This window comes from Kitasatospora sp. NPDC001527, from assembly GCF_040298605.1.
GTDB lineage: Bacteria > Actinomycetota > Actinomycetes > Streptomycetales > Streptomycetaceae > Kitasatospora.
Window position 1 is genome coordinate 1 of record NZ_JBEPAM010000036.1, and the last position, 56,868, is coordinate 56,868.

General features: G+C 72.7%; 53 protein-coding genes and 1 tRNA gene (1 of these 54 only partly in view). 41 read left to right on the forward strand and 13 right to left on the reverse strand.

Annotated features, from left to right (window positions below; genetic code table 11):
* Positions 1-117: 117 nt before the first annotated feature.
* Positions 118-1,209, reverse strand: coding sequence for an ABC transporter permease (locus ABT238_RS26985; RefSeq protein ID WP_350562692.1), 1,092 nt, complete (start codon positions 1,207-1,209; stop codon positions 118-120).
* Between the two features lie 112 nt (positions 1,210-1,321).
* Between ABT238_RS26985 and ABT238_RS26990 the strand changes: the two genes are divergently transcribed.
* On the forward strand, positions 1,322-1,807 hold the full coding sequence (locus tag ABT238_RS26990; RefSeq protein WP_350562690.1) for a MarR family winged helix-turn-helix transcriptional regulator: 486 nt from the start codon (positions 1,322-1,324) through the stop codon (positions 1,805-1,807).
* A gap of 177 nt (positions 1,808-1,984) precedes the next feature.
* Positions 1,985-3,481 carry an MDR family MFS transporter gene (locus tag ABT238_RS26995; RefSeq protein WP_502884194.1) on the forward strand — a complete coding sequence of 499 codons (1,497 nt, stop codon included), beginning with the start codon at positions 1,985-1,987 and terminating at the stop codon, positions 3,479-3,481.
* 72 nt (positions 3,482-3,553) lie between these two features.
* Here the strand turns inward: ABT238_RS26995 and ABT238_RS27000 are convergent, their stop codons facing one another.
* Together ABT238_RS27000 and ABT238_RS27005 are read right to left on the reverse strand one after the other, a co-directional pair.
* On the reverse strand, positions 3,554-3,808 hold the full coding sequence (locus tag ABT238_RS27000) for a hypothetical protein (protein ID WP_350562686.1): 255 nt from the start codon (positions 3,806-3,808) through the stop codon (positions 3,554-3,556).
* A gap of 29 nt (positions 3,809-3,837) precedes the next feature.
* The gene (locus tag ABT238_RS27005; protein ID WP_350562684.1) at positions 3,838-5,031 is read right to left on the reverse strand and encodes an inorganic phosphate transporter; all 1,194 of its coding nucleotides are present in this window, start codon (positions 5,029-5,031) and stop codon (positions 3,838-3,840) included.
* A gap of 336 nt (positions 5,032-5,367) precedes the next feature.
* Here ABT238_RS27005 and ABT238_RS27010 point away from each other — a divergent pair, with 336 nt between their 5' ends.
* Entirely contained in the window at positions 5,368-7,068 is a 1,701-nt protein-coding gene (locus ABT238_RS27010; protein ID WP_350794793.1) for a C40 family peptidase, read from the forward strand.
* Positions 7,069-7,473: 405 nt separating this feature from the next.
* Here the strand turns inward: ABT238_RS27010 and ABT238_RS27015 are convergent, their stop codons facing one another.
* The 3 genes from ABT238_RS27015 to ABT238_RS27025 are packed head-to-tail and all read right to left on the reverse strand — an operon-like array spanning position 7,474 to position 8,323.
* A complete protein-coding gene (locus tag ABT238_RS27015) occupies positions 7,474-7,731 on the reverse strand; it encodes a hypothetical protein (protein WP_350562680.1) in 258 nt (85 codons plus the stop codon).
* Positions 7,728-7,961 carry a hypothetical protein gene (locus ABT238_RS27020; protein ID WP_350562678.1) on the reverse strand — a complete coding sequence of 78 codons (234 nt, stop codon included), beginning with the start codon at positions 7,959-7,961 and terminating at the stop codon, positions 7,728-7,730. Before ABT238_RS27020 ends, ABT238_RS27015 begins: the two co-directional genes overlap by 4 nt.
* The gene (locus ABT238_RS27025) at positions 7,958-8,323 is read right to left on the reverse strand and encodes an ATP-binding protein (protein WP_350794809.1); all 366 of its coding nucleotides are present in this window, start codon (positions 8,321-8,323) and stop codon (positions 7,958-7,960) included. The genes ABT238_RS27020 and ABT238_RS27025 overlap by 4 nt, the downstream gene beginning before the upstream one ends.
* Before the next feature lie 319 nt (positions 8,324-8,642).
* Between ABT238_RS27025 and ABT238_RS27030 the strand changes: the two genes are divergently transcribed.
* The 7 genes from ABT238_RS27030 to ABT238_RS27060 all read left to right on the forward strand — a co-directional run bounded on the left by ABT238_RS27030 (position 8,643) and on the right by ABT238_RS27060 (position 12,206).
* Positions 8,643-9,506, forward strand: a complete 864-nt coding sequence (locus ABT238_RS27030; protein ID WP_350562674.1) for a helix-turn-helix domain-containing protein — start codon at positions 8,643-8,645, stop codon at positions 9,504-9,506.
* Positions 9,499-9,693: a DUF397 domain-containing protein gene (locus tag ABT238_RS27035; protein WP_350562672.1), complete on the forward strand. Its 195-nt coding sequence runs from the start codon at positions 9,499-9,501 to the stop codon at positions 9,691-9,693. Before ABT238_RS27030 ends, ABT238_RS27035 begins: the two co-directional genes overlap by 8 nt.
* A 143-nt stretch (positions 9,694-9,836) precedes the next feature.
* Positions 9,837-10,028 (forward strand): hypothetical protein, encoded by a 192-nt coding sequence (locus ABT238_RS27040; RefSeq protein ID WP_350794821.1) that lies wholly within the window; start codon positions 9,837-9,839, stop codon positions 10,026-10,028.
* Positions 10,012-10,539: a DUF6879 family protein gene (locus tag ABT238_RS27045; RefSeq protein WP_350562670.1), complete on the forward strand. Its 528-nt coding sequence runs from the start codon at positions 10,012-10,014 to the stop codon at positions 10,537-10,539. Before ABT238_RS27040 ends, ABT238_RS27045 begins: the two co-directional genes overlap by 17 nt.
* Positions 10,515-11,369, forward strand: coding sequence for a helix-turn-helix domain-containing protein (locus ABT238_RS27050; RefSeq protein WP_350562668.1), 855 nt, complete (start codon positions 10,515-10,517; stop codon positions 11,367-11,369). Before ABT238_RS27045 ends, ABT238_RS27050 begins: the two co-directional genes overlap by 25 nt.
* Before the next feature lie 77 nt (positions 11,370-11,446).
* Positions 11,447-11,689, forward strand: coding sequence for a DUF397 domain-containing protein (locus ABT238_RS27055; RefSeq protein WP_350794833.1), 243 nt, complete (start codon positions 11,447-11,449; stop codon positions 11,687-11,689).
* 76 nt (positions 11,690-11,765) lie between these two features.
* On the forward strand, positions 11,766-12,206 hold the full coding sequence (locus ABT238_RS27060; protein ID WP_350562664.1) for a Rossmann-fold NAD(P)-binding domain-containing protein: 441 nt from the start codon (positions 11,766-11,768) through the stop codon (positions 12,204-12,206).
* Positions 12,207-12,210: 4 nt separating this feature from the next.
* Here ABT238_RS27060 and ABT238_RS27065 read toward each other — a convergent pair whose 3' ends face one another.
* Complete coding sequence (locus ABT238_RS27065; protein ID WP_350794841.1) at positions 12,211-12,840, reverse strand: CatB-related O-acetyltransferase; 630 nt, start codon at positions 12,838-12,840, stop codon at positions 12,211-12,213.
* Between the two features lie 16 nt (positions 12,841-12,856).
* The gene (locus ABT238_RS27070) at positions 12,857-15,142 is read right to left on the reverse strand and encodes an FdhF/YdeP family oxidoreductase (RefSeq protein ID WP_350794852.1); all 2,286 of its coding nucleotides are present in this window, start codon (positions 15,140-15,142) and stop codon (positions 12,857-12,859) included.
* Between the two features lie 175 nt (positions 15,143-15,317).
* Between ABT238_RS27070 and ABT238_RS27075 the strand changes: the two genes are divergently transcribed.
* Positions 15,318-17,099, forward strand: a complete 1,782-nt coding sequence (locus ABT238_RS27075; protein WP_350794859.1) for a serine/threonine-protein kinase — start codon at positions 15,318-15,320, stop codon at positions 17,097-17,099.
* Positions 17,100-17,131: 32 nt separating this feature from the next.
* On the opposite strand, the gene ABT238_RS27080 is transcribed toward ABT238_RS27075, so the two are convergent.
* Complete coding sequence (locus ABT238_RS27080; RefSeq protein WP_350794865.1) at positions 17,132-19,066, reverse strand: FAD/NAD(P)-binding protein; 1,935 nt, start codon at positions 19,064-19,066, stop codon at positions 17,132-17,134.
* Positions 19,063-20,091 carry an amino acid ABC transporter permease gene (locus ABT238_RS27085; protein WP_350794889.1) on the reverse strand — a complete coding sequence of 343 codons (1,029 nt, stop codon included), beginning with the start codon at positions 20,089-20,091 and terminating at the stop codon, positions 19,063-19,065. Before ABT238_RS27085 ends, ABT238_RS27080 begins: the two co-directional genes overlap by 4 nt.
* 663 nt (positions 20,092-20,754) lie before the next feature.
* Here ABT238_RS27085 and ABT238_RS27090 point away from each other — a divergent pair.
* The 7 genes from ABT238_RS27090 to ABT238_RS27120 all read left to right on the forward strand — a co-directional run bounded on the left by ABT238_RS27090 (position 20,755) and on the right by ABT238_RS27120 (position 27,725).
* The gene (locus ABT238_RS27090) at positions 20,755-21,936 is read left to right on the forward strand and encodes an LLM class flavin-dependent oxidoreductase (RefSeq protein ID WP_350562652.1); all 1,182 of its coding nucleotides are present in this window, start codon (positions 20,755-20,757) and stop codon (positions 21,934-21,936) included.
* On the forward strand, positions 21,933-22,430 hold the full coding sequence (locus ABT238_RS27095) for a GNAT family N-acetyltransferase (protein WP_502884189.1): 498 nt from the start codon (positions 21,933-21,935) through the stop codon (positions 22,428-22,430). The genes ABT238_RS27090 and ABT238_RS27095 overlap by 4 nt, the downstream gene beginning before the upstream one ends.
* 40 nt (positions 22,431-22,470) lie before the next feature.
* Positions 22,471-23,418: an ABC transporter substrate-binding protein gene (locus tag ABT238_RS27100; RefSeq protein ID WP_350562650.1), complete on the forward strand. Its 948-nt coding sequence runs from the start codon at positions 22,471-22,473 to the stop codon at positions 23,416-23,418.
* Positions 23,419-23,452: 34 nt separating this feature from the next.
* On the forward strand, positions 23,453-24,472 hold the full coding sequence (locus tag ABT238_RS27105; protein WP_350562648.1) for an amino acid ABC transporter permease: 1,020 nt from the start codon (positions 23,453-23,455) through the stop codon (positions 24,470-24,472).
* A 92-nt stretch (positions 24,473-24,564) separates the two neighbouring features.
* Positions 24,565-25,317, forward strand: a complete 753-nt coding sequence (locus tag ABT238_RS27110; protein ID WP_350562798.1) for an amino acid ABC transporter ATP-binding protein — start codon at positions 24,565-24,567, stop codon at positions 25,315-25,317.
* Between the two features lie 120 nt (positions 25,318-25,437).
* A complete protein-coding gene (locus ABT238_RS27115) occupies positions 25,438-26,421 on the forward strand; it encodes an ABC transporter substrate-binding protein (RefSeq protein ID WP_350562646.1) in 984 nt (327 codons plus the stop codon).
* Between the two features lie 107 nt (positions 26,422-26,528).
* Entirely contained in the window at positions 26,529-27,725 is a 1,197-nt protein-coding gene (locus ABT238_RS27120; RefSeq protein WP_350794919.1) for a serine/threonine-protein kinase, read from the forward strand.
* Here the strand turns inward: ABT238_RS27120 and ABT238_RS27125 are convergent.
* Entirely contained in the window at positions 27,681-28,382 is a 702-nt protein-coding gene (locus ABT238_RS27125) for an MBL fold metallo-hydrolase (RefSeq protein WP_350562642.1), read from the reverse strand. The genes ABT238_RS27120 and ABT238_RS27125 overlap by 45 nt on opposite strands.
* Before the next feature lie 215 nt (positions 28,383-28,597).
* Between ABT238_RS27125 and ABT238_RS27130 the strand changes: the two genes are divergently transcribed.
* Positions 28,598-29,458, forward strand: coding sequence for a fumarylacetoacetate hydrolase family protein (locus ABT238_RS27130; protein WP_350562640.1), 861 nt, complete (start codon positions 28,598-28,600; stop codon positions 29,456-29,458).
* Positions 29,459-29,510: 52 nt separating this feature from the next.
* Here the strand turns inward: ABT238_RS27130 and ABT238_RS27135 are convergent, their stop codons facing one another.
* The gene (locus ABT238_RS27135) at positions 29,511-30,275 is read right to left on the reverse strand and encodes a TetR/AcrR family transcriptional regulator (protein ID WP_350562638.1); all 765 of its coding nucleotides are present in this window, start codon (positions 30,273-30,275) and stop codon (positions 29,511-29,513) included.
* A gap of 172 nt (positions 30,276-30,447) precedes the next feature.
* On the opposite strand from ABT238_RS27135, the gene ABT238_RS27140 reads away from it, so the two are divergent.
* The 5 genes from ABT238_RS27140 (at position 30,448) to ABT238_RS27160 (ending at position 36,734) form a co-directional block, all read left to right on the forward strand.
* Positions 30,448-31,137, forward strand: a complete 690-nt coding sequence (locus tag ABT238_RS27140; RefSeq protein ID WP_350562636.1) for a rhomboid-like protein — start codon at positions 30,448-30,450, stop codon at positions 31,135-31,137.
* Between the two features lie 93 nt (positions 31,138-31,230).
* The gene (locus ABT238_RS27145) at positions 31,231-32,955 is read left to right on the forward strand and encodes a DUF885 domain-containing protein (RefSeq protein WP_350562634.1); all 1,725 of its coding nucleotides are present in this window, start codon (positions 31,231-31,233) and stop codon (positions 32,953-32,955) included.
* A gap of 208 nt (positions 32,956-33,163) precedes the next feature.
* Positions 33,164-34,702: an MFS transporter gene (locus ABT238_RS27150; protein ID WP_350794952.1), complete on the forward strand. Its 1,539-nt coding sequence runs from the start codon at positions 33,164-33,166 to the stop codon at positions 34,700-34,702.
* Between the two features lie 80 nt (positions 34,703-34,782).
* Positions 34,783-35,700, forward strand: coding sequence for a carbohydrate kinase family protein (locus ABT238_RS27155; protein ID WP_350794958.1), 918 nt, complete (start codon positions 34,783-34,785; stop codon positions 35,698-35,700).
* A 101-nt stretch (positions 35,701-35,801) separates the two neighbouring features.
* Complete coding sequence (locus ABT238_RS27160) at positions 35,802-36,734, forward strand: trypsin-like serine peptidase (RefSeq protein ID WP_350794968.1); 933 nt, start codon at positions 35,802-35,804, stop codon at positions 36,732-36,734.
* 145 nt (positions 36,735-36,879) lie between these two features.
* Here the strand turns inward: ABT238_RS27160 and ABT238_RS27165 are convergent.
* A tRNA-Arg gene (locus ABT238_RS27165) sits at positions 36,880-36,951 on the reverse strand.
* Positions 36,952-37,109: 158 nt separating this feature from the next.
* Between ABT238_RS27165 and ABT238_RS27170 the strand changes: the two genes are divergently transcribed.
* The 17 genes from ABT238_RS27170 to atpB form a co-directional block, all read left to right on the forward strand.
* Positions 37,110-37,547, forward strand: a complete 438-nt coding sequence (locus tag ABT238_RS27170) for a response regulator (RefSeq protein WP_350562627.1) — start codon at positions 37,110-37,112, stop codon at positions 37,545-37,547.
* A gap of 73 nt (positions 37,548-37,620) precedes the next feature.
* Positions 37,621-39,276, forward strand: a complete 1,656-nt coding sequence (gene argS, locus ABT238_RS27175; protein WP_350794984.1) for an arginine--tRNA ligase — start codon at positions 37,621-37,623, stop codon at positions 39,274-39,276.
* 87 nt (positions 39,277-39,363) lie between these two features.
* A complete protein-coding gene (lysA, locus tag ABT238_RS27180) occupies positions 39,364-40,758 on the forward strand; it encodes a diaminopimelate decarboxylase (protein WP_350562623.1) in 1,395 nt (464 codons plus the stop codon).
* A 136-nt stretch (positions 40,759-40,894) separates the two neighbouring features.
* The gene (locus ABT238_RS27185) at positions 40,895-42,187 is read left to right on the forward strand and encodes a homoserine dehydrogenase (RefSeq protein ID WP_350562621.1); all 1,293 of its coding nucleotides are present in this window, start codon (positions 40,895-40,897) and stop codon (positions 42,185-42,187) included.
* 9 nt (positions 42,188-42,196) lie between these two features.
* The gene (gene thrC, locus ABT238_RS27190; protein ID WP_350562619.1) at positions 42,197-43,342 is read left to right on the forward strand and encodes a threonine synthase; all 1,146 of its coding nucleotides are present in this window, start codon (positions 42,197-42,199) and stop codon (positions 43,340-43,342) included.
* Between the two features lie 350 nt (positions 43,343-43,692).
* Positions 43,693-44,628, forward strand: a complete 936-nt coding sequence (gene thrB / locus ABT238_RS27195) for a homoserine kinase (RefSeq protein ID WP_350562617.1) — start codon at positions 43,693-43,695, stop codon at positions 44,626-44,628.
* Between the two features lie 581 nt (positions 44,629-45,209).
* Positions 45,210-47,300, forward strand: coding sequence for a transcription termination factor Rho (gene rho / locus ABT238_RS27200; protein ID WP_350562615.1), 2,091 nt, complete (start codon positions 45,210-45,212; stop codon positions 47,298-47,300).
* Between the two features lie 140 nt (positions 47,301-47,440).
* The gene (locus tag ABT238_RS27205; protein WP_350795018.1) at positions 47,441-48,544 is read left to right on the forward strand and encodes an LCP family protein; all 1,104 of its coding nucleotides are present in this window, start codon (positions 47,441-47,443) and stop codon (positions 48,542-48,544) included.
* A gap of 135 nt (positions 48,545-48,679) precedes the next feature.
* On the forward strand, positions 48,680-48,901 hold the full coding sequence (gene rpmE, locus ABT238_RS27210) for a 50S ribosomal protein L31 (protein WP_030057539.1): 222 nt from the start codon (positions 48,680-48,682) through the stop codon (positions 48,899-48,901).
* A 132-nt stretch (positions 48,902-49,033) separates the two neighbouring features.
* The gene (prfA, locus tag ABT238_RS27215; RefSeq protein WP_350562611.1) at positions 49,034-50,110 is read left to right on the forward strand and encodes a peptide chain release factor 1; all 1,077 of its coding nucleotides are present in this window, start codon (positions 49,034-49,036) and stop codon (positions 50,108-50,110) included.
* Positions 50,111-50,166: 56 nt separating this feature from the next.
* Positions 50,167-51,033 carry a peptide chain release factor N(5)-glutamine methyltransferase gene (gene prmC / locus ABT238_RS27220; protein WP_350562609.1) on the forward strand — a complete coding sequence of 289 codons (867 nt, stop codon included), beginning with the start codon at positions 50,167-50,169 and terminating at the stop codon, positions 51,031-51,033.
* A gap of 37 nt (positions 51,034-51,070) precedes the next feature.
* Positions 51,071-51,718: an L-threonylcarbamoyladenylate synthase gene (locus ABT238_RS27225; RefSeq protein WP_350562607.1), complete on the forward strand. Its 648-nt coding sequence runs from the start codon at positions 51,071-51,073 to the stop codon at positions 51,716-51,718.
* A 47-nt stretch (positions 51,719-51,765) separates the two neighbouring features.
* Complete coding sequence (locus ABT238_RS27230; protein WP_350795048.1) at positions 51,766-52,389, forward strand: arsenate reductase/protein-tyrosine-phosphatase family protein; 624 nt, start codon at positions 51,766-51,768, stop codon at positions 52,387-52,389.
* A gap of 293 nt (positions 52,390-52,682) precedes the next feature.
* The gene (glyA, locus tag ABT238_RS27235) at positions 52,683-53,957 is read left to right on the forward strand and encodes a serine hydroxymethyltransferase (RefSeq protein WP_350562605.1); all 1,275 of its coding nucleotides are present in this window, start codon (positions 52,683-52,685) and stop codon (positions 53,955-53,957) included.
* Between the two features lie 160 nt (positions 53,958-54,117).
* Positions 54,118-55,467, forward strand: coding sequence for an MraY family glycosyltransferase (locus ABT238_RS27240; protein WP_350795065.1), 1,350 nt, complete (start codon positions 54,118-54,120; stop codon positions 55,465-55,467).
* Between the two features lie 294 nt (positions 55,468-55,761).
* Entirely contained in the window at positions 55,762-56,205 is a 444-nt protein-coding gene (locus tag ABT238_RS27245; protein ID WP_350562601.1) for a Cg1360 family ATP-synthase-associated protein, read from the forward strand.
* 285 nt (positions 56,206-56,490) lie between these two features.
* Positions 56,491-56,868, forward strand: the start of a protein-coding gene (atpB, locus tag ABT238_RS27250; protein ID WP_350562599.1) for a F0F1 ATP synthase subunit A. Its footprint extends 435 nt past the window's final position; 378 of the gene's 813 nt are visible here — the first part of the coding sequence; it begins with the start codon at positions 56,491-56,493; its stop codon lies off the right edge, out of view.

The following is a 56,868-nucleotide window of genomic DNA, read 5'->3' on the forward strand; positions in this document are numbered from 1 at the left end:
CTCAGTTCGTGTTCCCCGTCCGGGAATCCCGGTCAGGCGACGTACTGGTCCGACGACAGCTCGAACACCCGAACCCGTCGGCCGCATCTCTTCCGGCGCCCCGGCTCTTCCGGCGCCTCAGCTCTTGACCAGCTCGCGGGCCACGTGCGAGGGCCGGTTGAGGACGGCGGCGAAGGTGACGCCGACGCCGACCAGCGCCCAGACCAGCAGGACCAGCAGCGGCTGGGTCAGGTTGGTGCCGTCGAAGTAGGCGATCGAGCGGGCCGCGTCGGTGCCGGCGCCGTTCGGGAACCAGGCCCCGATCGCCCGCCAGAACGGCGGCATCATCGGCGGCGGGAAGACACCGCCGGCGCTCGGGTTGCCGAGCACCACGAAGATCAGCACCGCGATGCCGATGCCGATGATGTCGAACAGGCACTGCAGGGCCATGGTGAAGGCGCCGACCGCGAAGACCACCAGCGCGCCGAGGGCGGACATCGCCCAGAACGAGCCGGGCAGCGCGTCCAGGATCGTCTGCACGATGAGCGCGCCGCCGATGCCGGCCGCGACCGAGTACAGCGCCAGGGTGCCGAGCCGGATCAGCGCCCGGTTGGCGTTGGCCGGCTTGGCACCGGCGCTGACGCCGAGGATCGAGGCGACCAGGTAGCCGCCGACGCACCAGCCGATCACCAGGTAGAAGGAGGAGAGCCCGTTGGCGTCGCCCTGGGCGAGCGGCACCACGTCCTGGACCACGACGGTGCGGCCCTGGCTCTTCTCCAGTCCGGTGACGATGGTCTCGGCGGCCCGGGCGGCGGACGGCCCGCGCGCGTTGGCGACCAGCAACACGTCCTCGGTGGAGGCCGGGTTCACCACCAGCGCGGCGTAGATCTTCTGGTCCTTGATCTGCTCGGTGGCGCTCTCCGCGTCCGGCGCGGTGGAGGCCTTCACGGCCTCGTCCGGGATCGACTCCAGACCCTGGACCAGCTTGGGGGCGACCTGCGGCGGGGCGACCACCGCGATCGACAGCTCGTGCGGCTTCGGCTGGTGCAGCGCGCCCACGTAGGAGGTGACGAAGCCCAGCTGGAGGAGCAGCACGCCGATCACCAGCAACGCCGCACGCGGGGTGACCGCTCCCTTCAGTTCGGCCGCGAAGCCCTTCCTCGGCGCCGGCTCGGACGCGTGCTCCGGTGCCTCGGCGGGCTCTGGTTCCTGCTGCCCTGGGGCGGTCATGCACATCTCCTTGCGTATCGGGGGAAACCGGGTACTTAATAGCATGAACTAGTTTCGCGGAGGTTTCTCCCGCGCCGGGGGCGGTCCGAATGTGCTGCGGGATACTTGCGCGGTGAGTACGCCGAACGAAGGCCCCGGTCAGGGTCAGGACGAGGACCCGCTGCTGGCGGTGGAGCGTGAGGTGGGCGTGCTGTTCCGGCGCGGCCGGGCCCGGGTGGCCGAGCTGTCCCGGCGGGTCCACCCGCGACTGGAGGGCATGGCGTACAGCCTGCTGGGCTACGTCGAGCAGGCCGGGCCGGTGCGGGTGACCGACGTCGGCGTGCACTTCGCGGTCGGCAAGGCGACGATCAGCCGGCAGATCCGGGCGCTGGAGGAGCTGGGGCTGCTGGCCCGCGAGGTGGACCCGCTGGACCGCCGTTCCGCGCGCGTCTCGCTCACCGAGGACGGCCGGCGGCGCTACCTGGCCGCCCGGGCCGCCCGGATGGCCCGGATCCAGGAGCTGATGGGCGGCTGGCCGGAGGAGGACGTGGTCCGCTTCGCCGAGCTGCTGCACCGCTTCAACGACGTGGTCGGCGAGGCGGCCGCCCCCACCGGCTGAGCGGTGGGCGCACGGGCCCGGGCCGGGATCGGTCCGGGCTTTACTTGTTCTTGACGAATGTTGCCCAAGTCAACCATCCGCGCTTATGGTTGCTTCAGGCAACTATTCCGAAGGACCTTGATGACCGCCACCACCACGCCTGCCTCGACCGGAGCCGCCGCCACGACCGACCAACCGATGACGCACCGGCAGGTGATGGAGGCGCTCTCCGGCCTGCTGCTCGGCCTCTTCGTCGCCGTGCTCTCGTCGACCGTCGTCTCCAACGCGCTGCCGCGGATCCTCACCGACCTGCACGGCGGACAGTCCGCCTACACCTGGGTGATCACCGCGACCCTGCTCACCCTCACCGCCTCCACCCCGATCTGGGGCAAGCTCTCCGACCTCGCCAGCAAGAAGCTGCTGCTGCAGATCGCCCTGGTGATCTACATCGCCTCCTCCGCGCTGGCCGGCCTCTCCCAGAACACCGGTCAGCTGATCGCCTGCCGCGCCCTCCAGGGCATCGGCGCCGGCGGTGTCACCGCCCTCGCCCAGATCTGCCTGGCCGCGATGGTCCCGCCGCGCGAGCGCGGCCGGTACAGCGGCTACTTCGGCGCCGTCTTCGCGCTGGCCACCATCGGCGGCCCGCTGATCGGCGGCGTCATCGTCGACACCCCCTGGCTCGGCTGGCGCTGGTGCTTCTACGTCGGCATCCCGTTCGCGCTGGCCGCGATCCTGGTGCTGCAGCGCACCCTGAAGCTGCCCGTGGTCAAGCGCAAGGTGAAGATCGACTACCTCGGCGCCCTGGTGATCACCGCCGCGGTCAGCCTGCTGATGATCTGGATCACCCTGGCCGGCAAGAACTACGCCTGGCTCTCCTGGCAGACCGCGGTCATGGTCGGCGGCGGACTGCTGCTCGGCGCGCTCGCCGTCGTCGTCGAGCGCCGCGCGGCCGAGCCGATCATCCCGCCGCACCTGTTCCAGCACCGGACGGTCACCCTCGCCGCGCTGGCCAGCGTCCTGGTCGGCATCGGGATGTACGGGGCCACCACCTTCCTCAGCCAGTACTTCCAGCTCGCCCGGGACAAGTCCCCGACGGTGGCCGGCCTGATGACCCTGCCGATGATCCTCGGCCTGGCCGTCTCATCCACCGTCGCCGGCAAGCTGATCACCAAGTACGGCAAGTGGAAGGCCTACCTGGTCAGCGGCACGCTGCTGCTGGCCATCGGCTTCGGCCTGCTCGGCACCGCCCGGGCCGACACGAACTACGGCCTGCTCTCCGTCTACATGGCGGTCACCGGCGTGGGCCTCGGCCTGACCATGCAGAACCTCGTGCTCGCCGTCCAGAACACCGTGCCGCGCGAGGAGCTCGGCGCGGCCAGCTCGGTCGTCACCTTCTTCCGCACCATGGGCGGCGCGATGGGCGTCTCGGCGCTCGGCGCGCTGATGACCAACCGGGTCGGGCACTACCTCGCCGAGAACCTGGCCGACGCGGGCGTTCCGGCGGGCGGTGGCGGCTCGCTCGGCGGCGGCATCCCCGACCTGCACAAGCTGCCCGCGCAGCTGGTTCCGCTGGTCACCGACGCGTTCGGGCACGGCGTCGGCGTGATCTTCCTGGTGGCGGCGCCGTTCGCGCTGCTGGCCTTCGTCACGGTGCTGTTCATCCGCGAGACCGTGCTGCGCACCGGCCAGGACTGAGCACGCCGGGCCGGGTACGCCGGAGGGCCGGGAGCGGATCGCTGCTCCCGGCCCTCGGACGTTCGGCTGCTGCTACTTGTTGGCGATCAGGCTCAGTCCGTAGAGGACGGCCGCGCCGCAGACGGCGAAGCAGGCGTACGCGCCGGCCAGGGCCAGCCGGCCGCCGGCCGCCGGGGCGCCCGGGCCGGCCGCCTCGCGGCGCGCGGTGAGCGCGGCCTCGCGGCGGGACAGGGCCAGGATGCCGAGCGCGAAGACGGCGACCACGGTGACGGTGATGCCGAAGCTGACACCGGCGGTCTGGGCCAGGGCGTTCCACTTGATGTGCATGGTGTTTCGAGCTCCTCAGCCGGCGGCGGTCAGGCCGCGACCGTGGTCGAGGCGGGGGGCGAGGCGGGGTTCGGGACGGTGGGCACGGCGGCCGGGCCGGCCTCGACCGGGGTGACGTCGGAGGCGGCGTTGACGTTGTCCGCGCCGACCGGCTGGCGGCGGGAGACGACCCACATCGCGGCCGAGCCGGCCACCAGGACGGCGCCGACCAGGACGACGCCCCAGTTGCCCCGCTCGGCCAGGTAGGCGGCGAGTCCGCCCACGGTGGCGGCGGCGGGCAGGGTCAGGCCCCAGGTGTAGACCATGCGGCGGACCATGCCCCAGCGCAGCTCGGCCTTCGGGCCGCCGAGGCCGGCGCCCATGATGCCGCCGGAGCAGACCTGGGTGGTGGAGAGGCCGAAGCCCATGCTGGAGGAGGTCAGGATGACCGTCGCGGCGGCCGACTCGGAGGCGAAGCCCTGGCGCGGGGTGATGTCCGCCAGGCCGCTGCCCATCGAGCGGATGATCCGCCAGCCGCCCATGTAGGTGCCCAGCGCGATCGCGGCACCGGCCGAGACGATGACCCAGGTGGGGGGCAGCGCGCCCTTCGGCAGGGCGCCGACCGAGACCAGGGTCAGGGTGATGATGCCCATCGTCTTCTGGGCGTCGTTGGTGCCGTGCGCCAGCGAGATCAGCGAGGAGGAGAAGATCTGGCCGGTGCGGAAGCCCTTGCCGACGGTCTGCTCGCTGCTCTTGCGGGTGATCGCGAAGGCGAGCTTGGTGGCGCCCCAGGAGGCCAGGCCGGCCACCAGCGGGGAGGCGATCGCCGGGATGAGGATCTTGCTGACCACGGTGTCGAAGTTGACGCCGTTGGCGCCGACGCCGACCACGGTGGCGCCGATCAGGCCGCCGTAGAGCGCGTGCGAGGAACTGGACGGCAGACCGCGCAGCCAGGTCAGCAGGTTCCAGAGGATGGCACCGGCCAGTGCGGCGAAGATGATCTCCGGATGGACACCGGTCTTCTCGTTGACGATCCCGCCGGAGATGGTGGTGGCGACCTTCACGGAGAGGAACGCGCCCGCGAAGTTGAGGAGGGCCGCGATGGTGACCGCGACCTTCGGCCGGAGGGCTCCCGTCGCGATGGAGGTGGCCATCGCGTTGGCGGTGTCGTGGAACCCGTTGGTGAAGTCGAAGGCGAGCGCGGTGATGATCACAACGGCCACCAGGAACGAGATGTGTTCCATACCCAAACAATCGTCGTAGTTGTCGCACTGACGTTGGTGTCGTGCGCGACGGTAGGGACGCTTGGTGAACGGAAGGTGAACTGGCATCGGAATCGAGGTTCCGACGGTGTCGGAGGGGTTGCCGGGACCTTTCCGATGGGTGGCGTCCGCCGTGCTGAGCAGGACATTAGTGGAGATCCGTCCGCTTCGCCCCATTTGCTGAGAGCTGCCTCACAGGCAGGGCGAAAAATTCATCGGGCCGTACGGGCGCGGTCTGTTTCCGGCGAGTAACCCGTGGCAGGATCAGCCGGAGGTCCGGGGACGCCGGAGCGCGGGCGGGCGGGGAGGACGAGATCCATGGGCGGGGCGGCACGGCGCGCGGAACTGACGGACGGACGGCCGACGGGCGCATCCGGAACCCCGGGAGGCAGGCGGCCGGCCTGGGTCCGCGCCGCGCTGCGCTGCGGCGCCGTGCTCGCGGCCGCCGCGCTGTCGCTGCCGCTGGCCGCCGGTGCGGCCTGGGCCGACCCGGCCCCGACGGCGCCCACCGCTCCTCCGGTCGCCGACGCCGCCGGTGACCCGCTCGCCCAGGCCAAGGCCACCCTCGGGCCGCTGCTCGACCAGCTGCACGCGCTCTACCAGGGCGCCGAGGCGGCCACCGAGCAGTACAACGCGGCCGTCGACAGGGTCGCCACCCAGCAGGCCTCGCTCGCCGAGCTGAAGACCAAGCTGGAGCGCCAGCAGAAGCAGGTCGACGCCGGCACCGACATCGCCGCCCAGCTCGCCGCCGCCCAGTACCGCAACGGCTCCGCGTCCGCCTACGCCGAGCTGCTGCTCTCCAAGGACCCGTACGAGGCCGTCACCATCGCCGAGCTGCTCGCCGCCGCCAGCCGCTCGCAGAACGAGTTCCTCAACAAGCTGACCTCCGACCGCGACGCGCTGAGCGGGCTGCAGAAGCAGAACGAGGAGGCGCTCGCCACCTCGCAGACCCTGGTCACCCAGCAGGACGCCGCCAAGGCCAAGGTCGCCGCCGACCTCGCCGCCGTCGAGCAGCTGGTCTCCTCGCTCACCGGTGCCCAGCGCGCCGAGCTGGAGCAGGTCGAGAAGGCCAAGGCCGACGAGGCCCAGCTCGCCTTCCTCGCCAGCGGCGTGCTCGGCAAGGGCGAGCGCACCCCGTCGCTGGCCGGCCGCGCCGCGGTCGCCTGGGCGCTCGCCCAGCTCGGCAAGCCTTACGTGTGGGGCGGCGCCGGGCCGGACGTCTTCGACTGCTCCGGGCTCACCTCGCAGGCCTGGCTGCACGCCGGCAAGCCGATCCCGCGCACCAGCCAGGAGCAGTGGGCGCAGCTCCAGCACGTCCCGCTCAACCAGTTGCGGCCCGGCGATCTGATCATCTACTTCGAGGGCGCCACGCACGTCTCGATGTACATCGGCGGCGGGCTCGTCGTGCACGCGCCGCGGCCGGGTTCGTACGTCAAGGTCGGGCCGATCGGGGCCAACCCGATCCTCGGCGCGGTGCGGCCCGACCCGGACGGCGCGGCCGACGAGGCCGGCGGCGCGTGGAAGGTCCCGGACCTTCCGGCCGGCTGGGACTCGGTCACCCCGATCGCGTCCAGCCCGCTCAACCAGCCGCCGGTCGACCCCGGCGCGCCCGTGCCGCCGGTGGTCCCGGTGGTCCCGGTGCCGCCGGTGACCCCGACCCCGGGCACGGACCCGTCCACGCCGACCGCGCCGACCACCCCGGGCACCACCCCGGACCCGTCCGCCACCGGCACGCCGAGCACCACGCCGGACCCGTCGGCCACCGGCACGCCGACCGGGACGCCCACGGGGACCCCGACCGGCACGCCGACCGAGACCCCCTCCTCCACCCCGAGCTCCACCCCGACCGGTACCGGCACGCCGACGGCGACGCCCACCGACACCCCGACGCCCACCGCCACCGGCACCGGCACCGGCTCGCCCACCGCCACCGGCTCCTCCAGCGCCAAGGCCTCCGGCACCGCCTCCGGCACCGCCTCCGCCTCCGCCTCCGGGACCCTCTCGCCCACCCAGAACTGACCCGCAGAGGCCGGGCTTCGAGACCCTCTCGAAGCCCGGCCTCGTCATGTCCGCACCCGTAGAGCCCGCCTCCACCACACCTCCTCCCGCCCCGCGTTGCAGGCGGATGGGGTGGGCCCAGAGTAGGACGTCGACAGGGCGGACCTCCTACTCCGAGGCACGCCGCGGTTTCTGCTCCCGGTGGCCCCTTGCCGCGCGCAAGGGGCCACCGGAGAACCGCAGTGGCCCTCGCTCGGCCGGAGCGAGGGCCACCAGAGTAGGAAGTCGGCCCGTTCGACCTCCTACTCCGAGGTCCGAGGAGGGGCGGGTTCGCCGACGACTTCACGGCGGTTCGCGGCCGATTCCCTGGGGCGGTCTGGCTGGGGGAGTGGGAAGTCGGCCGGTCCGACTTCCCACTCCGGGTGGCTACCGGGGTGTTCGGTGGCGGCCGTGGGGCTTGTGGTTGTGGGGGTTGGTTTCGGGGCTGAAGTAACCGGCCTGGCGGGCGATCCAGGCGTATTCGGGGGTGCCGTCTGGGAGGGTGCGGAGTTCCCAGCGTCCGTGGCGGGTGATGGGCGGCGGGGGCGGGCCGATCTTGAGGGCGGTGATGACGCCGGTGATCACGGTGGTGAGGGCGAGGGCGAGGAGGGCGGCGAAGGCGGCGCCGATGAGGAAGGCGGTCACCTTCGGCTCGTTTCGCGGAGGAGTTCGAGGAGGTTGAGGAGGGTGGCGAGGGAGGTGTCGCCGAAGTCGATGAGGAGGCGGCCGTCGGTGGTGGTGCCGTTGACGGTGGCGGAGCCCCACTGGATGCCGAAGGGCTTGCCGCGCTCGTGGAGTTCGCGCAGGAGGGCGGTGGCCTCGGGCTCGGTGTAGGTGCGCAGGTACGTGTCGCCAGGGGTGATGGGGGCGTTCACGCGGCGGCGTCCAGCTCGAACCAGGTGATCTTGCCGGTCTTGGTGGGGGTGGCGCCGAAGCGGTGGGTGAGGGCCTGGACGAGGTGGAGGCCGCGCCCGGAGAGGGCGTAGGGGTCGGCGGGGGTAGGGGGCTCGGGGAGGTCGGGGCTGTTGTCGCAGACCGAGACCCGCAGGGTGGTCGGCAGGAGGGAGACCAGGACGCCGGGGGCGGGGGAGAGGCCGTGCTGCCACGCGTTGACGAACAGTTCCTGGAAGGCGAGTTCGGCGTCGGCGATGGTGTCGGGCGGCCAGCCGGCGGTGTGGAGGAGGGAGCGGAGCTCGGCGCGGACGGTGGTGCAGTCGGGCGGGTTGAGGGCACGCATGGCAGACCTCCATGGGAAGAGGCAAGAGGGGAGGAGTATCGACGGATGCGTCACCGTGAACGAGGCCAGTCCGGACCTGGCTGCTCTGCGGTGCGAATGGGCAGCATGCGCCTACTGCCCGAGCGAACAGGCATTACTGACGATCCGTCGGATCATTGTGAGACCGACCATAGCGCATCGGCTCTTAAAGTTAATCCATGTGCGGGAAGTTCCCCCTGAAGGGGGATGCTCCACCCCTTGAGGCCGCCTACCCGGACCCCGGTGGCTCTCGTTGTGGGCGGCACGGCACACTGGCGTCGGAACCGCCTGAGAGGACGCCATGGCCCTTCGTCAGAAGCCAACCCTTCGCCAACGCCGCCTCGGCGCCGAGCTCCGGAGGATGAGAGAGGCGGCCGGCCTCGGCGGCAGCCAGCTCGCCCGCCTGCTCGGGGTGACTCCCGCTCTGGTGACTCAGATGGAGAACGGCAAGTCGGCCGTCAGCGTGGAGCGGCTGCGAGAGATCGCAGCCGCCTGCGTCTGCACCAACAAGCCTTTGGTCGATGCGCTCGCGGACATGATCAAGCAGCCGGACGCCGGTTGGTGGGAGGCGTACGGCGACGGCCTTGCGACCGACCTGCTGGACGTTGCGGCGATCGAGGGGCATGCCCGAAGGGTTTCCACCTACTCGATCACTTTTCTTCCCGGGCTGCTCCAGACGCCCGCGTACGCGGCATCGGTGTTCGCCCGTGCTGTTCCGCCGCTGCCATCGGCCGATGTCGACCTCAGGATGGCATTCAGGCTGCAGCGGCAGCAGGCCGTTCGATCAGGCGCAACGCCCTACACGGCATTCATCCACGAAGCGGCATTGCGCATGCAGTTCAGCGGACCGAAGGTGCTTGCCGACCAGCTCGAAGTCCTCGTTGATGACTCGGAGGACCCGGTAGTCTCCATCCGCGTCGTGCCGTTCGATGTTGAAGCGCTACCTGGCCCCAGTGAGAACTTCGTCTATGCCGAGGGGCCGGTCCCCGAGCTGGACACCGTGCAGATCGACATCAGCTTCGGTTGTCCGCTCTTCGATACCCCTTCCGATCTGTCGAACTATCGTGAGGTGCTGGCCAGTGTGGCCTCGGTAGCTCTGTCGGAGGGGGAGTCGCGAGACTTCATCCGTTCCGTCAAGAGTGAGGTAGTGCGCAAGCATGGGTAGCCCCATATGGCAGAAGTCCAGCTACTCCGGGTCGAGTAATGCGTGTATCGAGGTCCGTACAGCGGATCGGTGCACGGTAGAGATCCGTGAGTCCGACGACGGCCACGTCGTCCTTCGTGCCGACCTGGAGACCTTCGCTGGCCTCCTCAACGCCATCAAGGCCGGCGAACTCGACCACCGCGCCTGACCCCGGTGCCCCTCGCTCGGCCCGAGCGAGGGGCACCGGTTCAGAGGTGGGGTGGTTTCCAGTGTTGGAAACGGCAACCTCTTGTCGGCCGGTCTGGGGTCTCGGGACCATTGTCGTGACACCGGGCCACCGAGGAGGCGGCAGTGGAGCTGACGCGGATTGTAGGTTCATGTGATGACGGAGACTGCCCGACGTTGTACCTGACGGATCGTGGCACCCTCGCTGTTCAGGGGGATCGGATCACCGAGCACGGTCTCCGGATTCCGGCTCACGAGTCATTGGTCGAGATCCCTGTCGAACTCATCCGAAAGGCCGTCCGTGACAACCTCATCTAGGACCCTGGGGGACTGGTTCTCGGCGTTCGAACAGACGGCGTTCCGGCTGGAGACGCTCGACGACTACAGCCAGTCCGGTGGGGTGGACGCCTTTCACGCCTTCCTCGCCGGGGAGGAGCAGCCGGAGGACTACCGGACCGCCGGCTGGGTCGGGACGGTGGCCGAGGCCACCCGTTCGGGGAAGCGCATGTACCGGGTCCACGTCCTCTCGCGCCCGCTCACCGACTACCTCCGCTTCGAACTCGCGTGGGGGTATCACCGCAACATGGCGGCCGGAGAGGAGTTCTTCATCCTGGACACCACCGACCAGGAGAACCCCGTCCCGCAGGCACCTGACTTCTGGCTCTTCGACGATGAGACCGTGGCCGCGATGAACTACGACGGCCACGGCAAGTACCTCGGCGCCGACTTCCCCGACACCGCACGGCTCGATGAGTTCAGGGCGTACCGCGACACCGCGATGGCACACTCCGTGCCGTTCCCGGAATGGTGGGCCCGGCACGGCGCGTGAACAGAACACAGCTCGGCGCGGCGCTGCGGGCGCTTCGGCAGGCTTCCGGCAAGGAGGCCAAGGCCGTCGCCCGTGGCGCCGTCATGTCTGCGAGCAAGCTGAGCAAGATCGAGACCGGCAAGGTGGCTCCCACCGTCGTGGATGTGGAGCGCATCCTTACCGCCATAGGAGTATCGGACGAGGTCAAGGCCGAATACATGGCCGTCGCACGGGCGGAGGCCACCGAGACCACGGCATGGCGTCTGGTCCGCCGACTCGGTCACCATCGGAAGCAACAGCAGATCAAGGCATTGGACGAGTCGACCGGGCTGATTCGGCTGTTCCAGCCCTCCATCGTCCCCGGATTGCTGCAGACCCCGGAATACGTTCGGGCGGTGTTCGGGCGGAAGGGGCTCGGTGAGGATCAGTTGTCGCGCGCAGTAGCAGCGCGATTGGCACGGCAGTCGACTCTCTACGACACCACCAAGATTCTGCGACTCGTGATCACCGAGCCCGTCCTGCGATGGCGTCTCGTTCCGGCGGCCATGATGGCCGCGCAGTTGGACCGCATCGTTTCCGCCTCCCGGATGTCCCATGTGGACGTTCGGGTCGTACCGCTCGACGTGCGACAGTCCGACGTGCCGGCGCACTCCTTCGTCATCCGGGACGACCGCATGGTCACGGTCGAGACCGTTCACGCCGAGATAACGGTCACCGATCCGCGGGACGTCGAGGCCTATATTCGAAAGTTCGACGGATTTATGGCCGGAGCCTTGGCCGGGGAAGCTATGCGCAGCCTGGTCGAAGGCATCCGGGACGACTTCTTGAGGGAACAGGAAACCGCCTCGTAGTGCCGACTCCACGCCTCTAGGTTGGTGGCCGCTCGACGGGAACCGCTGTGGCTCCCGTCGATTCACGGGAGGTGGAAGTGTCGAAGCACATCGACCTGTACGAGATCGAGGTTCCGGCCGGGGTGGCCGCGTACCGGGCGTGCGGGGGCAACCCGCAGTCGGAGCACGAGACCTGCGCGACCCTGCGGGAGGTGCCCGGCGTCGTGGGCGGACTGTGGGTGATGGGTGACACCAAGCGTCCGGGCGTGGAACTGCGCTTCAGCACGGCCGAACTGGCGGCGGCGGGCATCGACCCGGCGCGGTTCGACACGGCGGTCTGACACACCCGGAACGAACCGGCCCCGCCCCCACGCCAATTGGGGGCGGGGCCGACCCATCCACCAAGGGTAGGCGCGCATGGATCACTGGCACAGGACCGGGCTCCACTGGCACTGCTACGCCTGGGCGGGCGGAAAGCGGCCCGAGGACGTCGAACGGCGGCCGCCCGAACCTCAGAACGGCAGGCGGCCGGCCTGGAACAGTCCGGTTCCGCCTCTGGAGGTGATGCACTGGCTCGCCAAGCCGGCCGACCGGATCAGCCTCACCACCGACGACCCGGCGAGCGCCCTGGACTGGCTTGGCAAGCGGCTTGCCGACGCCCCCGCCCTGGACACCGACCTCTCCCGGACGCTCCGGCTCGACCACGCCCGCGCCTTCCTCGCCGCCTACCCCCACGATGTCGTGTGGATGTACTGGACCCCCACCCGGCAACTGCGCTCCCTCGCCGCCGTCTCCTGCCCCCGCACCCACAACCCCACCTCGGAGACGCCCCCGCCCTGCCCGCTCGGGCAGCGGTGAGTTCCTACTCCGGGGCGGCGGCTTCCAGCTCCTCGATGGTGCCGGACATGATCGTCCGCACGTGGGCGGTGATGTGGTCGGTGGGCCAGTTCCACCAGGCGACGGTGAGGAGGCGGGTGATGTCCGCCTCGTCGTAGCGGGGGCGGATGACGCGGGCGGGGTTGCCGCCGGCGATGGTGTAGGCGGGGATGTCGGTGGTGACCACGGAGCCGGTGGCGATGATGGCGCCGTGGCCGATGTGGACGCCCGGCATCACGGTCACGCCGTTGCCGAGCCAGACGTCGTGGCCGACCACCGTGTCTCCGCGGTTGGGGAGGCCGGTGAGCAGGTCGAAGTGGCCGGCCCAGGCGCCGCCCATGATGGGGAACGGGAAGGTGGACGGGCCGTCCGTGCGGTGGTTGGCGCCGTTCATGATGAACCGCACGCCGGTGCCCAGGGCGCAGTACCTGCCGATGACCAGCCGCTCCGGGCCGTAGTGGTACAGCACGTTGCGGGTCTCGAACGCGGTGGGGTCGTCCGGGTCGTCGTAGTACGTGAACTCCCCGACCTCGATGAGCGGGGAGGTCACCAGCGGCCGGAGCAGCACCACGCGGGGCTGCTCCGGCATCGGGTGGAGGACCGTCGGGTCAGGCATCCGGTCAGGCGTCGGGTCAGGCATCGGCGCCGCTGTCGGGCTCGAAGCGGATCACCACGGCCTTCGACGTGGGCGTGTTGCTGACGTCGGCGGTGGAGTCCAGCGGGACCAGGACGTTGGTCTCGGGGTAGTACGCCGCCGCGCCGCCGCGGGCGACCGGGTAGTGGACGACGCGGAAGTGGGGGGCTCGGCGCTCCACGCCGTCCTTCCACTCGCTGACGAGGTCGACGTACTGGCCGTCGGCGACCCCCAGTTCGATGGCGTCCGCCGGGTCGACCAGGACGACCCGCCGCCCGCCCTTGATGCCGCGGTAGCGGTCGTCCAGGCCGTAGATGGTGGTGTTGTACTGGTCGTGGGAACGGAGGGTCTGAAGGAGGAGGCGGCCTTCCGGGACCTCGGGGGCCGTGAGCGGGTTGACCGTGAAGTTGGCCTTGCCGGTGGCGGTGGGGAAGGTGCGGGTGTCGCGCGGGCCGTGCGGGAGGGTGAAGCCGCCGGGCCGGCGGACCTTGTCGTTGTAGTCCTCGAACCCGGGGACGACCCGGGCGATCCGGTCGCGCAGGGTGTCGTAGTCGGCGGCGAAGTCCTCCCACGGCACGGTGTCCTGCGGCCCGAGCACCGCCCGGGCGAGCCGGCAGACGATGGCGGTCTCCGAGAGCAGGCCGGGGGCCGGCGGGCGCAGGCCGCCGCGCGAGGAGTGGACCTGGCCCATCGAGTCCTCGACGCTGACGAACTGGGCGCCGAGCGCGGTGACGTCCCGGTCGGTGCGGCCGAGGGTGGGCAGGATCAGGGCCCGGGCGCCGGTGATCACATGGGACCGGTTGAGCTTGGTGGAGACGTGCACGGTCAGCCGGCAGCGGCGCATCGCCGCCTCGGTGACCTCGGTGTCCGGGGTGGCGGCGACGAAGTTGCCGCCCATCGCGAAGAACACGCCGATCCGGCCGTCGCGCATGGCGCGGATGGTGTCGACGGAGTCCAGGCCGTGCTCGCGCGGCGGTTCGAAGGAGAACTCGCGCCCGAGGGCGTCCAGGAACGCGGCGGTGGGGCGTTCGAAGATGCCCATCGTCCGGTCGCCCTGGACGTTGCTGTGCCCGCGCACCGGGCAGACGCCCGCGCCCGGGCGGCCGACGTTGCCGCGCAGCAGGAGGAAGTTGACCACCTCGCGGATGGTCGGCACGGCGTGCTTGTGCTGGGTGAGGCCCATCGCCCAGCAGACGATGACCTTCTTCGAGGCGACGGTGAGCCGGGCCAGCTCCTCGATCTGCGACCACGGCAGGCCGGTGGCGGCGAGCACCTCCTCGCGGGAGGTGGTGCGGGCCTCGGCGGCGAACTCCTCGAAGCCGTGGCAGTGCTCGGCGACGAAGGCGTGGTCGACGGCGTCCCGCTCGACGATCAGCTGGTTGAGGGCGCGGAACAGGGCGAGGTCGCCGCCGAGCCTGATCTGCAGGAAGAGGTCGGTCAGCTTGGTGCCGTGGCCGACCAGGCCGCGCGCCTGCTGCGGGTTCTTGAAGCGCTCCAGCCCGGCCTCGGGCAGCGGGTTGACGCTGACGATGGTGGCCCCGGCGCGCTTGGCGCGCTCCAGGGCGGAGAGCATCCGGGGGTGGTTGGTGCCGGGGTTCTGGCCCGCGACGATGATCAGATCGGCCTGGTAGAGGTCCTTGAGGCTGACGCTGCCCTTGCCGACGCCGAGCGTCTCGGTGAGCGCCGAGCCGGAGGACTCGTGGCACATGTTGGAGCAGTCCGGCAGGTTGTTGGTGCCGAGCCGGCGGGCGAACAGCTGGTAGGCGAACGCGGCCTCGTTGCTGGTCCGGCCCGAGGTGTAGAACGCGGCGCCGTCCGGGGTGTCCAGGGCGCGCAGTTCCTCGGCGATCAGCGCGAAGGCGTCGTCCCAGGAGATCGGCGCGTAGTGGGTGGCGCCCTCGTCGAGGAGCATCGGCTGGGTGAGCCGGCCCTGCTGGCCGAGCCAGTAGCCGGAGCGCTCGGCCAGTTCGGCGACGGGGTGGGCGGCGAAGAACTCGGCGCGGATCCGGCGCTCGGTGGCCTCCTCGGCGACGGCCTTGGCGCCGTTCTCGCAGAACTCGGCGGTGTGCGTCTTCCCCGGCTCCGGCCAGGCGCAGCCGGGGCAGTCGAAGCCGTCGGGCTGGTTGACCTTGAGCAGGGTGCTCAGGGTGCGGCGGGCGCCCATCTGCTCGGTGGCCATCCGCAGGCTGTGGCCGACGGCGGGCAGCCCGGCTGCCGCGTGCTGGCGCGCGGACACCTGGGGAGCGTCCTGCGCCGGGTCGCTCTGCGGGGCCTGCTTGGCCATGACTGCGCTCCTCGGCTGTGCGTGGGGCCGCCGCCTCGTCGCGGCGCCTGATCTCATCCTCGCACCCGGGGGCCCGGGGACGGCAGGGCGGAGAAGGGGGAGGTTGGCGGGATCGGCGGCGTGGATAGAGTTCAGGTGCTTCGATGGGGCCGGATGGGCCGGGGGTGGGCGGGCGATGGTCGGCGACGTGCTCGACGGGCGGTACCAGCTGGTCGAACGGCTGGGGCAGGGCGGCTTCGGCGTGGTGTGGCGGGCCTTCGACACCCGGATGCGGCGGCCGGTGGCGGTCAAGGTCATCAACCACCACGGCGAGGACCAGCAGAAGGCGGCGCTGCGGTTCGTCCGGGAGGCGTGCGCGGCCGGGAACCTCTCCCACCCGCACATCGTCACCGTGCACGACCTCGGCGAGGGCGAGCTGGCCGGCCGGCGGGTGACGTACCTGGTGATGGAGCTGCTCACCGGGCGCACCCTGACCGCCGTGCTCCGCGAGGGCCCGGCGGACCCGGTGCTCAGCCTGCGCTGGGGGCGGCAGATCTGCTCGGCGCTGGCCGCCGCGCACGACGCGGGGATGGTGCACCGGGACATCAAGCCCGACAACATCATGGTCACCGACGCCGGGGCGGCGAAGGTGCTGGACTTCGGCATCGCGCAGCTCGACACCGGGGCGGGCGGGCTGACCACCACCGGGACGGTGATCGGCAGCCCGGCGTACATGGCGCCGGAGCGCTGGACCGGGGGCCGGGTGGACGGCCGGGCGGACCTCTACGCGTTCGGCTGCGTGCTGGTGGAACTGTGCACCGGGGCAAGGCCGTTCGGCGGGGACTCGACGCCGGTGCTGATGTACCAGCACCTCAACGAGCCGCCGCCGGTGCTGGACCCGGCGCCGTTCGGGCTGCCGGCGGAGCTGGCCGGACTGGTCGCGGAGCTGCTCGCCAAGGACCCGTCCGGGCGCCCGCCGGACGCCCGGGCGGTGGAGCGGCGGCTGGCGGAGCTGGAGGAGGGGCGGACGGCGGGGATGACGGCGGGGCGTACGGCGGGGCTGCCGACGCCGACGGCGCTGTCCGTCGGACCGGTGCTGCCGCCGCTGACCACCCCGCCGGTGACCGCAGGACCGCCCGTACCCGCGCCGGCCCCGCCCGCCGCACCCCCGTTGCCCCCGCCGCAGGAGGCCGTCCGGGCCGCCCTGCGCGCGCGCCGCAGCGCCGCGTTCCGGGCGGCGACGGCCGGCGAGTCCGCCGTGCAGCTCCAGGCGGTGGCCCAGGAGGCCGTGGCCGCACTCGGCGCCACCGACCGCGAGACCCTCACCGCCTGGCGGGACTTCACCTGGTTCCTGAGCCGGGCCGGCGACCTCGACGGCGCGATCCGGCTGCTCTCCACGGTCACCGAGGACATGCGGCTCGCCCTCGGCGGGACCGACCCGGACACCCTCGCCGCCCGCTACCACCTGGTGTGGTGCATCGGCGAGAGCGGCGAGACGGTCAGCGCGCTGCGCCGGCTCGTCCAGTTGCTGCCGGACCTGCAGACCGCCTGGGGCGGCCACGACCCGCGGGTGCTCAAGGCGCGGCACGACCTGGCGGTGTACACGGCGAACCGGGGCGACCTGGACGGCGCGGTGCTCCAGCTGCGCACCCTGCTGCCGGACCTCGCCCGGGCGCTCGGCGAGCAGCACCCGGCCACCGTCCAGGCCTGGCACGACCTCTCCGGCTACCAGCAGCGGCTGGCGGCGGCCCCGGCCGGGCGGAGCCGGCCCGGCCGGCGGCCGCGGATGCACCCGGGCGAGGCGCTGGTGCTGATCCGCCGCCTGCTGGCCTGGGACTTCGCCTCCGACCGGGAGGCCAACGCCTGCCTGACCACGCTGGAGCGCGGCACCGGGGTGAAGCAGATCGGCGACTGGATCCTCGCCGCACCGGACCACGTCACGGCCGAGGACCTGGTGGAGGAGATCTACGGGCCGTGACGCGGCCCCGGCGAGGATCCAGGAGGCGGCTCCTAGACCGGAACCGCCGAGTCCGCGCGGGCGAGCGCGCACAGCAGGGCGCGGGCGGCCGCGTCGTTCTGGCGGAAGCCGGGCGAGTCGGTACGGGGGCGGGCGAAGGCGGCGGCCGCGCGCAGGCTGGTGTGCGGGCCGAGGGCGGTGCGGCGCGGGTGCGCGCCGCCGTCGACGGCCGGGTCGAGGGCCGGGTCGAGGACCCGGCTGTCCCCGGGGCGGATGGTGAGCAGGCCCGAGCGGTGGGTGTACTCCGGGTCGGCGACGACCTCCTCGGTGATCCGCCCGGTGCGGTACAGGTCGCGCAGCAGCGGGTCGCGGGTGCGGGTCAGCGCGTGCTTGGGCAGGTACGCCTCAACCAGCGCGGTGGCGGTGACGGTGTGGCCGGGCACGGTGGCGCCGGAGGCCCGCCAGGTTCCGGTGGGCTCGTCCCGGTCGACCCGGATGCCCGCGCCGAGGAAGCGGACCACCCCGGCCTCGGAGAGCGCGAGCAGCTGGCGCAGCCGGAAGCCGGGCGGGCCGGAGGCGAGGTAGCTGAAGTAGCCGAAGAACCACTCGTCGACCTCCTCGGCCACCGAGCGGGCGGTGAGCCGGCCGGAGCCGAGCAGCCGGGGCAGCTGGCCGAAGAGCGAGAGCAGGGCGAGGAAGGCGCCGAGGTCGGCGCTGTGGGCGGGGTCGGCGCGGCGGTCGGCGTCCTCGGTGACGTAGCGGCGCAGGTGGTGCTGGAGCTCCTCGGTGGAGCCGAGTTCGAGGCCGGCGAGCGGGAAGTCGAGGCGTTCCGGGTCCAGCCGGTCGGCCGGGTCGGGGACGGCCCGTTCGACCAGGGCGCGCAGCTCCGGGGACGCCCAGGGGTGGGCGTCGTAGCCGGCCAGGAACTCCGGCCAGGGCAGCGCGGTGCGCTCCGGGTGGGCGTGGAACAGCTCGTGGTAGTGGCCGAAGCCGATGTCCTTGGCCATCAGCGGCCAGGCGTCGCGCCGCAGTTCGAGCGGGCCCGGCCGGTCGAGCAGGGCGTCGACGGCGGCGGCGTCGAAGAAGCGGGGGAGCGGCGGGCGCGGGCCCTGGAGGCGGTAGGAGGTCTTGGAGTGGTAGGGGACGCCGCGCCGCGAGCCGACGTGCAGGACGGGCTCGCGGCCGGAGGGGTGGTAGACCAGGCCGCCCGCGCCGTCCGGCTCGAAGCGCCCGCCCCGGCCCTCGGTGAGCAGGGAGACCAGGTCGACGAAGGCCAGCCCGAAGCCGCGCAGCACGGTGTGCTCGCCGGGGGCGATCCGGTCGAGGTCGCCGGCCGCGTCGGCGGAGTAGGCGGGCGGCAGGTGGAAGCGGTCGTGCCGGGCGGCGAAGGCGGCGTCGGCGGCGTACCGGGGGTCGGGGGCGGCGTCGAGGTGGCCGAGGGTGAGCACGACGTGGTCGGCGGTGAGCACCCGGTCGGTGAGGTGGACCTGCTGCGGCCCGTCGGCCGGGCCCTCGACGCGGTGCGCGGTGTCCCGGTGGACGGTGACCGTGACGTGCGGCGGCAGGTCGGCGACGGCGCGCCGGAACACCCAGTCCAGGTAGGCGCTCTGGGCCCGCCGGGTGGGGAAGTCGGCGGGCGCGAGGGTGCGCAGCTCGGCCCGGACGTCCGGGTCGGCGCTCTCCCGGTAGGGCGCGAAGGCCCGCGGGTCGGCGGCCCATTCGGCGAGCGAGGGGCCGGGGCGCACCGGTCCGTCGATGGTGGAGCGCTCGTCGGTGAACATCGTGACGTCCTCGGCCATCGAGTTCATCCGCAGCAGCGGGGACTGCTCGTGGCGCCAGATCCGGCCGCCGCCGGGCGGGTGCGGGTCGACCAGGTGGATGTGCAGCGGCCGGTCCGCGGGCAGCAGTTCGGGCGCGTTGGCGGCGATCCGCTCCAGCACGCCGGTGCCGCGCGGCCCGGCGCCGACGATGACCAGGACGGCGCTCACCGGGCCACCCCCTCGGCCGGGGTACCGGCGGCGGCGCGCAGCCGCCGGTACCCGGCGCGGGCCTTCTGCAGCGGGGTGGGCGGCAGCCCCTCGCGGGTGGCGCCCTTCGCGTAGTGCCGCTCGACGTAGTACTGCCCGATCGACAGCACTGTGGTGATCACGATGTACCAGATGGTGGCGACCATCAGCATCGGGATGACCTGGTAGGACTGCAGGTAGACCAGCTGGACCGAGTAGAGCAGGTCGGAGACGGCCAGCACGCTGATGATGCTGGTCCCCTTGAGCGCGCTGATCAGCATGTTGCCGGCGGTCGGCACGATCGAGCGCATCGCCTGCGGGACGACGATCCGGCGCAGCACCCGCCACCGGCCGATGCCGAGCGCGGAGGCGGCCTCCAGCTGGCCCCGGTCGACGGAGAGGATGCCGCCGCGCACCACCTCGGCGGCGTACGCGGCCTCCAGCAGGGTCAGGCCCACGACGGCGGTGAGGGTGGGGCCGAACAGGTTGACGGTGCGGACGGTGAGGAACTCCGGGCCGAACGGGATGCCGAGGCCGAGCGTCGGGTAGAGGGCGCCGATGTTGAAGAACAGCAGCAGCTGCACCAGGGCCGGGGTGGAGCGGAAGATCCAGATGTAGACCCAGCTGAGCGTGCGCAGCACCGGGTTGGCGGACAGCCGCATGGTGGCGAGGACGGTGCCGAGCAGGAAGCCGAGGCCGAGGGTGACGGCGGTCAGCCACAGGGTCAGGGTGAGGCCGTTCATCACCGAGGCGGCGGTGAACCAGTCGGCGACCACGTCCCACTGGAACGCCTTGTTGCGGGCGAGCGAGTTGACCACCATCGCGAAGAGCAGCAGGGCGACGGCGGCGGAGACCCACTGGCCGGGGCGGCGGCGCGGGACGATCCGCGCGGTGGCGGCCGCGGCGTCGGGAACGGTCCCGGTCCCGGGGGCGGTCGCGGGCGGAGGGGTGGCGGACTCGGCGAGGGGGCGGGCGGGGGCGGGCAGGACGTCCGGCGGGGTGGCCATGCTCAGGCTCCAGGCGGGAGGGCGGAGATGCGCGCGGGCGGGCGCACGGGGCGGGGTACGGCGTGGTCACGTACGGCCGTTGCGGCCGGCCCGCGTCCCTCAACACGGCCGGCGGTGCACTGCACTCCGGCCGCGATCGTACGCGTGAGCGATCGGCCGGTGTCAAGGGTGGGGAACGGTCTCCGGGCCCGGCCGCGGAACGCTTCGCACGGCGACAGGAGATCGCAACAGAGCGGTAATGGAGGGTGGTTGACGCCGTGCGCGGTTCGCTGCTCAACTTGAGGCCATGTACGCCGAGCAGCCCCTGGTCACCCGCGACCACATCGACTTCGGTCGGGTGTGGTCCGCGGCGTGTCGCGGCTGACCCGGCAGCGGGCCGTCCGCCCGGCCCCGTCCTCCCTCGCAGGGACCTCCCTCGGTGCCCCGTCCCGGGCCGGGAGAGCCGTCGCCTTCTGACGGTTCGTCATCGGCGCGCTGCCGCCGCCCCCCTTTTCCTCCTCCGCACCGCGCTGCGCTCCGGCAGTCGCCCCGTCCGCCCGCGGGCCGTCACGTGCCCGCCGCCCTCACCGCACCACGGCCCGGCCCGCCTCACCGCCAGGGCTTTCTCCGGCCTGCCCACCCGCAGCCCACCGGACTGCGCACGACCCGAAAGGTTCCGCCACCATGCCCGTCGAATTCCTCGGCATCGCCGCCACCGCCGACGGTACGGAGACCGCCGCGAGGACCACCGCCGCGTTCGACCGCGACTACACCCTGCGGCTGGCCCGCGCCCACGAGGACCACGGCTGGGACCGGGTGCTGTTCGCCTACGGCTCCGGCGCCCCGGACCCGGCGCCCGCCGCCGCGTTCCTGGCCTCGCACCTCGACACGCTGCAGATCCTGCTCGCCCACCGCCCGAACGTCTCCTACCCGACCTTCGCCGCGAAGACCTTCGCCACCCTGGACCGGATCAGCCGGGGCCGGCTCACCGTCCACTTCATCACCGGCGGCAGCGACCACGAGCAGCGGCGCGAGGGCGACTTCCTCACCAAGGACGAGCGGTACGCCCGGACCCGGGAGTACATCGGGATCGTCAAGAAGGCCTGGACCAGCCGGGAGCCCTTCGACCACGAGGGCGCGCACTACCGCTTCAACGACTTCGTCTCCGACGTCTTCCCCGTGCAGCAGCCGCGCCCGGGCGTCTCCTTCGGCGGCTCCTCGGCGGCGGCGTACGCGGCCGGCGGCGCCGAGGCGGACATCTTCTGCCTCTGGGGCGAGCCGCTGGCCCGCACCGCCGAGCAGATCGAGCGGGTGAAGGAGGCGGCGAAGGCCGCCGGGCGCGACGACGTGCCGCGGATCCAGGTGGCGTTCCGGCCGATCATCGCGCCGACCGAGGAGCTGGCCTGGGAGAAGGCGCACCGGACGGTGGACGCGATCCGGGCGCGCCGGGAGGGCGGCGAGCTGATCCGCCGCGGCCGCCCGGCCGGCGCCGCCCCCGAGGCTGCGACACCCGAGAACACGGGATCCCAGCGCCTGCTGGAGATCGCCGAGGCCGGCGAGCGCTACGACCGGGCGCTGTGGACGCCGACCGCCGCCGCCACCGGCGGGGCGGGGAACTCCAACGCGCTGGTCGGCACCCCCGAGACGGTCGCCCAGGCGCTGCTCGACTACTACGACCTGGGCGTGGACATCCTCTCCGCGCGCGGCTACCACCTGGTCGACGACGCGATCGACTTCGGCCGGTACGTGATCCCGATCGTCCGCGAGGAGGTCGCCAAGCGGGACGCCGCGAAGGCCGCCGCCGAGGCCGCCGGGGCGGAGCGGGCCGAGCGCGACCGGCACCAGCTGATCGCGGTCCAGGCGTGACGGGCCCGGCCGGCGCCCCGGCCCTGGACGTCGAGGTCCGCCGGGTGCGCATCGACGACCCGCTCGCCGAGCCGCTGGTGCGCGAGCTCACCGAGGAGTACGTCCGCCGCTACGGCCCCGAGGCGCACCAGGAGATGACCCGCTACCCGGCGGACAGCTGGGCCGAGTCGCACGGCGGCGTCCTGCTGCTCCTGCTGGAGGACGGCGAGCCGGTGGCCGGCGGCGCGTACAAGCGCTACGACGCGCGGACGGCCGAGGTGAAGCGGATGTGGACGCACTCGGCGCACCGCCGCCGGGGCCTGGCCACCCGGGTGCTGGCCGAACTGGAGCGGGCCGCCGTCGCGGCCGGCTACCGCCGGATCTTCCTCACCACCGGCCCGCTCCAGCCCGAGGCCAGGGGGCTCTACCTGGCCAACGGCTACACCGCGCTGTTCGACGTCACCGCCGACCCGCTGACCATCGGCCCGCTGCCGTTCGAGAAGCACCTCCCCTGATGCACGCCGATCTGCCCCACCCCGAAAGGCACCCGTACCCGTGAGAACCACCACCGTCCGCCGCCGCCTGCTCGCGGCCACCGCCCTGCTGCCGGTCCTGGCGCTGGCCGCGTGCGGCTCGGACCCGAAGCCGGCGGCGGCGGGCCCCGGACAGCAGGCCGTCTCCGCCGCCGCCGAGGACCTCGTCTCCGGCGTGAAGAAGTCGGACACCGCCGCCGCGCTGCTGCCCGCCGACGTCCGCGCCGCCGGCACGGTCAAGTTCGGTTCCTCGATCGGCACCCCGCCCTCCGCCTTCTACGCCGACCAGGCCACCAAGAAGGCGGCCGGCCTGGACATCGACTTCGCCGACGCGGTGACCAGGGTGCTCGGCCTGACCGTGCAGCGCGAGGAGGCGGCCTTCGAGACCATCCTGCCCGCGCTCGGCAGCGGCAAGTACGACGTCGGCACCGGCAACTTCGGGGTCACCGAGGCCCGGTTGAAGACGATCGACTTCGTCACCTACATCGACGACGGCCAGGGCTTCGCGGTCAAGAAGGACAACACCTCCGTCCAGCCGATCACCGACCTGCTCCAGCTCTGCGGGCTGACCATCGGCACCGGCGCCGGCACCACCTTCGAGACCACGCTCAACGCGAAGAAGAACGTCTGCACCGACGCCGGGAAGAAGCCCTACGAGGTCAAGGCGTTCAGCGACAGCGGCGCCACGCTGACCAGCCTCCAGCAGGGCCGGGTGGACGTCGTGATGTCCACCATCAACGGCCTGCGCTACCAGGCGGCCCAGGAGGCCTCCGGCACCCGGTTCCTCGGCGAGTTCCACCGCCTCGACGTCGGCTTCGCGTTCAAGAAGGGCTCCCCGCTCGCCCCTGCCTTCCAGGCCGCCGTCAACGAGCTGATCAAGGACGGCACGTACGAGCGGATCCTCAAGAAGTGGGGGGTGACGGACTCGGCCGTCAAGGAGTCGCAGATCAGCCCGCCCGAGCACAAGTGACCCCCTGTCCAGGGCCCCTTGGGAGGAGTCCCCCATGAGCACCGCCACCACCACCGAACCCCTCGCGAAACCCGGCGGCAGACCCGGAGCCGCCGACACCGCCGGCGCGGCCGCCCCGCTCGACCTCGGCGAGCTGGCCGGGCTGCGCACCATCCGCACCCGGCACCCCTGGCGCTGGGCGGCCGGCCTCGCCACCGTCGTCGTACTGGCCCAGTTCGCCCACGGCCTGGCCACCAACCCCGGCTGGGACTGGGCGACCTTCCGGGTGTTCTTCTCCGCCGACACCATCCTGCGGGCGGTCGGCCGGACCGTCGAACTCACCGCCTACGGCACCGTGCTGGGCTTTCTGCTCGGCGCCGTGGTGGCCGCGATGCGGTTGTCCCGCAGCCTCATCCTGCAGACCGTCGCCTGGGGCTACGTCTGGGTGTTCCGCTCGATCCCGCTGATCGTCCAGCTGGTCTTCTGGTTCAACCTCTCCTACCTCTACAAGCGGTTCGGCTTCGGCATCCCGTTCGGCCCGACCTTCGGCGAGTTCGAGACGGTCGGCGTGCTGGGCGCGCTCGGCGCGGCGGTGCTCGGCCTCGGGCTGCACCAGGCCGCGTTCGCCGCCGAGATCATCCGCGGCGGGGTGATCGCCGTGGACCCCGGCCAGCGCGAGGCCGCCGCCGCCCTCGGCGTGCCGCGCTGGCGCCAGGCCTGGCGGATCGTCCTGCCGCAGGCCATGCGGGGCATCCTGCCGTCCGCCGCCAACGAGGTGATCTCGCTGTTCAAGGGCACCTCGGTGGTCTACGTGATGGCCATCGGCGAGCTCTTCTACCAGGTGCAGGTGGTGTACGGCCGCACCGGCCGGGTGGTGCCGATGCTGATGGTCGCCACCGTCTGGTACGTGCTGCTCACCACCGTGCTGTCGATCGGCCAGTACTACGTCGAGCGCTACTTCGCCCGCGGCGCCGACCGCACCCCGCCGCCCACCCCGCTCCAGCGCGCCCGGGCGCTCGCCCGGGGCCTGCGCGCCCGCACCGCCACCGCCGTCGCCACCGGAGGACGCTCGTGACCACCCTCGCCGAGGAACCCGCGGCCAAGGAACCCGCCGCCGAGGAAGCCGCCGCCCCGCGGCCCGCCGCCGGGGAGCCGCCGGCGCCGCCGATGGTGCAGGTGCGCGGCCTGTGGAAGAGCTTCGGCCCGAACGCGGTGCTGCGCGGCGTCGACCTCGACGTGCCGGCCGGCTCGGTGACGGTGGTGCTCGGCCCCTCCGGATCCGGGAAGTCCACCCTGCTGCGCTCGATCAACCACCTGGAGAAGGTGGACCGGGGCTTCGTCGCGATCGACGGCGAGCTGATCGGCTACCGCCGCTCCGGGGACCGGCTGCACGAGCTCAAGGAGCGCGAGGTCCTGCGGCAGCGGACCCACATCGGCTTCGTCTTCCAGAACTTCAACCTCTTCCCGCACCTGACCGTGCTGGAGAACCTCACCGAGGCGCCGGTCAGCGCGCTGGGCCGGCCGAAGGCCGAGGCCCGCGCCCGCGCGCTGGAGCTGCTCGAACGGGTCGGCCTGGCCGAGAAGGCCTCCGCCTACCCCCGCCAGCTCTCCGGCGGCCAGCAGCAGCGGGTGGCGATCGCCCGGGCGCTGGCGCTGGACCCGAAGGTGCTGCTGTTCGACGAGCCGACCTCGGCGCTCGACCCGGAGCTGGTCGGCGAGGTGCTGGACGTCATCAAGGACCTCGCGCAGGCCGGCACCACGATGATCGTGGTCACCCATGAGATCGGCTTCGCCCGCGAGGTCGCCGACACCGTGGTCTTCATGGACGGCGGTGTGGTGGTCGAGCAGGGCCCGCCGCGCGAGGTCCTCGACGAGCCGCGGCACGAGCGGACCAGGGCCTTCCTGGCCAAGGTCCTCTGACCCCCGCCGAGGATCCACCGAAGACGACCCACCGACGACTCACCGACGACTCATCGCCGACTCATCGCCGACGACCCACCGACGACCCACCGAACCCCTCTCACCGGCAGGAGCCCCGCCATGTCCCTACCCCGTCGCGCCCTCGTGACCGCCGCCGCCGCGCTCGCCGCCGCCCTCACCCTGGCCGCCTGCGGCAGCTCCTCGGACGCCGCGGCGGAACTCGCCCCCGCGAAGGGGAGCACCGCGCCCAACGGCGCCACGGTGAACCTGACGCCCCAGCAGAACCGGGTGACCACGCCCAAGGTGGACGCCCTCGCGGCCCTGGTGCCGGAGGAGATCAGAAAGCGCGGCAAACTCACCGTGGTCGACTCGCTCGGCACCACGCCGCCGCTGGACTTCTACGCCAACGACGACAAGACGATCATCGGCGTGGAGCCGGACATCGCCTCGCTGATCGGCAACGTGCTCGGCCTCGACGTCGAGTTCAACCCGGTCTCCTGGGAGAACATCTTCGTCGGCCTGGACAGCGGCAAGTACGACGTCGGCATCTCCAACATCACCGTCACCGAGGCCCGCAAGGAGAAGTACGACTTCGCCACCTACCGCCTCGACATCCTCGGCTTCGAGGCCAAGAAGGGCAGCGGCTGGAAGATCACCGGACCCAAGGACATCGCGGGCAGGACCGTCGCGGTCTCCTCCGGCACCAACCAGGAGAAGCTGCTCATCGCCTGGAACGAGGAGAACGTGAAGAACGGCCTGAAGGCCGCCGACATCAAGTACTTCCAGGCCTCCTCCGACTACTACCTGGCGCTCTCCTCCGGCCGGATCGACGCCTACGTCGGCCCCAACCCGGTGACCGCCTTCCACGCCGTGCAGACCGGCGAGACCGAGGTGATCGGCACCTACTCGGGCGCCGGCGCCGAGGTGCTCGGCAAGATCGGCGCCACCACCAGGAAGGGCAACGGCCTGGTGGCGGCGCTGAACGGGGCGATCAACGAGGTGATCAAGAACGGTACGTACGGCCAGGTGCTCAAGCGCTGGGGCCTGGACGCCGAGGCCGTGCAGACCTCCGAGATCAACCCGGTCGGTCTGCCGAAGACGTGACGGCCGCCCGGCGCCCCGGGTAGTTCACCCGAACACCGTTGCCCGCCGCTACCCTGACCCGGTCAGGATGAACGGCGGGTTGTTCCGGCGGACTTGTGGGGGAAGGCATGAAGGCGGGCGATGTCGTGGGCGGCCGCTACCGGCTGGACCGGGAGCTCGGTCAGGGCGGGTTCGGCGTGGTCTGGGCCGCCCACGACGAGACCATCGGGCGGGCGGTCGCGCTCAAGGTGCTCTCCGAGGAGAAGGCCGGCGACGAGGACGCGGTCGCCCGGTTCATCCGGGAGGCCAGGACGGTCGGCGGCCTGTCCCATCCGCACATCGTCACCCTGTACGACTACGGGCGGGTGCAGGACGGCGCGCGCTGGACCCACTACCTGGTGATGGAGCTGGTCCGGGGCTGGCCGCTCTCCGCGCTGCTGGCCGACGGGGCCCGGCCGGACCTCGCCGTCGCCCTGCGCTGGGCGCGGCAGGTCTGCAAGGCGCTGGACACCGCGCACCGCAGCGGCGTGGTGCACCGGGACATCAAACCCGAGAACATCATGATCACCGAGACCGGCGAGGCCAAGGTGCTGGACTTCGGCATCGCCCGGCTGCTCACCCAGCAGGGCGGTGCGATGACCTCCACCGGCATCGTGATCGGCACCCCGGCCTACCTGGCCCCCGAGTGCTGGTCCGGTGAGCACATCGACGGCCGGGCCGACCTGTACGCGCTCGGCGTGGTGCTCTACCAGCTGTGCACCGGGCGCCGCCCGTTCAGCGCCAGCACGCCGGTCAGCATGATGTACAAGCACGTCCACGAGCAGCCCCCGGCCCCCGGCACGCGCGATCCGGCGCTGGACCGGCTGGTCCTCCAGCTGCTCGCCAAGAACCCGGAGGACCGGCCCGCCGACGCGGCCGAGGTCCGCCGCCGGCTGCGCGACGTCAAGCCCGACACCGACCCGGACGCGCTGCGCCGCAAGGCGGACGACGCCTGGCGGCGCGGCGCGGCCGGCTCGCCCGAGCGGGCCGTGGAGCAACTGGTCGCGCTGATACCGCAGTTCTCCCGGGCCTTCGGGTCCGCCGACCCGCGGACCCTGCGGACCTGCCACGACCTGGCGCTCTGGCTGGCCCGCTCGGGCCGGCCGCGGGCGGCCGTCGCGCTGCTGCGCGAACTGCTGCCGGTGCTGGCCGGCCACCCGCGGGCCCGCGAGGACGTCGGGCGCGACCTGGAGCGCTGGGAGCGGGAGAGCGCCGCCGCCGCGTCCGAGCAGGACCGGCCGCTAGTGCTCGCCGAGCTGCTCGACGGCCCGGCGCAGAACGGCTGAACCGCCCTCGGCGATCGGCTCGCCGTGCCCGAAGAGCACCGTCGAACTCTCCAGCGCGGCGAGCCGGCGGAAGGACTCCAGGGCCAGCGCGGGATCGGTGTTGAAGACGCCGGGCATGGTCCGGTTCCCCATGTTGGCCGCGAGGTCGCCGGTGAACAGGACGCCCGCCTCGGGCAGGTGGAGGGCGATCGATCCGTCGGTGTGGCCGGGCACGTGCACCACCACGGCGCCGCCGCCGAAGTCGAGCACCTCGCCGTCCGTCACCTCGCGGTCCACCCGGCACGGCGGGGCGGACGGCAGCCTCGGCAGGGAGTCCCACAGCTCCTGCTCGAAGGGGCTCAGCACGAACGGCTTCGGCTCCTGCTCGCCGCGGACCACCGGCGCCTCCAGCCGGTGGGCGGTCACCTCGGCGCCCAGTCGCCGGGCGAGTTCGGCGGCCGAGCCGGCGTGGTCCTCGTGGTAGTGGGTGAGCACGATGGCGCGCAGCTCGGCGGGGTCGGCGCCGACCGCGCGGATCGCCTCCTCGATCGCGTCGGCCTGCCCGACGACGCCGGTGTCGACGAGGGTGAGCGCGCCGTCCTCGTCGCGCCAGAGGTAGACGGCGTTGAAGTCCAGGGTGATGACGGTCAGTTCGGGGCGTATCCGGGTGATCTCCATGAGCGGATCCTGTACCGCGCGCCCCCTGTCCACGCCCCTGTTCGCCGGAGGCGTGACGGCCGCGGCCCGCGGCCGGCCGCGCGGGAGCCCCGGACGCCCTGGTCCCCGGCCGTGGGCCGTTGATATACCTCGCAGGACTCGCAGGACTCGCGGGCAGCAGCCGGGCGCGGCCCCTCACCGCCCCGGCGATCGACGAATCAGGAGGTGGGGATCGGATGAAGTTCCTCCGTGTCGGCCCGCCGGGTGCCGAGCGCCCGGTCGTGCTGGCCCAGGACGGCACCGCGTACGACCTCTCCGGGGTGACGGCGGACATCGACGGCGGCTTCCTCGCCGGGCTGGACGCCGCGGCCTCGGCCGAGCTGGCGGCCCGGGTGGCGGCCGGGCGGCTGCCGGTGGCCGGGATCGCCGGGCAGCGGGTCGGCGCGCCGGTGGCCAGGCCCGGCAAGGTGGTCGGCATCGGCCTCAACTACCGAGACCACGCGGCCGAGGCGGGCGCGGCGATCCCGGACGAGCCGGTGATCTTCCTCAAGCCGAGCTCGACGGTGGTCGGCCCGTACGACGAGGTGCTGGTGCCGCGCGACGGCGAGAAGACCGACTACGAGGCCGAGCTGGCCGTGGTGATCGGCCGCACCGCCCGCTACCTGGACGACCACGCGGCGGCGGCCGGGGTGATCGCCGGCTACACCATCGCCAACGACGTCACCGAGCGCGCCTTCCAGTTCGAGCGCGGCGGCCAGTGGGACAAGGGCAAGTCGGCGGAGACCTTCACCCCGCTCGGGCCCTGGCTGGTCACCGCCGACGAGGTGGCGGACCCGCAGCGGCTGCCGCTGCGGCTGTGGGTGAACGGGGAACTGCGCCAGGACGGCTCCACCGAGCGGATGGTCTTCCCGGTGCTGGAGCTGGTCCGCTACGCGAGCCGGTTCATGGTGCTGGAGCCGGGCGACGTGGTCATCACCGGCACCCCGGCCGGCGTCACCCTCGGCCGCCCGGGCACGCCGTACCTGGCGCCCGGCGACGTCGTCGAGATCGAGATCGACGGCCTCGGCCGGCAGCGGCAGGTCCTCGGCAAAGCCTAGCCAGGGTCCGTTCCGGACCGGCGGGCCCGACCACCGGGCCCGCCGCTCCGGGTCAGCCGTCCGCCGGCCCCAGCGCCGCCCGCAGCCGGGCGGGGCGCGGCGAGTCCGGGCCCTCCAGCGCCAGCAGCGCGGCCAGCACCTCGGCGGTCTGCGGGTCGTGCAGCGCCGTCGCCGCCGCCATCGCCACGAACTGGTCCACCAGCCACTCGCGCAGCTCGTCCACCGGCAGCGCCCGGCCCTCGTCGAGCCAGCTCAGCGAGGCCCCCTCGACCACCGCGATCCACGAGCGCACCAGCAGCGTCAGCCGCGGCCCGGCCTGCCGCACCCCGAGGTGGCGCAGCGTCCGCCGCAGCGCCGCCCGCCGGACGTCGTCCACGATCGCCGTGGTGCGGGCCGTCTCCACCACCGAGCCGCCGCGCAGCAGCGCCGAGTAGCCGGCGTCGTGCTCGGCGACGAAGGAGAAGTACCGCTCCAGCACGGCGGACAGCTGCTGGGTCGGCGTCCCGGCGGGCGGCACCGTGAAGCGCGCGGTGAGCTCTTCGGCCGCGCTGCGCAGCGCGGCCTCGTACAGTTGCTGCTTGCCCCCCGCGAAGTAGCGGTAGACCAGCGGCCGGGACGCCCCGGCGGCCTCGGCGACGTCGTCCAGCCCGACCTCGTCGGGCGGTCGGTGGGCGAACAGCTCCAGCGCCACCGCGATCAGCTGATCGCGCCGCTGCTGCACCGGCAGCCGCCGGTACCCGGCGCGCCGCGGCCGGGCGGCCGGTTCGTGGTCGGCCGGTTCGGGGCCGGGCGGTACGGACGCTGCGCTGGCTTCCATGGCGGTCAGCGTAACGGCCCCGGGCCGGATGGGAGCCGGAACTGCACCGATCTTCCGAACGGGCGTTTGCGCCCGTCCGGACGGCCTCCCGGAGCCCCGCCGGGAGGCGTCCCGCCGGGCCCCGCCCGAGGATGGGACGCAGCACGCCGCCGTACCGAGGAGGACCCGCCGGATGGCGCAGACGCTGGAACGGCCGCCCCGGGCGGGCCGGCTGCGCGGGGCGCCGCGCGCGCTCCTGGCGTGGGTCCGCTCGGCGCCCGGGACGTACCTGTGGCTGCTCGTCCTGGCGGTCACCAGCTTCGTCGTGGCCCGCACGGACCCGCGCACCCTGGACTGGTTCCTGGCCGCCCGCTCGACCAACCTGGAGCAGCTGAGCTCGCGCCCGGTGCACGCCCTGGTGGGCAGCGCGCTGTGGACCGAGACCTCCGGCTGGCCCGTCTACGCCGTCCTGTTCACCGTGTTCCACGCCAACGCCGAGCGCTGGCTGGGCACCGCGCGCTGGTTCACGGTGGCCGCGACGGCGCACGTGCTGGCGACGCTGGTGAGCGAGGGCGTGGTGGCCTGGGGGATCGTCCGGGGCACCGCGCAGCGGAGCATGGCCGACACGGTGGACGTCGGCGTCTCCTACGCGCTGGCCGGGGTGGTGGCGGTGCTCGCCCACCGCTTCGCCGGCGGCTGGCGGTGGCTGTACGGCGGCGGGGTGGTGGTCTGCTACCTGGTGCCGCTCGTGGTCTCGCACACCTTCACGGACCTCGGGCACTTCACCGCCGCGCTGATCGGACTCTGCTTCTTCCCCTTCGCGCACGGACGGCCCCACTGGGACCCGGGCCGGGCGCTGCGCCGCCGCCGGTCCCGCCGCTGAGGTGGCCGACACCCGCCGGCGGGCCAGGAATTGGCCGGTCCATGCCACCTGTAGGGGGCTTGCAAACGGCGCGGGCCACGCAATGATGTCCGGATGGTTGAACTGATCAGCTCCGACGGCACCACACCCCGCAGTGTCGCCGACGCCTATGTGCGGGACCTTGCCGAGCTCGACCCGCTGACCGCGGTGTACCTGGGCCTGAACCCTGAGGACGACCGCCTCCCCGACCTCTCCCCGGCCGGCGCCGAGGCGATCGCCGCACTCGGCCGCTCCACCCTGGAGCGGCTCGACGGGGCCGAGGCGGCGCTCGACGCGGCCGAGGCGGCCGGCGCCCCCCGGGACGAGGCCGAACGGCGCTGCGCCCGCCTGCTGCGCGAGCGGCTCACCGCCGAACTCGCCGTCCACGACGCGGGGGAGCGCTACCGGGCCGTCCACAACCTGGGCTCCCCGGTGCACAACGTCCGCGATGTCTTCACCCTGATGCCCACCGACACCGAGGAGCAGTGGCGGATCCTCGGCCGCCGCCTGGCCCGGGTGCCCGAGGCGCTCACCGGGTACCGCGCCACCCTTGCCGAGGGCATCGAGCGCGGCCTGCTCTCCGGCCCCCGCCAGGTGACCACGGTGACCGGGCAGCTCGGCGAGTGGCTGGCGGGGGAGACCCCGGGCGGCTGGTTCGGCGAGCTGGTCCGGGAGGCTCCCGGGACGCTGCGCGAGGAGCTGGCCGGGCACGCCGTGGCCGCCGCCGAGGCGCTCGCCGCCCTGCGCGACTGGCTGCGCGACGTCTACGGGCCGGCCGCCGCGGACGCCCCCGACACCGTCGGCCGCGAGCGCTACGGCCGCTGGGTGCGCTACTGGACCGGCGCCGACCTCGACCTCGACGAGGCGTACGCCTGGGCCTGGCAGGAGTTCCACGGCCTGCTCGCCCAGATGCGCGCCGAGGCGGAGAAGGTGCGGCCCGGTGCCGGGCCGATGGAGGCGATGAAGTGGCTGGAGAGCGACGGTCCCGCGCGGACCGGCGCCGAGGCCGCCCGGGAGTTCCTCCAGGGCCTGATGGACGGCGCGATCGCCGACCTCCAGGGCACCCACTTCGACCTGGCCGAGCCGATCACCCGGGTCGAGTCGCGGATCGCCCCGGCCGGCAGCGCCGCCGCGCCGTACTACACCGCCCCGTCGCTGGACTTCAGCCGTCCCGGCCGGACCTGGCTGCCCCTGCTGGGCCGTGAGCGGTTCCCCGAGTGGGACCTCGTCTCGACCTGGTACCACGAGGGCGTCCCCGGCCACCACCTGCAGCTCGCGCAGTGGAACTACGTCGCCGACCGGCTCTCCACCTACCAGGTCAGCCTCGGCGGCGTGAGCGCCAACGCGGAGGGCTGGGCGCTGTACGCCGAGCGCCTGATGGACGAGCTCGGCTACCTCACCGACCCCGGCCACCGGCTCGGTTACCTCAACGCCCAGATGATGCGGGCGCTGCGGGTGATCGTCGACATCGGCATGCACGTCGGCCTGGAGTTCCCGGCGGACTCGCCGTACCGCCCGGGGGAGCCGGTCTCGCCGGAGGCCGCCCGCGAGTTCTTCGGCCTGTACTGCGGGCTGTCCGCCGACTTCCTGGACAGCGAGCTGGTCCGCTACCTGGGTCTACCCGGGCAGGCGATCGGCTACAAGCTGGGCGAGCGGGCCTGGCTGCGCGGCCGGGCCGCGGCCCGGGCGGCGCACGAGGCGCGCGGCGAGGTGTTCGACCTCAAGGCCTGGCACATGGCGGCGCTGTCGCAGGGCTCGCTGGGCCTGGACGACCTGGTCGCGGAGCTGTCGGCGCTGTAGCGCACCGGCCGCCGAACGGTGGCCGCGGGACGGCGGCGAGGCCCCCGGGACGATCCCGGGGGCCTCGTGCCGTGGTCCCACGGCCCCTGGTTCTTTGGTCCTGGTTCGATCGATTTATCCATATTTTTCCTTGCCATTCGCCGCCCCGCGCGTTTGGCTGGAAGGCGACTGCGTGACCTCTCCGCACCCCACCGGAAAGGCTCCCCCAGTGTCTTCCCAAGCCCAAGCCGCCACCGGCCAAGGAACGGCGGATCCCCGCCGCTGGTGGGCCCTGGCGGTCATCGCCATCGCCCAGCTGATGATCGTCCTCGACATCACCATCGTGAACATCGCCCTTCCGTCCGCCCAGCGGGACCTGGGCATCTCGGACGCCGACCGGCAGTGGGTGATCACCGCCTACACGCTGGCCTTCGGCGGGCTGCTGCTCCTCGGCGGCCGGCTCGGCGACCTCTTCGGCCGCAAACGCGTCTTCGTCATCGGACTGCTCGGCTTCGCCCTCGCCTCGGCGATCGGCGGCGGCGCCAACGGTCCCACCATGCTCTTCGCGGCCCGCGCCCTGCAGGGCGCCTTCGGCGCGCTGCTCGCCCCCTCCGCGCTGGGCCTGCTCTCCACGACCTTCTCCGATCCCAAGGAGCGGAGCACCGCCTTCGGCATCTTCGGCGCGATCGCCGGCGGCGGCGCCGCGATCGGCCTGCTGCTCGGCGGTGTGCTGACCGAGTACCTCAACTGGCGCTGGTGCCTGTTCGTCAACACCCCGATCGCGGTGGCGGCGGCCTTCGCGGCGTTCTCGGTGCTCACCCGCGACCACATCGGCAAGGGCACCCGGACCAGGCTCGACCTGCCCGGCGCGCTGCTCGGCTGCGGCGGCCTGCTCGCGATCGTGTTCGGTACGTCCGAGGCGGTCACCCGGGGCTGGGGCGACGCGCTGGTGCTGGGCTCGCTGGTGCTCGGCGTGCTGCTGCTGGCGGTGTTCGTGCTGGTCGAGAAGCGGACGCCGCACGCGCTGCTGCCGACGCACATCGTCGCCGACCGGAACCGGGGCGGCGGCGCCCTCTCGGTCGGCCTGGCGATGATCGGCATGTTCGGCCTGTTCCTGTTCCTGACCTACTACCTGCAGGTGATCAAGAACTTCTCGCCGATCATGTCCGGCGTCTCCTTCCTGCCGATGACCGCCGCCATCGTCATCAGCTCGACCGGCTTCGCGGCCCGGCTGATGACCAGGGTGCCGTCCCGGAACCTCATCGGACCGGGACTGCTGCTGGCCGCCGCCGGCATGGCCTGGCTGACCCAGATGCACGTGGACAGCCCCTGGGCCGGCATGGTGCTGCCCGCCGAACTGCTGCTCGGCTTCGGCATGGGCCTGATCTTCATGCCGTCGATGAGCCTCGCCACCCTCGGCGTCGCGCCGAACGAGGCGGGCGCGGCCTCGGCCACCATCAACTCGGCCCAGCAGGTCGGCGGCTCCTTCGGCACGGCGCTGCTGAACACCATCGCGGCCAGCGCCACCGCGACCTGGCTGGCCGCCCGGGCCGCCGGCGCCGCGAACCCGGCCGTCCAGGCCGAGGGCGCGGTGCACGGCTACGTGGTGGCCACCTGGGTGGCCATGGGCATCCTGCTGCTGGCCGCGCTGATCGCCTTCGTGATGATCGACCACCGGCCCGAGCCGGGGGAGGCCACCGGGACCGCCGGCGCCCGGGCGCAGACCCGGGCGCAGAGTCCGGCGAACCAGCGGCAGCGGGCTCGGTGACGTTTGCAGAAAACCCTTGCAGCCCCGCGGCGGCGCCTGCTTGACTCCTGGTCACCGACCGGGAACAAGGAGGCGCCGCCGTGACCGAGGACGAGTTCGACCTGCTGGTGGTGGGCGGGGCCGGCGTCGACACCGTCGTCCGGGTCGACCGGCTGGAGGTGCCCGCCGGGGATTCCCACCACGTGCCGCCGATCCACGACTACGTCGCCCACACCGGCAACGGCGTCGCCCTCGGCGCCCACCGGCTCGGCCTGCGCACCGCGTTCATCGACTACCTCGGCGACGATCCGCAGGCCGAGCTGATCACGGCCGCGTACGCCCGCGAGGGCCTGCCCTTCGCCCGGCTGGTCTCGCCGCACGGCACCCCGCGCTCGGTCAACCTGGTCGACGCGGCCGGCCGCCGGTTCTCCTTCCACGACGGCCGCCACCCCGCGTCGCTGCGGCTGCCGCGGTCGTTCTACCTGCCGTACCTGGAGCGCAGCCGGCACGTCCACCTCTCCATCACCGGCCACAACCGCGACCTCTACCCGGACCTGCGCCGGCTCGGCCGCACCAGTTCCACCGACCTGCACGACTGGGACGGCGAGAACCCGCACCACCGGCACTACGCGGTCAACTCCGACCTGGTCTTCCTCTCCACCGCAGGCTGCCCGGACGGCTACGAGCGGGTGATGCGCTCGATCCTCGCCGAGGGCCGGGCCTCGGTCGTGGTCGCCACGGCCGGCGCCGAGGGCTGCCACCTGCTCACCCGGGACGACGCGGCCCTCCGGCACCTCCCGGCCGTCGACCCGGGCGCTCCGGTGGTGGACACCAACGGGGCCGGGGACGCCTTCGTCACCGGCTTCCTGTCCGCCTGGTTCCGGGGCCGCCCGCCGCTCGCCTGCGCCCGGGCCGGCGCGGTGGCCGGCGCCTTCGCCTGCACCGCCGCGGGCACCCACACCGCCTTCATCACCGCCGCCGCGCTGGACGGCGCCCTGGAGGGCACGGCGACCGGCTGAATTCTCATCGCGCTCCCAGCGGCGCATCACCACCCTCCCAGCCCGGGACGCCATAGTCGGTTGCCGTACCGCCGCCGACCAGGGCAGGAGCCGCACCGGGTATGGGCCAGCACCGCCGCCACACCGCTCGACGCCGCTTCCTGGCCCCGACCCTGGTCACCACCCTCTCCGCGCTCACCGTGGCGGCGCTGGTCGTCGGCACCCGCAGCGCGACCCCCCGGGCCACCGCCGTGGCCTCACCGGAGAACACGGTGGCCGCTCCGTTTCCGGCCCCCGCGCCCACCGGGACCGCGACGCCCACCGGGACCGCGACGTCCACCGCGACGGCGACCCCCACGGCCACCGCCACCGCCACCATGACCCCCGCCGCGAGCAACCCGCCGGGCACCACCGCCACCGCCCCGGCCACCCCCGAGGCGGCCACCGTCGGAGCCCTGTTCAGCGGCTCCGTCCGGGCCGGCAACCACTTCTGCACCGCCGGCGTGCTGCACAGCGCCACCGGCAACCTGCTGCTCACCGCCGCCCACTGCCTCGACGACCCGGGCGGCGTCCTCTTCGCCCCCGGCTACCGCGACGGCCGGGCCCCGTACGGCACCTGGCGGGTCACCGCCGTGCACACCACCGAGGGCTGGTCCCGGGACGGCGACCAGGACGAGGACTTCGCCGTCCTGGAGACCGCCCCCGACGCCGCCGGCCGCCGGATCGAGGACGCCGTCGGCGGCACCACCCTGGGCACCGACGAGCCGTTCGGCACCGCCGTCCGTCTCTACGGCTACCCCGCCGACGCCGAGCGGCCCCTGCTCTGCACCAACACCACCGGCCGGCAGAGCACCTTCCAGCGCGTCGTCGACTGCCCCGGCTACCCGGGCGGCACCAGCGGCGGCCCCTGGATCTCCGCCGCCACCGGCCACGTCATCGGCACCATCGGCGGCCACCAGGAGGGCGGCGACACCGACGACACCTCCTACAGCGCCTACTTCGACCACACCGTCGCGGCCCTCTGCGCCGAGGCCGTCGCGGCCGCCTCGTCCTGACGCCCCGCGACGGCCGGGCGGCCCCGCCAACTCCGCCGCCGCGGGCGCCGGTTGGCGCGGGCCGTGGCACGGCCGGAAAACGAATCAGGCCCAGTCCGGTGGCAACTCGCCACTGGCCTGGGCCTCTTCGGCACTTCTCGCGAAGTGCCCCCGGTAGGATTCGAACCTACGCACCCGCCTCCGGAGGGCGGTGCTCTATCCCCTGAGCTACGGGGGCTTGCTCGATGTTGTCGTCGCGTTCGCTTCGACGTGGAGAACACTACCAGGCTCCGGGCGTGCTCCGTGCACGGGTTCGCACGGGGGGCGGCCGGGGCGGCCCGGCGGAAGTGGGCAAAGGCCGGACGGGGCGGCGGGGCCGCCGATACCCTCGGTGAGGTGTCGGGAGTGTCCGGGCGGGTCCTCGTGGTGGACGACAGCGAGGTGATCCGCCAGCTGATCAGGGTCAACCTGGAGCTCGAGGGCTTCGAGGTGGTGACCGCCGCCGACGGTGCCGAGTGCCTGGAGGTGGTCCGCCGGGTGAAGCCCGACGTGGTGACGCTGGACGTGATGATGCCGCGGCTGGACGGCCTGCGGACGGCGGCCCGGCTGCGGGCGGCGCCGGGGACCAGGCTGCTGCCGATCGCGATCGTGAGCGCCTGCACGCCGGCCGACCTCGACCTGGGGGAGTCGGTCGGGGTGGACGGCTACCTGGGCAAGCCCTTCGACCCCGCGGACCTGGTCGCGCTGGTGCGGCGGCTGGTGGACCTCGGCCGCGCGCCGGGGGCCGCGGACGGGTTTCGCCCTCAGCGAACAGACCGGAGCGATCGGGGCTGAGCGGCGCGGCCGGGCGTCTCAACCGGCAAACCGGGTGGCGAGTGCCCTCCCCCTCTCGCCTACGCTTGGCGTCGTGACCCCCGCAGAGCTTTCCCAGGCAGTCCAGGCCGCAGTGAGCGCCGCCGTCGAGGCGGGCGAGCTGGCCGTCGCCGTGCCCGAGCACGTGACGGTCGAGCGGCCCAAGAACAGGGACCACGGCGACTACGCGACGAACGTGGCCCTCCAGCTCGCGAAGCCGGCCGGCAAGCCGCCGCGAGCCGTGGCGGACGTCCTGGCCGCCCGCCTGCGAGGGATCACCGGCGTCACCAAGGTCGACATCGCCGGTCCGGGCTTCCTGAACATCACCCTCGACACCGCCACCCAGGGCGAGCTGGCCCGCACCGTCGTCGAGGCGGGCGCCGCCTACGGCCGCAACGAGGCGCTCAAGGGCCTGAAGATCAACCTGGAGTTCGTCTCCGCCAACCCGACCGGCCCGATCCACATCGGCGGCGTCCGCTGGGCCGCCGTCGGCGACTCGCTGGCCCGGGTGCTGCGCGCCTCCGGCGCCGACGTCACCACCGAGTACTACCTCAACGACGCCGGTGTGCAGATCACCAAGTTCGCCGCCTCGCTGCAGGCCGCCGCGAACGGTCGCGAGGTGCCGGAGGGCGGCTACGTCGGCGAGTACATCGTCGACATCGCCAAGGCGATCACCGAGGCCGTCCCGGGCCTGCTGGAGAAGGACGAGGACGAGCAGCTCCAGGTCTTCCGCACCGAGGGCCTCAAGCTGATGGTCGCCGAGATCAAGCGCTCGATGGACGAGTTCGGCACCCACTTCGACGTCTGGTTCTCGGAGAAGTCGCTGCACGACTCCGGTGCCGTCGGCACGGCCATCGAGCGGCTGCGCGAGCAGGGCCACGTCTTCGAGCAGGACGGCGCCATCTGGCTGCGCACCACCGACTTCGGCGACGACAAGGACCGCGTCCTGGTCAAGGCCGACGGCGACACCACCTACTTCGCCGCTGACGCCGCCTACTACCTGTCCAAGCGGGACCGCGGCGCCGAGGTGTCGGTCTACATGCTGGGCGCGGACCACCACGGCTACGTCAACCGCCTCAAGGCCATCGCCGCCTGCGCGGGCGACGACATGGACCGCAACATCGAGGTCCGGATCGGCCAGTTCGTGAAGATGCTCCGCGACGGCGAGGAGGTCCGCATGTCCAAGCGGGCCGGCAACATCATCACGATCGACGACGTCGTCGAGTGGATCGGCGTGGACGCGGCCCGCTACACCCTGGCGCGCTCCTCCACCGACTCCACCATCACGCTCGACATCAACGTGCTGACCAGCCAGACCAACGAGAACCCGGTCTTCTACGTCCAGTACGCGCACGCCCGGATGTGCTCGGTGCAGCGCAAGGCCGGCGAGCTGGGCATCACCCGCTCCGCCGACTTCAAACCCGAGCTGCTCGCCACCGAGTGGGAGTCCGACCTGCTCGGCCAGCTCGGCGAGTTCCCGCGCGTCCTGGCGACGGCCGGCGAGCTGCGCGAGCCGCACCGGGTCGCGCGCTACCTGGAGGAGCTGGCGGGCACCTACCACCGCTTCTACGACAACTGCCAGATCCTGCCGAAGGGCGACGAGGAGGTCACCGACCTCACGCACGCCCGGCTCTGGCTCGCCGACGCGACACGCACGGTGATCGCCAACGGCCTGACGCTGCTGGGCGTCTCGACGCCCGAGCGGATGTAGGCACCACCCCCATGTGCACAGCGGGGGCGGCGGACGGTCAACGGGGACCGTCGCCGCCCCTCGCCATAGGTCGAGGAAACCAACGACATGTCTCGCTCCGCACACCCCGCAGGCCCCCGGCACGGCGACGTGCTCCCCGAGGGCCACTACCAGGCGCCGCCCAGCGACCTGAACGCGCTCGACCCCAAGGTCTGGTCCCGGACCGTCGCCCGTGACGCCGAGGGCGTGGTGACCGTCGGCGGCGTGGACGTGAAGCGGCTGGCCGCCGAGTTCGGCACCCCGGCGTACGTCATGGACGAGGCCGACTTCCGGGCCCGGGCGCGCGCCTGGCGCGAGGCGTTCGGCACGGACGCCGACGTCTTCTACGCGGGGAAGGCCTTCCTCTCCAAGGCGGTCGTGCGCTGGCTGCACGAGGAGGGCCTCAACCTCGACGTGTGCAGCCCGGGCGAGCTGGCCGTGGCGCTGGCCGCCGGGATGCCGCCGGAGCGGATCGCGCTGCACGGCAACAACAAGTCGGTGGACGAGCTCGAACACGCGGTGAAGACCGGGGTCGGGCACATCGTGGTCGACTCCTACGAGGAGATCGAGCGCCTCGCGGCGATCGCCGGGCACCAGGGCGTGCGCCAGCCGGTGCTGATCCGGATCACCGTCGGCGTCGAGGCGCACACCCACGAGTTCATCGCCACCGCGCACGAGGACCAGAAGTTCGGCCTCTCGCTGACCGGGGGAGCGGCCGCCGAGGCGGTCCGCCGGGTGCTGGCGCACGGCGAGAGCCTGGAACTGCGCGGCATCCACTCGCACATCGGCTCGCAGATCTTCGACACCGCCGGCTTCGAGGTGGCCGCCCGCCGGGTGGTCGGCCTGCTGGCGGCGATCCGCGACGAGCACGGCGTCGAACTGCCCGAGATCGACCTCGGCGGAGGCCTCGGCATCGCCTACACCAGTGAGGACGACCCGCGCGAGCCGGCCGAGATCGCCGCCGCGCTGGCCGAGATCGTGCGCCGCGAGTGCGCCGCCGCGAACCTCACCGCCCCCCGGCTGAGCGTGGAGCCGGGCCGGGCGATCGTCGGCCCGACCGCGTTCACCCTGTACGAGGTGGGCACCGTCAAGCCGCTGGAGGGCCTGCGCACCTACGTCAGCGTGGACGGCGGGATGTCGGACAACATCCGCACCGCGCTGTACGACGCCGAGTACTCGGTGGCCCTGGTGTCGCGCACCAGCGACGCCGAGCCGATGCTGGTACGGGTGGTGGGCAAGCACTGCGAGTCCGGCGACATCGTCGTGCGGGACGCCTTCCTGCCGGCCGACCTCGCGCCCGGCGACCTCGTCGCGGTGCCCGCCACCGGCGCCTACTGCCGCTCCATGGCGAGCAATTACAACCACGCCCTCAAGCCCCCCGTGCTCGCCGTCCAGGACGGCGCGGCCCGGGTGATCGTCCGGCGCGAGACGGAGGAGGATCTCCTGCGTCTCGATATCGGATGACGAAATCCTTGTCTCAGATCATGGAACGACCGTAGATCTGTACGGAAAGTCCCGGAGACTGGTGGGAACCAAAAGTCCGGCGGGCACCCGAAAAGCCCGCCGGATCGACCGAAGCACGATGAATGAGCGGAGTCGGATGATGCGTACGCGGCCGCTGAAGGTGGCGTTGCTGGGCTGTGGTGTGGTGGGCTCCGAGGTGGCGCGCATCATGACGACAGACGCCGCCGACCTCGCCGCGCGCATCGGCGCGCCGGTCGAGCTCGCCGGCATCGCGGTCCGCCGGGCGGGCCGCCCCCGCCCGGGGGTGCCCGAGCACCTGCTCACCACCGATGCCGAGGCCCTGGTCAACCGGGGCGACATCGACGTGGTGATCGAGGTCGTGGGCGGCATCGAGCCGTCCAAACACCTCATCCTGTCCGCGTTCCGGGGCGGTGCCTCGGTGGTCAGCGCCAACAAGGCGCTGCTCGCCAAGGACGGCACCGAGCTGCACGCGGCGGCCGCCGAGGCCGGCGTGGACCTCTACTACGAGGCCGCGGTGGCCGGCGCGATCCCGCTGCTGCGCCCGCTGCGCGAGTCGCTGGCCGGCGACCGGGTCAACCGGGTGCTGGGCATCGTCAACGGCACCACCAACTTCATCCTCGACAAGATGGACAGCACCGGCGCCGGGTACTCGGAGGCGCTGGAGGAGGCCACCGCGCTCGGTTACGCCGAGGCCGACCCGACCGCCGACGTGGAGGGCTTCGACGCCGCCGCCAAGGCCGCGATCCTGGCCGGCATCGCCTTCCACACCAAGGTGACCGCGGAGGACGTCTACCGCGAGGGCATCACCGAGGTGACCGCCGCCGACATCGCCTCCGCCAGGGCGATGGGCTGCGTGGTCAAGCTGCTGGCGATCTGTGAGCGGGCCGCCGACGGCGAGTCGGTCACCGCGCGCGTCCACCCGGCGATGATCCCGCTGTCCCACCCGCTGGCCTCGGTCCGCGAGGCGTACAACGCGGTGTTCGTGGAGGCCGAGGCGGCCGGCCGGCTGATGTTCTACGGCCCGGGTGCGGGCGGCGCGCCGACCGCCTCCGCCGTCCTCGGCGACCTCGTCGCGGTCTGCCGCAACAAGCTCGCCGGTGCCACCGGTCCCGGCGACTCGGTGTACACGCGGCTGCCGGCCAAGCCGATGGACGAGGTCGTCACCCGCTACCACGTCAGCCTGGACGTCGACGACCGCGCGGGCGTGCTCGCCCAGGTCGCCTCCGTCTTCGCCGAGCACGGCGTCTCCATCGACACCGTGCGCCAGCAGGGCCGCGACGGCGACGCCTCGCTCGTCGTGGTCACCCACCGCGCCACCGACGCCGCGCTGTCGGCGACGGTGGACAAGCTCCGCGCACTGGACAGCGTGCGCGACGTGGCCAGCATCATGCGGGTCGAAGGGGAATAGGAACAGATGATGAGCAGCGTTGCCGAGAACGCCGCCCGTGGCACCCACACCCGCCAGTGGCGGGGCCTGATCGAGGAGTACCGGGACCGCCTGCCGGTCAGCGCGGCGACCCCGGTGGTCACCCTGCTGGAGGGCGGCACCCCGCTGGTCCCCGCCCAGGTGCTCTCCGAGCGCACCGGCTGCGAGGTCTACCTCAAGGTCGAGGGCGCCAACCCGACCGGGTCCTTCAAGGACCGCGGCATGACGATGGCCATCTCCAAGGCGAAGGAGGACGGCGCCCAGGCCGTCATCTGCGCCTCCACCGGCAACACCTCGGCCTCCGCCGCCGCGTACGCGGTGCGGGCCCGGATGGTGTCGGCGGTGCTCGTCCCGCAGGGCAAGATCGCCCTGGGCAAGATGGGCCAGGCGCTGGTGCACGGCGCGAAGATCCTCCAGGTGGACGGGAACTTCGACGACTGCCTCACCCTTGCGCGTGAACTGTCCGAGAAGTACCCGGTGGCGCTGGTCAACTCGGTGAACCCGGTCCGGATCGAGGGCCAGAAGACCGCCGCCTTCGAGATCGTCGACATGCTCGGCGACGCGCCGGACATCCACGTGCTGCCGGTCGGCAACGCCGGCAACATCACCGCCTACTGGAAGGGCTACCGCGAGTACTCCCGCCCGTCTCCCGCCGCCACCCTTGACGGAGGCGCTTCGCGCCGCATCCTCCCCGGCCTGGCCACCCGGACCCCGCGGATGTGGGGCTTCCAGGCCTCCGGCTCGGCCCCGATCGTCGACGGCGCCCCGGTGCTCCAGCCGCAGACCATCGCCACCGCGATCCGGATCGGCAACCCGGCCTCCTGGGACCACGCGATCGCCGCGCGGGACGAATCGGGCGGTCTCATCGACAAGGTGACGGACCGTCAGATTCTGTCCGCGTACCGCCTGCTGGCCTCCCAGGAGGGCGTCTTCGTGGAGCCCGCCTCGGCCGCCTCGGTGGCCGGTCTGCTGGCCAAGGCGGAGGCCGGCCTGGTCGACCCGGGCCAGCGGATCGTCTGCACCGTGACCGGCAACGGCCTGAAGGACCCGGACTGGGCGGTGGCCGGCGCGCCGCAGCCGCAGATCGTCCCGGTCGACCCCGAGGCCGCGGCCCGCCGTCTGGGCCTGCTGGACTGATCCTTCCCCCCACCCGTGGGGCGCCCGGGCCGACCCTTTCGGGGGTCGGCCCGGTTTACGTTCTCGACTGACACTTTTGTGTCAATTCAGCGGCGCATTCCGATCCGATTCCCGCATGCATTCCGGCCAGAACCGGCAACACACCAGACCGAAGGCCCACGGGGTGTACCGCTGTGGAACCTCTCTTCGATACTCTGGGTCCGGCCGTGTGGCACATGCCCCGGGTCCGGTCCCCTTGAGGGCCGCACCGACCACTGTGACCGTCCGCCCCGGCCGGGGCCCGCGGCCCTCCCCCCACCCTCGCACCGACGCGCTTCGCGCCGCCCGATTTCCCCAGGAGAGTCCACCGCATGGCCGGTCCTGCGTTCCGTGCCGCCGCCGTCCGGGTCCGGGTTCCCGCGACCAGTGCCAACCTCGGCCCGGGCTTCGACGCCTTCGGACTCGCGCTGGGTCTGTACGACGACGTGGTCGTCCGGGTCGCCGACTCCGGGCTCTCCGTCGACATCGCCGGCGAGGGCGCCGACACGCTCCCGCGTGACGAGCGCCATCTGCTGGTCCGCTCGATGCGGGCCGCCTTCGACCGTCTCGGCGGCCAGCCGCGCGGCCTCGAAGTGGTCTGCGCCAACCGGATACCGCACGGCCGTGGCCTGGGCTCCTCGTCCGCCGCGATCTGCGCCGGAATCGTCGCCGCCCGCGCCGTCACCATCGGCGGCCCGTCCGCCCTGGACGACGAGGGCCTGCTGGCGCTCGCCTCCGAGCTGGAGGGCCATCCGGACAACGTGGCGGCCTGCCTGCGGGGCAACTTCACCGTGGCGTGGACCGAGGAGGACACCGCCCGGGCGATCGCCCTGGAGCCGTCCGCCGAGGTCGTGCCGGTGGTGTTCGTCCCGGCCACCGAGGTGCTCACCGAGACCGCCCGCGGGCTGCTGCCGAGGACCGTCCCGCTGGCCGACGCCGCCGCCAACGCCGGCCGGTCCGCGCTGCTGGTCGAGGCGCTGACCCGGCGGCCGGACCTGCTGCTGGCCGCCACCGAGGACCGGATCCACCAGGACTACCGGGCCTCCGCGATGCCGGACAGCGCCGCGCTGGTGGGCGCGCTGCGGGCCGAGGGCGTGCCCGCGGTGATCTCCGGCGCCGGCCCGACCGTGCTCGCGCTCACCGACGAGGCCGGCGTGCAGAAGGTCCTCGGCTTCGCCGGCGACCACGGCACCGGCGGTCCGGTGTTCGCCGCGCACCGGCTCGAACTCGACCGGACCGGCGCCGCCGTGCTCCCGCTCGACGTCTGAGCACGCCGTCCGGGCCGGACCGTCCGGACACGATTGGCAACCGCAAGGCTGGGGAATGTCTGAGGGGGTCGGTAGTGTTAACCTCATTGCTGCACCAGGTGCCCTCCGGGGCTCGGTGCGCCGCGTCCCGATCCCAGCACTCCGCACCAGCGGAGTCCCGGCGATGTACGGGGCGACGATTCTCCGGGAGCCCACCGCAGCGCGTACGCAGCCTGCCTGCGCGACTTGCGGCCGCATCCCGAAGCCGTGACGGCACCTGACTCCCACCCGCAGCCTCCCACCTCGAGGCCAGGACGGGCGGAGCGCGGGCCACCGTCACGCGACGGGGGCCCGGGATTCGCAGGCAGCGTGGGGGTACTTCCCGGCCGGCGGCCGGGGGGAGGGTCGGTACACGACCGTCCCGCCACGCCACTCAGCACCACCGTGCGTCAAGCACCGCACCTCGCAGCTCTCTCCCGACTGGCACCCAGCGCCATTCGGGGGATCACCGCCTCGGACCGACGCAGTCGAGCGTTGGTCAGGACAGCACAACCGGTCGCCGAGCCAGACAGGCCGACGTCCGCTCCAGGGAAGGACCCTTAGTGAGCGACACCACCGATCTGATGGGCGCGCGCCCGGACGCCGACGCGTCGGACGCAGCCGCCGCCCCCGCGGCCCCGGCGCGGCGCCGTCGTACCGCCGCCGCGGGCCTGGACGGCATGGTCCTGGCCGAGCTGCAGAAGCTCGCCGGGGACCTGGGCATCACCGGCACCGGACGCATGCGCAAGAGCCAGCTGATCGAGACCATCAAGGAGAAGAGCGGCGGCGACCCGCTGCTCGCCGGCTCCACCGCCGCCGCTCCGGCGGCCAAGCGCGCGGCCAAGGCCGAGACCGCCGAGCCGGCCGAGAAGCCGGCCCGCCGGACCACCAAGGCCGCCGCGGCGCGGGCCGCCGAGGCCACCGCCGCCACCGCCGAGGCGCAGGCCCAGATCGAGATCCCGGTCCAGGCCGCGGCCGAGACCGCCGCGCCCGCCCGTACCGAGCGCACCCGCCGCCGGGCCACGTCGGCCGCCGGTGCCCCGACCGCCGAGACCGCCACCGAGGCGCCCGCCGCCGTGGTGACCGAGGCCAAGCCGGCCGAGACCCGCGCCGAGGGCGCCCGCGCCTTCGAGGGCCGCGAGGAGGGCCGCGAGACCCGTCGCGACCGCCGGGAGCGCCGCGACCGCCGCGAGGGCGGCGAGCGCGAGGGCCGCCAGGAGACCGCCGAGGCCCAGGCCGGCGGCCAGGACGGCGAGGGGCGCGAGTCGCGCCGCGACCGCCGCAGCCGGCGCGACCGCGCCGAGCGCCAGCCCCAGCAGCAGAGCGCCCAGACCGAGGGCCAGCAGGGCCGCCAGGGCGGCCAGCAGGCCCAGCCGCAGGCGCAGCAGCAGGGCGGCTTCGAGGACGACGAGTACGGCGACGGCCGGCGCGGCCGCCGGGGCCGCTACCGCGACCGCCGGGGCCGTGGCCGCCGCGAGGGCTTCGAGACCAGTGGCACCGAGCCGCAGATCGGCGAGGACGACGTCCTGATCCCGGTCGCGGGCATCCTGGACATCCTCGACAACTACGCGTTCGTGCGCACCTCCGGCTACCTGCCGGGCCAGAACGACGTCTACGTCTCGCTCGCCCAGGTCCGCAAGAACGGTCTGCGCAAGGGCGACGCCATCACCGGTGCGGTGCGCCAGCCGCGCGAGGGCGAGCGCCGCGAGAAGTTCAACGCCATGGTGCGGCTGGACTCGGTCAACGGCATGGACCCGGAGAGTGGCCGCGGCCGCCCCGAGTTCAACAAGCTGACCCCGCTCTACCCGCAGGAGCGGCTGCGCCTGGAGACCGACCCGGGCGTGCTGACCACCCGGATCATCGACCTGGTGTCGCCGATCGGCAAGGGCCAGCGCGGTCTGATCGTCGCGCCGCCGAAGACCGGCAAGACCATGGTGCTGCAGGCGGTCGCCAACGCGATCACCCACAACAACCCCGAGTGCCACCTGATGGTCGTCCTGGTCGACGAGCGTCCGGAGGAGGTCACCGACATGCAGCGGTCGGTGAAGGGCGAGGTCATCTCCTCGACCTTCGACCGCCCGGCGGAGGACCACACCACCGTCGCCGAGCTGGCCATCGAGCGCGCCAAGCGCCTGGTGGAGCTGGGCCACGACGTGGTGATCCTGCTGGACTCGATCACCCGTCTGGGCCGCGCCTACAACCTGGCGGCGCCGGCCTCCGGCCGCATCCTGTCCGGTGGTGTCGACTCGACCGCGCTGTACCCGCCGAAGAAGTTCTTCGGTGCCGCGCGCAACATCGAGAACGGCGGCTCGCTGACCATCCTGGCCACCGCGCTGGTCGAGACCGGCTCGCGGATGGACGAGGTGATCTTCGAGGAGTTCAAGGGCACCGGCAACATGGAGCTCAAGCTCGACCGGAAGCTCTCGGACAAGCGCATCTTCCCGGCCGTCGACGTGGACGCCTCCAGCACCCGCAAGGAGGAGATCCTGCTCGGCGGCGAGGAGCTCGCCATCGTCTGGAAGCTGCGCCGGGTGCTGCACGCGCTCGACTCGCAGCAGGCGATCGAGCTGCTGCTGGACAAGATGAAGCAGACCAAGAGCAACGCCGAGTTCCTGATGCAGATCGCCAAGACGACCCCCGGGTCGGGCGACTGACGCCGCAGGGCACGTCGGAGCATCCGGGCCCCGGACCGCGCGAGCGGTCCGGGGCCCGCCGGCGTTCCCGGGCCGGTTTGTTCCCGACTCGGGACAGATGGGGGACTTTTTGGCGTCTTGTCCGATTTACTCTGGACCGTATGGCCGAACACAAGAGGGTCCCGAGCCGCCGCCGCAAGCTCCTGCGCGCGGCCGCGTGCGGCGTCGCCGCGCTCGTCGTCCTCGGTGCCGGCGCGGCCGGGTACGCCTACCTCCGGCTGGACGGCAACCTCAGGAGCGTCGACATCGACGCCCAGCTCGGCACCGCGCGCCCGCCGGCCGCCACCGACGGCTCCTTCAACGTGCTGGTGCTCGGCTCCGACTCGCGCTCCGGCGGCAACGCGGACCTCGCCGGGGGCGACACCGGCGGCACCGCCCGCTCGGACACCGCGATGGTGGTGCACGTCAGCCAGGACCACTCCCGCGCCGACGTGGTCTCCATCCCGCGCGACACCCTCGTCCCGCGCCCCGCGTGCACCGACCGGCAGGGCAGGCCGGTGCCCGCCGCCAAGCGCGCGATGTTCAACAGCGCCTACGAGAGCGGCGGCGCGGCCTGCGCGGTCAAGGCCGCCGAACAGCTCAGCGGACTGCGGATGGACCACTACGTCGAGATGGACTTCGCCGGGTTCGCCCGGGTCGTGGACGCGATAGGCGGGGTCACCGTGACGACCACGGTGGCCATCCACGACAAGGACAGCGGCCTGGACCTGCCGGCCGGCGAGCACCACCTGGACGGGCAGCAGGCGCTCGCCTTCGTCCGCACCCGGCACGGCGTCGGCGACGGCAGCGACCTCGGCCGGATCGAACTGCAGAAGCAGATGGTCCGCTCGCTGCTCCAGCAGGCCGGCGGGACCGGACTGCTGGCCAACCCGGTCAGGCTCTGGTCCGTCGGCGACACCCTGACCCGCTCGATCACCACCGACTCCGCGCTCGCCTCGGTCAACGCGCTGGTCGGGCTGGCCCAGGAGCTCAAGGGCATCGGGCCCGACCAGCTGGCCATGGTCACCCTCCCGGTGGTGGCCGCCCCGAGCGATCCGGACCGGGTGGTCCAGCGGCAGCCGCAGGCCGACCAGCTCTGGGCGGCCCTGAAGGCCGACCGGCCGGTGCCGTCGGCGGTGCTCGACACCCAGCCGCAGAACCCCGCCACGGCCGCCCCCACGGCCGCCCCCACGGCCCCGGCGAAGGCGCCCGCCAAGCGCCCGTGAGGGCCCGGAATATCCCGGAACGCCCCCCGGTTTGGGAAGATGCGGCCGGTCCTGGCAGACTGGACCGTCGGTCCCGGTTCACGAGCGGCATTCCAGCCGCCGACCCGGTGCCCTCCCGAACACTAGGAGAACCCCTTGAAGCCCAACGTTCACCCCGAGTACGTGGTCACCCGCGTGACCTGCACCTGCGGCGCCGAGTTCACCACCCGCTCGACCGAGACCAGCGGCGAGATCCGCGCCGAGGTCTGCTCGCAGTGCCACCCGTTCTACACCGGCAAGCAGAAGATCCTCGACACCGGTGGCCGCGTGGCCCGCTTCGAGGCCCGCTTCGGCAAGCAGCACAGCGCGAAGGCCTAGCGCTCCCTCGGCGCCGGTTCCCGGTCGCTCCCGAACTCGTTTCCGGGGGCGCTGGGGACCGGCGCCGTTCGCGTCCCCCCGCACCTCCGCGAACCCACTCCGCACGACGATCCCCGGGAAGAAGGCCACCCCATGTTCGAGGCAGTCGAAGAGCTCCTCGTCGAGCACGCCGACCTCGAGGCGAGGCTGGCCGACCCGTCCGTCCACGCCGACCAGGCCAACGCCCGCAAGCTGGCCAAGCGGTACGCCGAGCTGACCCCGATCACCCGCGTCTACCGGGACTGGAAGCAGGCCGGTGAGGACATCGAGGCCGCCCGCGAACTCGCCGCCGAGGAGCCGGAGTTCCTCTCCGAGGTGAAGGAGGGCGAGGCCCGCCGCGAGGAGCTGACCGAGGAACTGCGGCTGCTGCTCGTCCCGCGCGACCCGAGCGACGACAAGGACGTCATCCTGGAGATCAAGGCGGGCGAGGGCGGCGAGGAGTCCGCGCTGTTCGCCGGCGACCTGCTCCGGATGTACCTGCGCTTCGCCGAGCGGATCGGCTGGAAGACCGAGATCATCGACTCCAACGAGTCCGACCTCGGCGGCTACAAGGACGTCTCGGTGGCCGTGAAGACCAAGGGGAACGCCGAGCCCGGCCAGGGCGTCTGGGCCCGGCTCAAGTACGAGGGCGGCGTGCACCGCGTGCAGCGCGTCCCCGCCACCGAGTCGCAGGGCCGCATCCACACCTCCGCGGCGGGCGTGCTGGTCACCCCCGAGGCCGAGGAGGTCGAGGTCGAGATCCTCGCCAACGACCTGCGGATCGACGTCTACCGCTCCTCCGGCCCGGGCGGCCAGTCGGTCAACACCACCGACTCCGCGGTCCGGATCACCCACCTGCCGACCGGTATCGTGGCGTCCTGCCAGAACGAGAAGAGCCAGCTGCAGAACAAGGAGCAGGCGATGCGCATCCTGCGTTCGCGGCTGCTGGCCGCCGCGCAGGAGGAGGCCGAGCGGGAGGCCTCGGACGCGCGCCGCAGCCAGGTCCGCACGGTGGACCGTTCCGAGCGGATCCGGACGTACAACTACCCGGAGAACCGCATCTCGGACCACCGTACGGGCTTCAAGTCGTACAACCTGGACCAGGTGCTGGACGGCGACCTGAACGCGGTCATCCAGTCCTGCGTCGACGCGGACGCCGCGGCCAAGCTCGCCGCGGCCCAACAGAACTGACCGGCGGCAGCGAGACCGACGTCGAGGCCGGAGAGCGGAAGCAAGAGGTCGTACGGATGAACCTGCTACTCGCGGAGGTGGCCCAGGCCACCCAGCGGTTGGCCGCGGCCGGCGTGCCGTCGCCGCGCTTCGACGCGGAGGAGCTCGCCGCCCACGTCCACAACGTCAAGCGCAGCCAGCTGCACACCGTCCAGGACGGCGACTTCGACGCCCGGTACTGGGAGGCCGTCGCCCGCCGCGAGGCCCGTGAGCCGCTCCAGCACATCACCGGCCGGGCCTTCTTCCGCTACCTCGAACTGGCGGTCGGGCCGGGCGTGTTCGTGCCCCGCCCGGAGACCGAGACGGTCGTCGAGTGGGCCATAGAGGCGGTCCGCGAGATGGACGTCGCCGAGCCGCTGGTCGTCGACCTCTGCTCCGGCTCCGGCGCCATCGCGCTCGCCCTGGCCCAGGAGCTGCCGCGCTCCACCGTGCACGCCTTCGAGCTCGACGAGGGCGCGCTGCCCTACACCCGGCGCAACATCGCGGCCTCGCCCGACCGCGCCCGGGTCACCCTGCACGAGGGCGACGCCACCCGGGCCTTCGAGGACGACCGCGCCTGGGACGGCCGCTTCGACCTGGTCATCTCCAACCCGCCGTACATCCCGCTCACCGAGTGGGAGTACGTCGCGCCGGAGGCCCGCGACCACGACCCGCAGATGTCGCTGTTCTCCGGTGAGGACGGCCTGGACACCATCCGCGGCATCGAGCGGGTCGCCGCCCGCCTGCTGCGCCCGGGCGGCGCCGTGGTGATCGAGCACGCCGACACCCAGGGCGGACAGGTCCCGTGGATCTTCAACGAGGAGGGCGGCTGGACCGACGCCGCCGACCACCGCGACCTCAACAACCGCCCCCGCTTCACCACGGCGCGCAAGGCGTCGCTGTGAACCACGCCATGAGCCCGTCCGGAAGGGAACCGCGCCGATGAGCCGCCGCTACGACTGTGCCGACACCGGGGACCGCGCCACCGGCCTGCGCGAGGCCGCCTCGGCCATCCGCCGCGGCGAACTCGTCGTGCTGCCCACCGACACCCTCTACGGGGTCGGCGCGGACGCCTTCTCGCCGGAGGCCGTGGCCGCGCTGCTCGCCGCCAAGGGCCGCGGCCGCAACATGCCCTCGCCGGTCCTGGTCGGCTCGCCGACCACCCTGCACGGGCTGGTCACCGACTTCTCCGAGCAGGCCTGGGAGCTCGTCGACGCCTTCTGGCCGGGCGGCCTCACCCTGGTCGCCAAGCACCAGCCCTCGCTGCGCTGGGACCTCGGCGACACCCGGGGCACCGTCGCCGTCCGGATGCCGCTGCACCCGGTCGCCATCGAGCTGCTGAACGCCACCGGGCCGATGGCCGTCTCCAGCGCCAACCGGACCGGCGGCCCGTCCCCGGCCACCTGCGACGAGGCCCAGCAGCAGCTCGGCGATGCCATCTCGGTCTACCTGGACGGCGGCACCGCCGACCACGCCCAGGCCTCGTCGATCGTCGACGTCACGGGAAAGGTGCCGGTGCTGCTGCGGGCCGGCGCGATCTCCGCCGAGCAGCTGAGGGAGGTCGTCCCCGACCTGGAGGCCGGCAGTTGACGGCCGCCTCCCTCCATGCCGGGCCCGGCATATCGCCGTACCTGAGCGTGGGCCCGAGGCCCCTGGACCACTTCCGGATCCTCTACGTCTGCACCGGCAACATCTGCCGCTCGCCGATCGCCGAGCGGCTCACCCGGCGTGAGCTGGACACCCGGCTCAACCCCCGGGTGGCCGGGCGGATCCTGGTCGAGTCGGCCGGCACCTGGGGCCACGTGGGCGCGCCGATGGAGGAGCACGCCGCCACGGTGCTGGACGAGTACGGCGCCGACAGCGGCGGCTTCACCGGCCGCGAGCTGCTGGACGAGCACGTGGTCGAGGCCGACCTGGTGCTCACCGCGACCCTGGACCACCGGGCCCAGGTCATCTCGATGGGCCACGAGGCGGGGCTGCGCACCTTCACGCTGAAGGAGTTCACCCGGCTGGTCCGCACGATCGACCCGGGCACCCTGCCGGACCCCCGGCGCGGCGCGGACGTCACCGAGCGCGCCCGCGCGCTGGTCCGCGCCGCCGCCGCGCTGCGGGGCTGGCTGCTGGCCGCCGACCCCGAGGCGGACGAACTGCACGACCCCTACGGCGCGCCGATCGGGATGTTCCGCAACTGCGGCGAGGAGATATTCCACGCCGTCGACCCGGTGGTCACCGCCCTGACCGGAGTGCGCGCCCGGCTCTGAGCCCCGGTGCCGACGGTCGTTGCTCCCACGCCGTTCGTTCCTCACGGCGTCCTCGCGCCTCCCTTTCGGCACCGGCGCGCCCACCCGGGGCTGTGACATCGGCCGGGATGGGCGCTCGGGTCCGGTGCCGACGGTCGTTGCTCCAACGCCGTTCGTTCCTCACGGCGTCCTCGCGCCTCCCTTTCGGCACCGGCGCGCCCACCCGGGGGTAACCCGCCACGCGCCGCCGTGCCGGGGCGCGGGGGCGGTCCTACGCTGGAGAAATCCGACCCGACGCGCCCGGGAGCCCCGCCATGACCGTCACCGATGCCGCGACCGGCCCCGTCGACACCGCCGAGGCGCGTTCCGCGGCCCTGTACCGGGCCGATCCGCAACTGGCCGACCTGCTGGCCGCCGAGGCCGAGCGGCGGGCCGAGACGATCCAGCTGCTGGCGGGGGAGAACCTCACCAGCCCCGCCGTCCTGGCGGCCCTCACCGGCCCGCTGATCGACAAGTACGCCGAGGGCTACCCCGGCCGCCGCCACCACACCGGCTGCGCGCTCGCCGACGCCGCCGAGCTGCTCGCCGTCGACCGGGCCCGCGCGCTCTTCTCCGCCCCGCACGCCAACGTGCAGCCCCGCTCCGGCACCTCCGCGATGCTGGCCGCGTACGCCGCGCTGCTGCGCCCGGGCGACGTGGTGCTCGCGATGTCGCTGGAGCACGGCGGCCACCTCAGCTGCGGCTCGCGGGCCAACTTCTCCGGCCGCTGGTTCGACTTCGTCGGCTACGGGGTGCGCCGCGAGGACGGGCTGATCGACCTCGACCAGGTGCGCGACCTGGCTCTGCGGCACCGTCCGAAGGCGATCGTGGCCGGTTCCATCTCCTACCCCCGGCACCCGGACTGGGCCGCCTTCCGGGAGATCGCCGACGAGACGGACGCCTACCTGGTGGCCGCCGCCGCGCAGACCACCGGCCTGATCGCGGCCGGTGTGGCGCCCTCCCCGGTGCCCTACGCGGACGTCACCGTGGCGGCCACCCACAAGCTGCTCCGCGGCCCGCGCGGGGGCCTGCTGCTGTCCACCGCCGCCCTGGCCGAACGGGTCGACCGGGCGGTCTTCCCGTTCAGCCAGGGCGGCGCCGCGATGAACGAGGTGGCCGGCAAGGCCGTCGCGCTGGCCGAGGCCGCGACCCCCGCCTACCGCGCCTACGCCCACCGCACGGTGGCCGGTGCCCGGGTGCTGGCGGCGGGGCTCGCGCAGGCCGGGGCGAGCCCGCTGACCGGCGGGACCGACACCCACCTGGTGACCGCCGACCTGCGCCCGCTCGGGGTCAGCGGCGCCGAGGCGGAGCGCCGCTGCGCGGCCGCCGGGCTGCTGCTCGGCAAGTGCGCGCTGCCGTACGACGAGGCGCCGCCGTCCGAGGCCTCCGGGATCCGGCTCGGCACCGGCACGGTGACCTCGCAGGGCATGGGCGAGGCGGAGCTGGCGGAGATCGCCGCACTGCTCGGGCGGCTGCTCGCCGGCGGCACGGACGTCCGGGTGGCGCAACGGGTCCGGGAGCTGGCGCGGGCCTTCGCCGGACGCCGTTGAAGGGCTGTTCGAATCTCCTGCCCGGCGGGGCGAACCGCGATGCGCGCCCCGGGCGTCGGAGTCAATAAGGTGTGTGCCGTGGCGACGCACCTCGAACCCCGGACAGGCACGGGAGTACCTTCGGTACCCACCCGTCGGACAGAGCAGCAGGAGGCCAGTGGTGCGTGAGTATCTGCTGGTGCTGTTCTGCACCGCGGCCGTCACCTACCTGCTGACCGGCCCGGTCCGGAAGTTCGCCATCGCGGCCGGGGCGATGCCGCCGGTCCGCGCCCGCGACGTGCACCGCGAGCCCACTCCGCGGCTCGGCGGCATCGCCATGTTCGGCGGACTCTGCGCGGGCATCCTGGTCGCCTCCCAGCTCGACAACCTGAGCAAGGTGTTCTCCCAGGGCACCGACATCCGGGCGCTGCTCTCGGGCGCCGGCATCATGTGGCTGCTCGGCGTGCTGGACGACAAGTGGGGCGTGGACGCCCTGGTGAAGCTGGGCGGCCAGATGATCGCCGCCGGTGTGATGGTCTGGCAGGGCGTCACCGTGATCACCCTGCCGGTGCCGGGCGTCGGGCCGGTCGCGGTCAGCCCCACCCAGGGCATGGTCATCTCGGTGGTCATGGTCGTGGTGATGGTCAACGCGGTGAACTTCATCGACGGCCTCGACGGCCTGGCCGGCGGCATGGTCTGCATCGCCGCGATGGCCTTCTTCCTGTACTCCTACCGGCTCTGGTACGGCTACACGATCACCGACGCCGCCCCCGCCGTGCTGTTCAGCGTGCTGCTGATCGGCATGTGCCTGGGCTTCCTGGCGCACAACATGCACCCGGCCCGGATCTTCATGGGCGACTCCGGGTCGATGATGCTCGGCCTGATGCTGGCCGTCGCCGCGATCTCCATCACCGGCCGGGTCGACCCCGACCTCATCACCAACGAGCTGGGTTCGCAGACCGCCACCGTGCACGCCCTGGTGCCGATCTACATCCCGCTCCTGCTGCCGCTGACGGTCATCGCGCTGCCGCTGGCGGACCTGCTGCTCGCGGTGGTCCGCCGCACCTGGGCGGGCCAGTCCCCGTTCGCCGCCGACAAGCGGCACCTGCACCACCGACTGCTCCAGGTCGGCCACTCGCACAGCCGCGCCGTACTGATCATGTACTTCTGGGCCGCGCTGATCGCCTTCGGGACCGTCGCCTTCTCGGTCACCAACACCGGCCGTACCGTCGTCCTCACGCTGGCCGGGCTCTGCCTGGTCGGCCTGGTGGTGCTGCTCACGCCGCGGTTCCGGCCGCGGGCCCCACGCGCGGTGCAGGCCTTCGTGCCGCCGCGCTACCGCCGCCGTCCGGTGGCCAGGACCGCCCCTGTCGTCACGGAGAGTGATGAGCTCACCGCCGAGTCGGCCGGGCGCGCGGCCTCCGAACCGATGGCCGAACTGTCGGCCGAGGACAAGCGGCTGCTCGGCGGGGTGCCCAAGGGTTCCTCGGCGGCCACCGGGCGCGGCCACGGCAACGATCGCGGCCGGTAGCGGAGGTGATGAACCGTCAAGGGCATTCACCCGTTCGGCGGCACTCCTGGGCTGCCGGTGTGACAGGTACCACACATTCATGGTAAAGCTCTCATCAAATAGTTTGTGATACCGTTCACGAGTACCGAGAACACGCCGAAAGACCTGACAGGTGGATGACTTCCGTCCCTGGTGGGTCTCCCTCGACGGGCTCGCCGTCGAGCGGCCGGCCCGCGGCGGTTCCGGTCCGGTGTCACCCACCGCGTTTCTCTGCCCGTCCCCCCGCCACATCGACATGCCGCCGGAGTTGCCGACATGCCGTCCAACGACGCCCGGATCCTCCGAGGCGCCGCGATCCCCACTGCGGCCGCCGGAGTCATCGCCATCGCGATCTCCTTCGCCGTCGCCGGGGGCAAGGCCGCGCTCGGTGCCCTCTTCGGAACGCTGCTGGTGATGGCGTTCTTCAGCTCCGGCCAGGTCGCGCTCGACCGGCTGACCAGGTCGAACCCGCACATCATGATGGCCGCGGCGCTCCTGGTGTACACGACGCAGATCCTGCTGGTGGGTGTGGTCCTCGCGGTCTTCAAGGACACCGACCTGTTCAACCGGCAGGCCTTCGCCTTCACGCTGCTCGGCTGCGCGCTGATCTGGACCGGGTTCCAGGTGCGCGGCGCGCTCAAGGCCAAGACCTTCTACGTCGACCCCGAAGCCTCTGAAAAGAAGGCCGAGAAGCCGTCCGACAAGGGGCGTCAACAGTGACGACGCCCCACTGTCCCCCCAACGAGGGGGGCGGTGTTTATGCCGCACTGACGGGCTGCTATCGTCCGTCGCAACAACGGAGTACGGGAAGAGGCCTGGTCTGTCCGCACGGCGGACCGATCGCCCCCCGGATCCGCGCAGTCTTCGATGATCCCGCTTCGGTGCAGCGCACTGCCGCGCGGGGTCGGCGAGAAACCCATCAAGTTCCAGTGCCGCCCCGTGGTCGCAGGCCACGCCGACACACCGAGGTTGCCGTAACCATGCGTCACGACGAAGGAGTCCGTGGTGAGTGCTGAACTCACGTCCCTCGCCTCAGGCAGTTGCCACTTCGGGGACGCTGGCTGCGGCTTCCCGGCCCCTGGCCTGAACGAGTTCCAGTTCGAGCCGATTTTCTCCATCGGCAGCTTCGAGTTCAACAAGCCGATGCTGCTGTCGATCATCGTCGCAGCGCTGGTCGTCGTGTTCTTCTGGGCCGCGTTCGCCAAGCCCAGGCTGGTCCCCGGCAAGCTGCAGCTGGTCGGTGAGATCGGCTACGACTTCGTCAAGCGCTCCATCGTGCTGGAGACGATCGGCAAAAAGGGCGAGAAGTACGTCCCGATGCTGGTCTCGATGTTCTTCTTCGTGTGGCTGCTGAACATCATGTCGGTCATTCCGTTCGCCCAG

Bases quoted from the DNA above. Each gene is read 5' to 3' on its own strand.
- ABT238_RS26985 (WP_350562692.1), bottom strand. From the start codon at position 1,209: ATGACCGCCCCAGGGCAGCAGGAACCAGAGCCCGCCGAGGCACCGGAG.
- ABT238_RS26995 (WP_502884194.1), top strand. From the start codon at position 1,985: ATGACGCACCGGCAGGTGATGGAGGCGCTCTCCGGCCTGCTGCTCGGC.
- ABT238_RS27000 (WP_350562686.1), bottom strand. From the start codon at position 3,808: ATGCACATCAAGTGGAACGCCCTGGCCCAGACCGCCGGTGTCAGCTTC.
- ABT238_RS27005 (WP_350562684.1), bottom strand. From the start codon at position 5,031: ATGGAACACATCTCGTTCCTGGTGGCCGTTGTGATCATCACCGCGCTC.
- ABT238_RS27010 (WP_350794793.1), top strand. From the start codon at position 5,368: ATGGGCGGGGCGGCACGGCGCGCGGAACTGACGGACGGACGGCCGACG.
- ABT238_RS27025 (WP_350794809.1), bottom strand. From the start codon at position 8,323: ATGCGTGCCCTCAACCCGCCCGACTGCACCACCGTCCGCGCCGAGCTC.
- ABT238_RS27030 (WP_350562674.1), top strand. From the start codon at position 8,643: ATGGCCCTTCGTCAGAAGCCAACCCTTCGCCAACGCCGCCTCGGCGCC.
- ABT238_RS27035 (WP_350562672.1), top strand. From the start codon at position 9,499: ATGGGTAGCCCCATATGGCAGAAGTCCAGCTACTCCGGGTCGAGTAAT.
- ABT238_RS27050 (WP_350562668.1), top strand. From the start codon at position 10,515: ATGGTGGGCCCGGCACGGCGCGTGAACAGAACACAGCTCGGCGCGGCG.
- ABT238_RS27060 (WP_350562664.1), top strand. From the start codon at position 11,766: ATGGATCACTGGCACAGGACCGGGCTCCACTGGCACTGCTACGCCTGG.
- ABT238_RS27065 (WP_350794841.1), bottom strand. From the start codon at position 12,840: ATGCCTGACCCGACGGTCCTCCACCCGATGCCGGAGCAGCCCCGCGTG.
- ABT238_RS27070 (WP_350794852.1), bottom strand. From the start codon at position 15,142: ATGGCCAAGCAGGCCCCGCAGAGCGACCCGGCGCAGGACGCTCCCCAG.
- ABT238_RS27075 (WP_350794859.1), top strand. From the start codon at position 15,318: ATGGTCGGCGACGTGCTCGACGGGCGGTACCAGCTGGTCGAACGGCTG.
- ABT238_RS27085 (WP_350794889.1), bottom strand. From the start codon at position 20,091: ATGGCCACCCCGCCGGACGTCCTGCCCGCCCCCGCCCGCCCCCTCGCC.
- ABT238_RS27090 (WP_350562652.1), top strand. From the start codon at position 20,755: ATGCCCGTCGAATTCCTCGGCATCGCCGCCACCGCCGACGGTACGGAG.
- ABT238_RS27105 (WP_350562648.1), top strand. From the start codon at position 23,453: ATGAGCACCGCCACCACCACCGAACCCCTCGCGAAACCCGGCGGCAGA.
- ABT238_RS27110 (WP_350562798.1), top strand. From the start codon at position 24,565: ATGGTGCAGGTGCGCGGCCTGTGGAAGAGCTTCGGCCCGAACGCGGTG.
- ABT238_RS27115 (WP_350562646.1), top strand. From the start codon at position 25,438: ATGTCCCTACCCCGTCGCGCCCTCGTGACCGCCGCCGCCGCGCTCGCC.
- ABT238_RS27120 (WP_350794919.1), top strand. From the start codon at position 26,529: ATGAAGGCGGGCGATGTCGTGGGCGGCCGCTACCGGCTGGACCGGGAG.
- ABT238_RS27125 (WP_350562642.1), bottom strand. From the start codon at position 28,382: ATGGAGATCACCCGGATACGCCCCGAACTGACCGTCATCACCCTGGAC.
- ABT238_RS27130 (WP_350562640.1), top strand. From the start codon at position 28,598: ATGAAGTTCCTCCGTGTCGGCCCGCCGGGTGCCGAGCGCCCGGTCGTG.
- ABT238_RS27135 (WP_350562638.1), bottom strand. From the start codon at position 30,275: ATGGAAGCCAGCGCAGCGTCCGTACCGCCCGGCCCCGAACCGGCCGAC.
- ABT238_RS27140 (WP_350562636.1), top strand. From the start codon at position 30,448: ATGGCGCAGACGCTGGAACGGCCGCCCCGGGCGGGCCGGCTGCGCGGG.
- ABT238_RS27145 (WP_350562634.1), top strand. From the start codon at position 31,231: ATGGTTGAACTGATCAGCTCCGACGGCACCACACCCCGCAGTGTCGCC.
- ABT238_RS27160 (WP_350794968.1), top strand. From the start codon at position 35,802: ATGGGCCAGCACCGCCGCCACACCGCTCGACGCCGCTTCCTGGCCCCG.
- lysA (WP_350562623.1), top strand. From the start codon at position 39,364: ATGTCTCGCTCCGCACACCCCGCAGGCCCCCGGCACGGCGACGTGCTC.
- ABT238_RS27185 (WP_350562621.1), top strand. From the start codon at position 40,895: ATGATGCGTACGCGGCCGCTGAAGGTGGCGTTGCTGGGCTGTGGTGTG.
- thrC (WP_350562619.1), top strand. From the start codon at position 42,197: ATGAGCAGCGTTGCCGAGAACGCCGCCCGTGGCACCCACACCCGCCAG.
- thrB (WP_350562617.1), top strand. From the start codon at position 43,693: ATGGCCGGTCCTGCGTTCCGTGCCGCCGCCGTCCGGGTCCGGGTTCCC.
- ABT238_RS27205 (WP_350795018.1), top strand. From the start codon at position 47,441: ATGGCCGAACACAAGAGGGTCCCGAGCCGCCGCCGCAAGCTCCTGCGC.
- prfA (WP_350562611.1), top strand. From the start codon at position 49,034: ATGTTCGAGGCAGTCGAAGAGCTCCTCGTCGAGCACGCCGACCTCGAG.
- prmC (WP_350562609.1), top strand. From the start codon at position 50,167: ATGAACCTGCTACTCGCGGAGGTGGCCCAGGCCACCCAGCGGTTGGCC.
- ABT238_RS27225 (WP_350562607.1), top strand. From the start codon at position 51,071: ATGAGCCGCCGCTACGACTGTGCCGACACCGGGGACCGCGCCACCGGC.
- glyA (WP_350562605.1), top strand. From the start codon at position 52,683: ATGACCGTCACCGATGCCGCGACCGGCCCCGTCGACACCGCCGAGGCG.
- ABT238_RS27245 (WP_350562601.1), top strand. From the start codon at position 55,762: ATGCCGTCCAACGACGCCCGGATCCTCCGAGGCGCCGCGATCCCCACT.